The sequence below is a fragment of the Ruegeria sp. C8 genome (assembly GCF_056537565.1).
In genome coordinates, this window is record NZ_JBQFRV010000004.1 from 56337 (window position 1) to 113367 (window position 57031).

The 57031-nt window shown below is 59.6% G+C and carries 54 protein-coding genes (2 of these 54 only partly in view); 26 read left to right on the forward strand and 28 right to left on the reverse strand.

The annotated features are described in order from the left end of the window. From ACR0KL_RS07185 to ACR0KL_RS07200, 4 genes are all read left to right on the forward strand, one after another. Positions 1 to 1014 carry the 3' portion of an SLC13 family permease gene (locus ACR0KL_RS07185; protein ID WP_170677185.1) on the forward strand. The gene continues 759 nt to the left of window position 1, outside the view, so the window shows 1014 of its 1773 coding nt (coding positions 760-1773); its start codon lies off the left edge, out of view; it ends in the stop codon at positions 1012 to 1014. Positions 1015 to 1030: 16 nt separating this feature from the next. Next, a complete protein-coding gene (locus ACR0KL_RS07190) occupies positions 1031 to 1765 on the forward strand; it encodes a glutamine amidotransferase (RefSeq protein WP_170677183.1) in 735 nt (244 codons plus the stop codon). 73 nt (positions 1766 to 1838) lie between these two features. Continuing rightward, positions 1839 to 2696 carry a bile acid:sodium symporter family protein gene (locus ACR0KL_RS07195; protein ID WP_170677181.1) on the forward strand — a complete coding sequence of 286 codons (858 nt, stop codon included), beginning with the start codon at positions 1839 to 1841 and terminating at the stop codon, positions 2694 to 2696. Positions 2697 to 2707: 11 nt separating this feature from the next. Beyond that, positions 2708 to 4369 (forward strand): FAD-binding dehydrogenase, encoded by a 1662-nt coding sequence (locus ACR0KL_RS07200; protein ID WP_170677179.1) that lies wholly within the window; start codon positions 2708 to 2710, stop codon positions 4367 to 4369. 4 nt (positions 4370 to 4373) lie between these two features. Here ACR0KL_RS07200 and ACR0KL_RS07205 read toward each other — a convergent pair whose 3' ends face one another. The 3 genes from ACR0KL_RS07205 to ACR0KL_RS07215 all read right to left on the reverse strand — a co-directional run bounded on the left by ACR0KL_RS07205 (position 4374) and on the right by ACR0KL_RS07215 (position 7874). After that, complete coding sequence (locus ACR0KL_RS07205; protein ID WP_170677177.1) at positions 4374 to 5108, reverse strand: YbaY family lipoprotein; 735 nt, start codon at positions 5106 to 5108, stop codon at positions 4374 to 4376. A gap of 97 nt (positions 5109 to 5205) precedes the next feature. Then, entirely contained in the window at positions 5206 to 6984 is a 1779-nt protein-coding gene (locus tag ACR0KL_RS07210) for an SLC13 family permease (RefSeq protein ID WP_480776827.1), read from the reverse strand. A 77-nt stretch (positions 6985 to 7061) separates the two neighbouring features. Next, complete coding sequence (locus ACR0KL_RS07215; protein ID WP_170471827.1) at positions 7062 to 7874, reverse strand: TIGR00282 family metallophosphoesterase; 813 nt, start codon at positions 7872 to 7874, stop codon at positions 7062 to 7064. Between the two features lie 89 nt (positions 7875 to 7963). On the opposite strand from ACR0KL_RS07215, the gene ACR0KL_RS07220 reads away from it, so the two are divergent. Next, entirely contained in the window at positions 7964 to 8197 is a 234-nt protein-coding gene (locus ACR0KL_RS07220) for a putative hemolysin (protein WP_480776828.1), read from the forward strand. 10 nt (positions 8198 to 8207) lie between these two features. Here ACR0KL_RS07220 and ACR0KL_RS07225 read toward each other — a convergent pair whose 3' ends face one another. Together ACR0KL_RS07225 and mgtE are read right to left on the reverse strand one after the other, a co-directional pair. Further along, entirely contained in the window at positions 8208 to 8765 is a 558-nt protein-coding gene (locus tag ACR0KL_RS07225; RefSeq protein WP_480776829.1) for a 5-formyltetrahydrofolate cyclo-ligase, read from the reverse strand. Then, positions 8762 to 10153: a magnesium transporter gene (gene mgtE / locus ACR0KL_RS07230; protein ID WP_170677171.1), complete on the reverse strand. Its 1392-nt coding sequence runs from the start codon at positions 10151 to 10153 to the stop codon at positions 8762 to 8764. Before mgtE ends, ACR0KL_RS07225 begins: the two co-directional genes overlap by 4 nt. A gap of 143 nt (positions 10154 to 10296) precedes the next feature. Between mgtE and guaD the strand changes: the two genes are divergently transcribed. Further along, complete coding sequence (gene guaD, locus ACR0KL_RS07235) at positions 10297 to 11586, forward strand: guanine deaminase (protein ID WP_170677169.1); 1290 nt, start codon at positions 10297 to 10299, stop codon at positions 11584 to 11586. A 61-nt stretch (positions 11587 to 11647) separates the two neighbouring features. On the opposite strand, the gene ACR0KL_RS07240 is transcribed toward guaD, so the two are convergent. The 3 genes from ACR0KL_RS07240 to ACR0KL_RS07250 all read right to left on the reverse strand — a co-directional run bounded on the left by ACR0KL_RS07240 (position 11648) and on the right by ACR0KL_RS07250 (position 14308). After that, complete coding sequence (locus ACR0KL_RS07240; RefSeq protein ID WP_170677167.1) at positions 11648 to 12985, reverse strand: 8-oxoguanine deaminase; 1338 nt, start codon at positions 12983 to 12985, stop codon at positions 11648 to 11650. 114 nt (positions 12986 to 13099) lie between these two features. Further along, a complete protein-coding gene (gene hisN / locus ACR0KL_RS07245) occupies positions 13100 to 13891 on the reverse strand; it encodes a histidinol-phosphatase (RefSeq protein WP_170677165.1) in 792 nt (263 codons plus the stop codon). 45 nt (positions 13892 to 13936) lie between these two features. Then, a complete protein-coding gene (locus ACR0KL_RS07250; protein WP_170377978.1) occupies positions 13937 to 14308 on the reverse strand; it encodes a helix-turn-helix domain-containing protein in 372 nt (123 codons plus the stop codon). 326 nt (positions 14309 to 14634) lie between these two features. Between ACR0KL_RS07250 and ACR0KL_RS07255 the strand changes: the two genes are divergently transcribed. Then, positions 14635 to 15591, forward strand: coding sequence for an NADPH:quinone oxidoreductase family protein (locus ACR0KL_RS07255; protein WP_170677163.1), 957 nt, complete (start codon positions 14635 to 14637; stop codon positions 15589 to 15591). Here the strand turns inward: ACR0KL_RS07255 and ACR0KL_RS07260 are convergent. Continuing rightward, entirely contained in the window at positions 15588 to 16469 is an 882-nt protein-coding gene (locus ACR0KL_RS07260) for a LysR family transcriptional regulator (RefSeq protein WP_170677161.1), read from the reverse strand. The genes ACR0KL_RS07255 and ACR0KL_RS07260 overlap by 4 nt on opposite strands. A 123-nt stretch (positions 16470 to 16592) precedes the next feature. Here ACR0KL_RS07260 and ACR0KL_RS07265 point away from each other — a divergent pair, with 123 nt between their 5' ends. Continuing rightward, positions 16593 to 16808, forward strand: coding sequence for a YjiS-like domain-containing protein (locus tag ACR0KL_RS07265; protein WP_170377972.1), 216 nt, complete (start codon positions 16593 to 16595; stop codon positions 16806 to 16808). A gap of 178 nt (positions 16809 to 16986) precedes the next feature. After that, entirely contained in the window at positions 16987 to 17763 is a 777-nt protein-coding gene (locus ACR0KL_RS07270) for a Bax inhibitor-1/YccA family protein (protein WP_170665617.1), read from the forward strand. 113 nt (positions 17764 to 17876) lie between these two features. On the opposite strand, the gene ACR0KL_RS07275 is transcribed toward ACR0KL_RS07270, so the two are convergent. Next, complete coding sequence (locus tag ACR0KL_RS07275; RefSeq protein ID WP_170377967.1) at positions 17877 to 18056, reverse strand: CTP synthetase; 180 nt, start codon at positions 18054 to 18056, stop codon at positions 17877 to 17879. Positions 18057 to 18589: 533 nt separating this feature from the next. Between ACR0KL_RS07275 and ACR0KL_RS07280 the strand changes: the two genes are divergently transcribed. Beyond that, entirely contained in the window at positions 18590 to 18982 is a 393-nt protein-coding gene (locus ACR0KL_RS07280) for a hypothetical protein (protein WP_170677159.1), read from the forward strand. Between the two features lie 223 nt (positions 18983 to 19205). Here ACR0KL_RS07280 and lepA read toward each other — a convergent pair whose 3' ends face one another. Beyond that, positions 19206 to 21005, reverse strand: coding sequence for a translation elongation factor 4 (gene lepA, locus ACR0KL_RS07285; protein ID WP_170377963.1), 1800 nt, complete (start codon positions 21003 to 21005; stop codon positions 19206 to 19208). Between the two features lie 162 nt (positions 21006 to 21167). Between lepA and ACR0KL_RS07290 the strand changes: the two genes are divergently transcribed. The 3 genes from ACR0KL_RS07290 to ACR0KL_RS07300 all read left to right on the forward strand — a co-directional run bounded on the left by ACR0KL_RS07290 (position 21168) and on the right by ACR0KL_RS07300 (position 23599). Continuing rightward, a complete protein-coding gene (locus ACR0KL_RS07290) occupies positions 21168 to 22268 on the forward strand; it encodes a Hint domain-containing protein (protein ID WP_170677155.1) in 1101 nt (366 codons plus the stop codon). Between the two features lie 2 nt (positions 22269 to 22270). Then, the gene (locus ACR0KL_RS07295) at positions 22271 to 22579 is read left to right on the forward strand and encodes a hypothetical protein (RefSeq protein ID WP_170660004.1); all 309 of its coding nucleotides are present in this window, start codon (positions 22271 to 22273) and stop codon (positions 22577 to 22579) included. A 66-nt stretch (positions 22580 to 22645) separates the two neighbouring features. Next, a complete protein-coding gene (locus ACR0KL_RS07300) occupies positions 22646 to 23599 on the forward strand; it encodes a LysR family transcriptional regulator (protein WP_170554570.1) in 954 nt (317 codons plus the stop codon). Here ACR0KL_RS07300 and ACR0KL_RS07305 read toward each other — a convergent pair. Continuing rightward, the gene (locus ACR0KL_RS07305; protein WP_170377955.1) at positions 23596 to 24039 is read right to left on the reverse strand and encodes a low molecular weight protein-tyrosine-phosphatase; all 444 of its coding nucleotides are present in this window, start codon (positions 24037 to 24039) and stop codon (positions 23596 to 23598) included. The two genes, ACR0KL_RS07300 and ACR0KL_RS07305, sit on opposite strands and share 4 nt — an antisense overlap. 28 nt (positions 24040 to 24067) lie before the next feature. On the opposite strand from ACR0KL_RS07305, the gene ACR0KL_RS07310 reads away from it, so the two are divergent. Both ACR0KL_RS07310 and ACR0KL_RS07315 read left to right on the forward strand, forming a co-directional pair. Beyond that, a complete protein-coding gene (locus ACR0KL_RS07310) occupies positions 24068 to 24760 on the forward strand; it encodes an NAD-dependent deacylase (RefSeq protein WP_170766534.1) in 693 nt (230 codons plus the stop codon). Between the two features lie 63 nt (positions 24761 to 24823). Further along, positions 24824 to 25432 (forward strand): DUF308 domain-containing protein, encoded by a 609-nt coding sequence (locus ACR0KL_RS07315; protein ID WP_170554574.1) that lies wholly within the window; start codon positions 24824 to 24826, stop codon positions 25430 to 25432. Positions 25433 to 25529: 97 nt separating this feature from the next. Here the strand turns inward: ACR0KL_RS07315 and ACR0KL_RS07320 are convergent, their stop codons facing one another. The 4 genes from ACR0KL_RS07320 to meaB form a co-directional block, all read right to left on the reverse strand. Then, positions 25530 to 26012, reverse strand: coding sequence for a copper chaperone PCu(A)C (locus ACR0KL_RS07320; RefSeq protein WP_170766085.1), 483 nt, complete (start codon positions 26010 to 26012; stop codon positions 25530 to 25532). 45 nt (positions 26013 to 26057) lie between these two features. Continuing rightward, a complete protein-coding gene (locus ACR0KL_RS07325; RefSeq protein ID WP_475220293.1) occupies positions 26058 to 26396 on the reverse strand; it encodes a hypothetical protein in 339 nt (112 codons plus the stop codon). 409 nt (positions 26397 to 26805) lie between these two features. Next, positions 26806 to 27093, reverse strand: coding sequence for a 50S ribosomal protein L28 (gene rpmB, locus ACR0KL_RS07330; protein WP_085794823.1), 288 nt, complete (start codon positions 27091 to 27093; stop codon positions 26806 to 26808). Between the two features lie 221 nt (positions 27094 to 27314). Next, the gene (gene meaB, locus ACR0KL_RS07335; RefSeq protein WP_480776830.1) at positions 27315 to 28286 is read right to left on the reverse strand and encodes a methylmalonyl Co-A mutase-associated GTPase MeaB; all 972 of its coding nucleotides are present in this window, start codon (positions 28284 to 28286) and stop codon (positions 27315 to 27317) included. 120 nt (positions 28287 to 28406) lie between these two features. Here meaB and hrpB point away from each other — a divergent pair, with 120 nt between their 5' ends. The 3 genes from hrpB (at position 28407) to ACR0KL_RS07350 (ending at position 33038) form a co-directional block, all read left to right on the forward strand. Beyond that, positions 28407 to 30857, forward strand: coding sequence for an ATP-dependent helicase HrpB (gene hrpB / locus ACR0KL_RS07340; protein ID WP_480776831.1), 2451 nt, complete (start codon positions 28407 to 28409; stop codon positions 30855 to 30857). 162 nt (positions 30858 to 31019) lie between these two features. Next, on the forward strand, positions 31020 to 31478 hold the full coding sequence (locus tag ACR0KL_RS07345; RefSeq protein ID WP_170640323.1) for an NUDIX hydrolase: 459 nt from the start codon (positions 31020 to 31022) through the stop codon (positions 31476 to 31478). Between the two features lie 81 nt (positions 31479 to 31559). After that, a complete protein-coding gene (locus ACR0KL_RS07350) occupies positions 31560 to 33038 on the forward strand; it encodes an inorganic phosphate transporter (protein ID WP_170677142.1) in 1479 nt (492 codons plus the stop codon). 62 nt (positions 33039 to 33100) lie between these two features. On the opposite strand, the gene ACR0KL_RS07355 is transcribed toward ACR0KL_RS07350, so the two are convergent. Together ACR0KL_RS07355 and ACR0KL_RS07360 are read right to left on the reverse strand one after the other, a co-directional pair. Then, on the reverse strand, positions 33101 to 34075 hold the full coding sequence (locus ACR0KL_RS07355; RefSeq protein ID WP_170677140.1) for a 2-dehydropantoate 2-reductase: 975 nt from the start codon (positions 34073 to 34075) through the stop codon (positions 33101 to 33103). A 74-nt stretch (positions 34076 to 34149) separates the two neighbouring features. Further along, a complete protein-coding gene (locus tag ACR0KL_RS07360; protein WP_480776832.1) occupies positions 34150 to 35112 on the reverse strand; it encodes a pirin family protein in 963 nt (320 codons plus the stop codon). 281 nt (positions 35113 to 35393) lie between these two features. Here ACR0KL_RS07360 and ACR0KL_RS07365 point away from each other — a divergent pair, with 281 nt between their 5' ends. Then, complete coding sequence (locus ACR0KL_RS07365) at positions 35394 to 35873, forward strand: twin-arginine translocation pathway signal (protein ID WP_480776833.1); 480 nt, start codon at positions 35394 to 35396, stop codon at positions 35871 to 35873. Between the two features lie 5 nt (positions 35874 to 35878). Then, positions 35879 to 36478: a ferric reductase-like transmembrane domain-containing protein gene (locus tag ACR0KL_RS07370; protein WP_480776834.1), complete on the forward strand. Its 600-nt coding sequence runs from the start codon at positions 35879 to 35881 to the stop codon at positions 36476 to 36478. Here the strand turns inward: ACR0KL_RS07370 and argF are convergent. After that, complete coding sequence (argF, locus tag ACR0KL_RS07375) at positions 36475 to 37401, reverse strand: ornithine carbamoyltransferase (RefSeq protein ID WP_170639355.1); 927 nt, start codon at positions 37399 to 37401, stop codon at positions 36475 to 36477. The two genes, ACR0KL_RS07370 and argF, sit on opposite strands and share 4 nt — an antisense overlap. A gap of 68 nt (positions 37402 to 37469) precedes the next feature. Then, positions 37470 to 38657: an acetylornithine transaminase gene (locus tag ACR0KL_RS07380; protein WP_480776835.1), complete on the reverse strand. Its 1188-nt coding sequence runs from the start codon at positions 38655 to 38657 to the stop codon at positions 37470 to 37472. Between the two features lie 302 nt (positions 38658 to 38959). On the opposite strand from ACR0KL_RS07380, the gene ACR0KL_RS07385 reads away from it, so the two are divergent. After that, positions 38960 to 39850, forward strand: coding sequence for a DMT family transporter (locus tag ACR0KL_RS07385; protein WP_170677099.1), 891 nt, complete (start codon positions 38960 to 38962; stop codon positions 39848 to 39850). On the opposite strand, the gene ACR0KL_RS07390 is transcribed toward ACR0KL_RS07385, so the two are convergent. Next, positions 39832 to 40635: an ABC transporter permease gene (locus ACR0KL_RS07390; RefSeq protein WP_170471887.1), complete on the reverse strand. Its 804-nt coding sequence runs from the start codon at positions 40633 to 40635 to the stop codon at positions 39832 to 39834. The two genes, ACR0KL_RS07385 and ACR0KL_RS07390, sit on opposite strands and share 19 nt — an antisense overlap. A gap of 125 nt (positions 40636 to 40760) precedes the next feature. On the opposite strand from ACR0KL_RS07390, the gene ACR0KL_RS07395 reads away from it, so the two are divergent. Next, the gene (locus tag ACR0KL_RS07395) at positions 40761 to 41336 is read left to right on the forward strand and encodes a GcrA family cell cycle regulator (RefSeq protein ID WP_480776836.1); all 576 of its coding nucleotides are present in this window, start codon (positions 40761 to 40763) and stop codon (positions 41334 to 41336) included. Positions 41337 to 42431: 1095 nt separating this feature from the next. On the opposite strand, the gene ACR0KL_RS07400 is transcribed toward ACR0KL_RS07395, so the two are convergent. Beyond that, a complete protein-coding gene (locus ACR0KL_RS07400; protein WP_170471890.1) occupies positions 42432 to 43508 on the reverse strand; it encodes a DUF2235 domain-containing protein in 1077 nt (358 codons plus the stop codon). 589 nt (positions 43509 to 44097) lie between these two features. On the opposite strand from ACR0KL_RS07400, the gene ACR0KL_RS07405 reads away from it, so the two are divergent. The 3 genes from ACR0KL_RS07405 (at position 44098) to ACR0KL_RS07415 (ending at position 48935) form a co-directional block, all read left to right on the forward strand. Continuing rightward, positions 44098 to 47259, forward strand: coding sequence for a valine--tRNA ligase (locus ACR0KL_RS07405; protein ID WP_170677098.1), 3162 nt, complete (start codon positions 44098 to 44100; stop codon positions 47257 to 47259). Between the two features lie 140 nt (positions 47260 to 47399). After that, complete coding sequence (locus tag ACR0KL_RS07410; protein WP_480554748.1) at positions 47400 to 48563, forward strand: benzoate/H(+) symporter BenE family transporter; 1164 nt, start codon at positions 47400 to 47402, stop codon at positions 48561 to 48563. 39 nt (positions 48564 to 48602) lie between these two features. Then, the gene (locus ACR0KL_RS07415; RefSeq protein WP_170677097.1) at positions 48603 to 48935 is read left to right on the forward strand and encodes a DnaJ family domain-containing protein; all 333 of its coding nucleotides are present in this window, start codon (positions 48603 to 48605) and stop codon (positions 48933 to 48935) included. On the opposite strand, the gene ACR0KL_RS07420 is transcribed toward ACR0KL_RS07415, so the two are convergent. Then, positions 48936 to 49718: a crotonase/enoyl-CoA hydratase family protein gene (locus ACR0KL_RS07420; RefSeq protein ID WP_170677096.1), complete on the reverse strand. Its 783-nt coding sequence runs from the start codon at positions 49716 to 49718 to the stop codon at positions 48936 to 48938. Between the two features lie 125 nt (positions 49719 to 49843). On the opposite strand from ACR0KL_RS07420, the gene ACR0KL_RS07425 reads away from it, so the two are divergent. After that, the gene (locus ACR0KL_RS07425; RefSeq protein WP_170677095.1) at positions 49844 to 50953 is read left to right on the forward strand and encodes a pyridoxal phosphate-dependent aminotransferase; all 1110 of its coding nucleotides are present in this window, start codon (positions 49844 to 49846) and stop codon (positions 50951 to 50953) included. An 85-nt stretch (positions 50954 to 51038) separates the two neighbouring features. Here the strand turns inward: ACR0KL_RS07425 and ACR0KL_RS07430 are convergent, their stop codons facing one another. The 5 genes from ACR0KL_RS07430 to ptsP form a co-directional block, all read right to left on the reverse strand. After that, a complete protein-coding gene (locus ACR0KL_RS07430) occupies positions 51039 to 52229 on the reverse strand; it encodes an aminotransferase class V-fold PLP-dependent enzyme (RefSeq protein WP_170677094.1) in 1191 nt (396 codons plus the stop codon). A 51-nt stretch (positions 52230 to 52280) separates the two neighbouring features. Continuing rightward, positions 52281 to 52913, reverse strand: a complete 633-nt coding sequence (locus ACR0KL_RS07435) for a bifunctional 4-hydroxy-2-oxoglutarate aldolase/2-dehydro-3-deoxy-phosphogluconate aldolase (protein WP_170677093.1) — start codon at positions 52911 to 52913, stop codon at positions 52281 to 52283. A 3-nt stretch (positions 52914 to 52916) separates the two neighbouring features. Further along, positions 52917 to 54722, reverse strand: coding sequence for a phosphogluconate dehydratase (gene edd / locus ACR0KL_RS07440; RefSeq protein WP_170677092.1), 1806 nt, complete (start codon positions 54720 to 54722; stop codon positions 52917 to 52919). Between the two features lie 2 nt (positions 54723 to 54724). Then, positions 54725 to 56170 (reverse strand): glucose-6-phosphate dehydrogenase, encoded by a 1446-nt coding sequence (gene zwf, locus ACR0KL_RS07445; RefSeq protein WP_170677090.1) that lies wholly within the window; start codon positions 56168 to 56170, stop codon positions 54725 to 54727. Positions 56171 to 56331: 161 nt separating this feature from the next. Beyond that, positions 56332 to 57031 carry the 3' end of a phosphoenolpyruvate--protein phosphotransferase gene (ptsP, locus tag ACR0KL_RS07450; protein WP_480776837.1) on the reverse strand. 1544 nt of this gene lie beyond the right edge of the window, so the window shows 700 of its 2244 coding nt (coding positions 1545-2244); its start codon lies off the right edge, out of view; its stop codon occupies positions 56332 to 56334.

The following is a 57031-nucleotide window of genomic DNA, read 5'->3' on the forward strand; positions in this document are numbered from 1 at the left end:
GGCAAACGGCGCTATGGTCGGTCCGCCCACGCCACGCTGAAAGAAGGCGACGCGCTGGTGCTGGAGGCGCGACCCGAAGCGCTGGATGAGTTCCGCGCGGCGCTTAAGCTGGATTTCTCGGACACCCGTCGGCAAGAGATGCTGACCGCAGAAGGCGACGGGCTTGAGGTGATCGAAGTTGTCGCCACGGAAAGCGCGCGCATCACCGGTCGAACCGCGCAAGGGTTGGGTCTGGCGTGGCGGCAAAGTACGGTTCTGATGGGCATCTCGCGCCAGGGTCGCCGCATCACTGAACAGGTCCGCAAGACCGAGGTCGAGGCCGGCGACATCTTGCTTCTGCTCTGCCCCCGCGACAGGGGTGCCGACGTGACAGAATGGCTGGGCTGTCTGCCACTGGCGCAGCGGGGGCTGAACGTGACGGCGAACGAAAAGGCGTGGCTCGCCATCGGCCTCTTCGCCGCTGCGGTTCTGGCGGCCAGCATCGGGTTGATCTACCTGCCCATCGCGCTGGGTTTTGTTGTCGTGGCCTACGTTCTGACCAAAATCATGCCGATCAGTGACATCTATAATCACATCGAATGGCCTGTTGTGGTGCTGCTCGGCTCGATGATCCCTTTGGGCAGCGCGCTGGAGACCTCAGGCGGCACCGAATTGATCGCCAATGCCCTGATCCAGCTGACAAATGGCCTGCCCGCCTGGGCCATCCTCACCGTTCTGATGGTTGTGACGATGACGCTGTCGGACGTACTGAACAACACGGCCACGGCCATTGTCGCCGCCCCCGTGGGCATCCAGATGGCCCGCACGCTCGAGGTCTCTCCCGATCCGTTCCTGATGACGGTGGCCGTTGCCGCCTCGGCCGCGTTCCTCACGCCGATCGGGCACAAGAACAACACGCTGGTTCTGGGGCCTGGAGGCTATCGGTTCGGTGACTATTGGCGCATGGGTCTGCCGCTTGAGATCCTGATCATCGCTGTTTCGATCCCCGCGATCCTTGTCTTCTGGCCGCTTTGACAGGTAAAGCCCCACTATGAAACGCTTTCTGATCCTACAATTGCGCCCCGAAGCTGATGCATCGGATGCCGAATATGCCTCGATCCTCGACAAAACCGGCCTGACGCTCGAGCAAACCCACCGCATCCGGCTGGATTGCGAAGACCTGCCCAAAGGCTTGAATGTCACCGACTACGCGGGTGTCATCGTCGGCGGAGGTCCGGGTTGCGTCAGCGACGATCCAGCAACGAAATCCGAGTTGGACACAAAGATCGAAAACGCGGTCATGGGGCTGATGCCTCAAATCACGGCACAGGATCACCCCTTTATGGGCTGCTGCTATGGGTTAGGCGTTCTGGCCGCGCATTTGGGTGGCGACGTCAGCAAAACCCGTTTCGGCGAACCGGTCGGCCCCTCGGCATGCCATCTGACTGCGGACGGTACCGCTGATCCCTTGACTGCGGGCCTTGCGCCCATGTTCGACGCGTTTGTGGGCCACAAAGAGGCCGTCCAGACCCTGCCGGATGGATGCGTGCATCTCGTCGCCTCAGACCCCTGCCCGTTTCAGATGATCCGCTGGGGGCAGAACGTCTATGCGACTCAGTTCCATCCGGAAGCTGACGCCAAAGACTTTGAGCAGCGCATCAACATCTATAAGCACCACGGCTATTTCCCTCCTGAGGACGCCCAGCGCCTGATCGATATCTGCAACGCCGCCGACGTCACACAGCCGGGCGAAATCCTGCGCCGGTTTGTAGAACGTTATAGATGACCTAACGACGCGGTTGCCTGACGGTTTCCCCCTCGCTTAGTCTGCATTCAAACGACTTTGGGAGGAGTTGTTCTTGGATTTTCTAATCAATGTCGGCCTGCCTGTTTCGCTGGCCATCATCATGCTGTCTTTGGGCATCGGGCTTGAGATCGCCGATTTCCGACGTGTCCTCACCCGTAAATACCCGTTTGCAATCGGAGCGCTGTGTCAGGTCGTGCTGCTGCCAATCGCGGCGTTTGCAACCGTAAAACTCCTTGGCCTGCCGCCAGAGATTGCCGTCGGTTTCATGCTGCTCAGTTTTTGTCCGGGTGGTGTAACCAGCAACATCCTGACGAAATTTGCCAAGGGCGATGTGGCGCTTTCGGTCAGCCTTACCGCGGTGATCAGTATACTGTCGATCCTGACTGTGCCGATCCTAGCCGCCTGGACCATCGCGCATTTCATGGGCGAGGACGCGCCCGAAGTGTCGATCACTGGGCTGGCGGTTGCCATGTTCCTGATCACGACCCTGCCCGTCGCCATCGGCATCACGGTCCGCAGGTTTGCAACGGGGTTTGCAAACCGTATCGAGGGCGGGTTGTCCAAACTGGCTGGCGCTCTGTTCCTGCTGATCGTCATCGCCGCCGTGGCCGGAAACTGGCAGCTTTTTATTGAGAACCTTGGCATCATGGGCACCGGGTTGGTGTCTTTGAATATCGCCCTGCTTCTGATCGGTTTGGGCGTCTCACGCGCGGCGAACCTGTCCTGGGCCGAGTGTAAAAGCATCTCGATTGACACCGGCATCCAGAACTCGACCCTCGGGTTGACCTTGGCGGCATTGATCACGGGAACCGAGACCGGGTTCAGCACTCTGGCTTTGCCCTCGGCGGTTTATGGCGTCACTATGTATGTCGTTGTGTTCCCCTTCCTCCTTTGGTTTCGCAAACGCTGAAAGGATCTGACATGGCCAATAACACGGCAGATGCCATCGTTGTCGGAGGCGGATTGGCCGGGCTGGCGGCTGCGGCTGAGCTGGGCGACCGGGGCAAGACGGTGATCGTTGTGGATCAGGAACCCGAGAGCTTCCTGGGCGGACAAGCGTTCTGGAGCCTCGGCGGCCTGTTCATGGTCGACACGCCCGAGCAGCGCAGGATGGGCATCAAAGACAGCCACGACCTGGCCCTGCGGGATTGGATGGGCAGCGCGCAATTTGATCGCGACGACGATCTGTGGCCCCGGAAATGGGCCGAAGCCTATGTTGAATTCGCCGCAGGGGAAATGCGCCCTTGGCTGCACGATATGGGTCTGCGCTGGTTTCCGGTGGTTGGTTGGGCCGAGCGTGGAGGCTCCTACGCGGACGGGCATGGCAACTCGGTGCCGCGGTTTCACATCACTTGGGGCACCGGCCCCGGCGTGTTGGAGCATTTCATCCGCCGCGTGAAAGAACATGTCAGCGCCGGGCTGATCCAGCTGAAGTTTCGCCATCAGGTCAGCCACATCATCATGCAGAACAGCTGTGCCAAAGGTGTCTCGGGCGAAGTTCTGGCCGAGGATACAGCCCAGCGCGGCGCCAAAACCAACCGCGAAGAGCTGGGCGAGTTCGAATATTACGCTCCTTCGGTCATCGTCACCTCGGGCGGGATCGGCGGGAATTTTGAGATGGTTCGAAAGAACTGGCCCCGCGACCGTCTGGGCGAGCCTCCGCAAGACATGGTTGCAGGCGTCCCGTTTCACGTGGACGGACGTATGATCCCGATCAGCGAAAAGGCGGGCGGACATGTGATCAATGGAGACCGCATGTGGCACTACACCGAAGGCGTGCGAAACTGGGATCCGATCTGGCCCTCGCACGGTATTCGCATTTTGCCCGGTCCAAGCTCGATGTGGTTCGATGCCAAGGGTCATCGGCTGCAACCGCCCTGCCTGCCGGGGTTCGACACGCTGGGGACGCTACGCGAAATTCTGAAAACAGGACACGAGTATAGCTGGTTCGTTCTGACCCAGAAGATCATCAAAAAGGAATTCGCTCTGTCGGGGTCAGAACAGAACCCCGATTTCACCTCGGGCAGTTGGAAGGAGGTGATCCGCCAGCGCATTCTGTCGGGCAGCAAAGCCACAGCCCCTGTTGAGGCTTTCAAGGAAAAGGGCGAGGATTTCGTCGTCGCGAACACTCTGACCGAGTTGGTCAGTGGGATGAACCAGTTGGGCGGAGGTCTGATTGATGAGGCCCATCTGAGGGCGCAGATTGAGGCGCGGGATTCCCAAGTCGACAATCCGTTCTCGAAAGACGCTCAGATGATGGCGATTCTGGCGGCACGCAACTACCGCGGTGACAAGCTGATCCGGACGGCCAAACCGCACAAGTTCCTCGATCCCTCAAACGGCCCGTTGATTGCGGTCAAGCTGCACGTGTTGACCCGCAAGACGCTTGGCGGGCTGCAGACCAATCTGGACAGTCAGATGATCGGAGAGGACGGGCAAGTGGTGCCCGGCCTGTTTGCTGCCGGCGAGGTCGCCGGTTTCGGCGGTGGAGGCTATCATGGCTACAACGCGCTTGAAGGCACCTTCCTTGGCGGCTGCATCTTCTCAGGCCGCAACGCAGGGCGATCCCGCGCTGTGGCCTGACGCGTCACTGCTTGCGAACCAGTTTGATGACGGGTTCGCCCGCCTCATCCAAAAGGGCCAACGCGTTGCCCTGTATGGCGAAGGTGGTGACGCTCTGCATTGTTTTAAGGAAGGCGCGTTCGATCTCGTCCAAAGGTGGCGGGCAAGCCATGAGGGTGGCCGCCATATTGTCGGGAAACTCGATCCGGTTGCCTGATATCTCGGCCTGACCGGTGAACCGATTGCATCCGCCAGTGCCCGAGAACGCGCCGCCTTGGCCAAAGATCAGCTCCGGCCGTCTCTCCGTTTCGATGGGCTCACCGTTTAGCGATGCGGCGATCCAGTCCGAATTCTCCAGCATTGTCGCCCCCTGTGCCTGAACTTGCACGAGCATCAGATCGACGGAATTGCCCGCCTCATCTGAAATTACCGGATAGGCCGTGTCCGTGGTGAACAGTAGCTTTTGCCCCTGAGTAATCGTCGCCCTCACAGAATAGCGGTGCCCGTCCTTGATCAGAGAGTCGTCATAGCTCAGCTGAAACGAGGCCGGAACGGCTGACAGAGCGTAGCGCTGCGCCGCCAGCGTCACGGCTGGCGCATCGGCCAGCGAGACATCCTGAAGTTCAACAAACAGGGTCGCATCGGGCGGAACGGCGATCCTTTCGCGATAGCTGGCCGAGCCTTCGACTGTTCCGGCAAAGCCGGTGCTCGCCATCATCGCGCAGGCGATCGCGGCAATTGCGGTTCCTTTTGCAGGCATGATCCAATCCTCTTGTCGCAAACATATTCATAAAGCTTTGTGTATCGGCCAAGATTTGCAAGAGGCACCGCAAAATGACGGCGGGTCAGCGCCGATCCTACAGCGGCCAGTACAGCGGAATGAGAAGTGATGCCAGCAGCCCAACGGTCAGGTTCAGCGGAATGCCGACCTTCATGAAATCCGTGAACCGATAGCCGCCGGGACCATAGACCATCATGTTTGTCTGATACCCGATCGGCGTCGCGAAAGAGGCCGAAGCCGCGACCATGACGGCAACCACAAGGGGACGCGGGTCCATCCCAACGGCTTGCGCCAGACCGATCGCAATCGGCGTTACAACCACGGCGACCGCATTGTTTGAGACCAGCTCGGTCAGAACCGAGGTCAGCAGATACACCGCCCAGATGATCAGGAACGGTGGCAAAACACTCAGCGACGGTGCAATCGCTTCGACAATCAGGGACACGGCGCCCGACGCGTCCAAGGCGGCCCCGATGGCCAGCATGGCAAAGATCAGCGCCAGCAGGCGACCCTCGACAAACGAAAACGCCTCATCCGCGTCGATGCAGCGCGTCAGAAGGACTGCAGCGACGGATAGGATGGACAGCAGCAGGATCGGCGCAACGCCCAGCGCCGCAAGAACGACGATTCCGACCAGTGATCCAATCGCAATCGGCGCATGGCTTCGGCGGAAGGCCCGCGCCGAGGGTTGGGTGACATCGACCATGTCCATATCGGCGGCCAGCTTCTGAATGTCAGCCGGAGACCCTTCGAGCAGCAGAGTATCCCCCACCCGCACGACAAGTTCGTCCAACTGCAAACCGATATTCTGGTTCCGCCGATGCACGGCCAGCACATACACACCGTAACGCCGCCGCAGACGCATCGTACCCAGCGCCCGCCCCACCATACGACAGCCCGGAGTGATCAGAACCTCGACCGTTTTGGTCTCAACAGCCGAAAGTTGATCAACCCGTTTGAGCTCCTTGTTGCTCTGCAGGCTCAAAAGCTCGGTCATTTCCGTGCGCAGAACCACCCGGTCGCCGACATTCAGCGTCACCCCTTTGAGGTTGCGCCGCAACGAGTCGTCGCCGCGCAGCACGTCGATCAGGCGCACACCCGGGCGCTTGAACAGCTGTACGCCGGTGACCTCGCGCCCGATCAAGTTACTTTCTGGGGGAATGACGGCCTCGGTGAAGAATTTCATCTTGGACCGGTCGCTCAGCATTGAGGCCATGCTGTCCCGTTCCGGCAAGAGACGCGGAGCGATGAAGCGCAGGTAGACCATGCCATAGATCACCAGCACGATACCCAGCGGCGTGACTTCGAAGATCGTGAATGCCTGCATGCCCTGCGCCCTGGCCACACCGTCCACCAGTAGGTTGGTCGAGGTCCCGATCAGGGTCAGCGTACCGCCCAGAATGGCGGCATAGCTGAGCGGGATCAGCAGCTTCGACGCAGGCACGTTCAGCGTGCGGGCGATCTGAACAAAGACCGGAATCATCACAACGACCACCGGCGTATTCGACACCACGGCGGACGCCACCACCACAAACCCCATCAGCAAGGCAATCGCTATGCGCGGGTTCACCTGCGCCTGCTTTTGGGCCGTTGAGGTGAATGCATCCAGCGCTCCGGTCCGCACCAAGGCCCCCATGATGATGAACATCGCGGCAATCGTCCAAGGCGCGGGGTTCGACAGCACAGCCAGCGCGCTTTGATACGGCAGAATGCCCGTCACCAGCATCAAGGCGACGCCACCAATGGCCACGACCTCGGTCGGGTAGACCTCGCGCAGGAACATCACGAACATACCTGCGACCACCAAAAGCGCCAGTATCGCGCTACCCGTGTCTGTCAGTGAGAGGAATTGCATTCGTGGTTTTCAGTCCGAACCCTAGACCCAAGCGCCTGACTTCCAGTTTCCCGCATTGCGCGGATCAGGGCAAGCATTTACGGCCCGGCCTGCTCCAACCGACCGCCCACGCGCACCATGCGCACTGATTTTGCGCTGCCATCCTGATCATTGGTCTCGACGAACACTCCGCTGAGGGTAGCCTCGCCATTCGCCGGAGAGAAGCGCGCCTTGGGCATACCGGTGATGAAACGGCGCATCGGCTCGACCTTGTCCATACCGATGACTGAGTCATAGTCACCGCACATCCCCGCATCCGTCAGATAAGCGGTGCCGCCGGGCAGAATCTGCGAATCCGCCGTAGGAACGTGCGTATGCGTGCCCACAACAAGGCTCGCACGCTTGTCACAATAGTGGCCCATCGCCATTTTCTCGGATGTCGCCTCGCAATGCATATCCACGATGATGGCATTGGCCTGTCCGCCACGCGGGTGGGACTTCAGGATCGGCTCGATCGCCGAGAACGGATCATCAAAGGGTCGCTTCATGAAAACCTGGCCCAGAACCTGAACCACCAGAACCTTGCGCCCTCCGGGTGCGTTGAACAGGCGATGACCCCGCCCCGGCGCGCCTTTGGCAAAGTTCACCGGGCGCAAGATTCGCGACTCTTTCTCGATGTGTTGCAGCATGTCTTTCTGGTCGAAGGCATGATCGCCCAGCGTCACGCAATCCGCGCCCGCATCAAGCAGCAGTTTGGCATGATCCCCGGACAGCCCCATCCCGTTCGAGGCGTTTTCGCCATTGACCACAACAAAATCCAACCGCCATTCGTCGCGCAGACGCGGCAGATGCTGTTGGATGGCCGTGCGTCCCGCGCGGCCCATGACGTCACCCAGAAAAAGTATCCTCATCCCAACGGTCGTAAGTCTGGTCAACGCGAAGCACAAGTGGTTATGCTGCCGTAATAAACCGTCGAAGCCCTTTAGATCGGAGAAACTTGATGTCGCGTATCCTATTGTCTGCCCTTGGCCTCACTGCGCTAGCCGCTTGCGATCAAGCGGGAACGAGCAATTCCAGCACGCAGATTGCCAACCCTGCGGCCACATTCTGCGTGGAAAGCGGTGGCAAATATGAAATCCGCGACGGTGCCGACGGGCAAACAGGTGTTTGCATATTGGCCAGCGGCCGCGAGGTAGACGCTTGGGAGTACTTCCGCGAGAACCACTCGATCTAACGAGGCAGCCCTAGAACGTCAGAACACGGCTTTCCGTGACAACCATATCCAGCGGCTGATCGGTGGTTTCCAACGGCAGCCCTTCGGCCTCTTGCACATCGAAGGCAAAGCCGATCGCCAGGGTTGGGCGTTTGGTGCGTAGCCCTTCCAAGGTGCGGTCGTAGAACCCGCCGCCGTAGCCCAGACGGCCGCCCTTGGCGTCAAAAGCCACCAGAGGAACAATCAGGATTTCGGGGTCGAAGTAGTCATCGATCTGGGGCACTTTCGCCCCGAACGGTCCGTCCTTCAAAGCGCCCTCAGGCGTCCAACGCGAGAATTTCAGCGGCTGCCCCGCGGCCTGAATCACCGGCACACCAACGGGACCGTAGGCTGTGGCCTCAGCCATTGCAGGCAGCGGGTCGATCTCTGTCCGGATTGGCATGTAGCCCGACATGGGCACGCCTCGGTGGCCTGCCAGTATCTCGGACAAACGGCCCGCAGCGCCCGGCAAAGAGGCATCAAACGCCGCTTTGCGACGGGCAAACGCAGCTTTGCGTGCCATCGCCTTGATTTCAGTCAGATCGGTCACAGAAGCACCACGCTGGCAAGTCCCAAGAAGATGAAGAAGCCCATGACATCCGTTGTGGTTGTCACAAACGTCCCCGATGCCAGCGCTGGGTCAATGCCCATTCGGTCCAGCAAGACCGGTACTACCGTACCTGCAAAGCCCGCGATGATCATGTTCACGACCAAAGCAGACCCGATCACGACCCCAAGCAGCGGCGAATCGAACCAAAGCATCCCAACCGTGCCCAGAACGATTGCAAAACACAGGCCGTTCAGCATGCCGACCAACAGCTCTCGTCGGATCACGCGCATGACGTTCGAGGCGGTCAGGTCGCGCGTGGCCAATGCCCGCACTGCAACCGTCAGCGATTGTGTCCCCGCATTGCCCCCCATCGAGGCGACAATCGGCATCAGGATCGCCAGCGCCACCAGCTGATCAATCGCAGCCTCGAATTGTGAAATCACCAGAGAGGCGCAGATCGCCGTACACAGATTCACGGCAAGCCACGGCAAACGCCGACGGCTGGTCGCTGCGACACTGTCCGAGATCGAGCTTTCGTCGCTAACCCCCGCCAGGCGCAGAATGTCTTCCTCATGTTCTTCATCAAGCACCACCATGGCGTCATCGATGGTGATGACACCAACTAGGCGGCCATCCGCGTCGACCACGGGGGCCGAGATCAGGTGGTACTGGTTGAAAGCATAGGCCACATCCTCTTCGTCCTGATCGACGGGGATGATGTGGAATTCCTCTTCCGCCAGGTCTTTCAGCGGCACCTCGCGCCGCGCGGCCATCAGCTTGCCCAAGGTGATCTGCGCGACAGGCTTCAGGCGCGGATCAACCAGCACAACATGATAGAATTGTTCCGGCAGGTCATCATTGGCGCGCATGAAATCAATGGCCTGCCCCACCGTCCAATGCTCGGGCGCCATGACAACTTCGCGCTGCATCAATCGACCGGCCGAGTTTTCAGGATACGAGAGCGCCTGTTCTGCCGCGACCCGCTCGGAATCCTCGAGCGCGTCCAAGATCGTCTCCTGTTGCGGCTCTTCCAGATCCTCCAGCAGGTCAACGACATCGTCGCTTTCCATGTCCCGCACGGCTTCGGCCAGAACGTCGGGATTCAGAACGCTGATAACCTCTTCCCGGACAGCCTCATCCAGTTCCGACAGGATGTCGCCGTCGAATTCTTTGTCATAGAGACGGATCAGGCGGGCGCGGTCATAGGGATTGATCTGCTCAAGAAGGTCGGCGATGTCGGCGGCGTGCAACGGCTCCAACAACGCGACCAGCTTGTCGCGATCATCCACGTCCACGGCAAACAGGATCGCCGCAACGGTACGGCGGTCCAGCGCGTATACGTCTTCGTCGGCAGAGTCTGTTACGGGATCATCAATGCTTGTGGTCATGTGCTGCTCCCGTTCTTAGTCATGCCATTGGCCCCTAATTAGAAGAAGCAGCTACCGGAAAACAATGACAATGCGCCGATTTACCCTCATCTTTCGCACGCATATGCTGATGAACGGGCTCAAACAGCTAAGGAACAAGGCGAATGGCGCAAAAGACGCTTTTAAAAGGGCGCGTTCTGAGTTTTGACGGCTCCCCTTTTGAGGGAGAGCCAACGGATTGCTCCAAACTCGACGAAGCGGTCGTGATCGAGGATGGGCGCGTTCAGGCCGTTGGTGCGCTGGATCGCTTGCGTGCCGCGCATCCGGATGCCGAGGTTACGGACTACGGCTCTCACCTGATCATGGCCGGGTTCGTCGACCCGCATGTGCATTTCCCTCAGACCGCCATGATCGCGAGCTGGGGCAAGCGGCTGATCGACTGGCTGAACACCTATACCTTCCCCGAAGAGATGAAGTTCGGCGATATCGACTACGCCACCGAGATCGCCAACCGGTACCTCGACCTAACCACCGCACATGGAACGACGACCATGTGCAGTTTCTGCACGATCCATCCCGAAAGCGTCGATGCCTTTTTCTCGGTCGCCCAACAGCGCGGTCAGCGGGTTGTCGCAGGCAAGACCTGCATGGACCGCAACGCGCCGGAAGGGCTGCGGGATACGGCGCAATTGGCCTATGATCAGTCTCAAGCCCTGTTGGAGAAATGGCACGGCGTGGATCGTCTGTCTTATGCGATCACGCCACGGTTCTCGCCCACCTCTACGCCCGAACAGCTTGAGGCTTTGGGCGCGCTTTGGGCAGAGCATCCGCATTGCCTGATGCAAACCCATCTGAGCGAGCAAACCGATGAGATCGAATGGGTCCGGTCCCTGTTCCCGGACGCGCGCGACTATCTGGACACCTATGAGAAGTTCGGCCTGCTGGGACAGAACGGCCTCTATGGTCACGTCATTCATCTGGAGGATCGTGAGCGGGATCGGCTACGCGAGGTGGACGCTGGTTTGGTGCATTGCCCGACCTCGAACACTTTCATTGGATCGGGCCTGTTCGACATGAACGGGCTGATCAGGGACGGCCACCGCGTTGGCCTGGCCACTGATACCGGTGGCGGGTCCAGCTTTTCGATGCTGCGCACCATGGCCGCTGCTTATGAGATCGGCCAGCTGCGCGGTCGCCCTTTGCACCCGGCGCAATTGCTTTGGCTGGGTACAGTCGGGTCGGCTCGAACGCTGCGAATGGATGACTGCATTGGGAATGTCGCCCCGGGGATGGAGGCCGATCTGGTGGTGATCGACCTAGCCTCGACCCCAGCCATCGCCCAGCGCGAGGCCCATGCCGATGAACTGTGGGAGGCCGTGTTCCCCACCATCATGATAGGCGACGACCGCGCTATTGCTGATGTCTGGATCGGAGGGGCGCAGGTCGCCCGTTGAATGCGCCTTCGGCACATGCCTCCGGCGGGGATATTTTTAGCCAGATGAAGGGCGGATTCCGCTATTGGGCAAGTGCGCGGGCCAGACGGTTTTGGGTTTCGATGGTGCGCGGCAGGTCAATCGTCGTGATCTGACCGTAGCGCACGATCTGGCGGCCTTCAACGAACAGATGTTTGACCTGCATTGGACCCGCCAGAAGCAATGCCGCCGGGTCCCAGCTGCCCGCGCTTTCGAGGCTTGTGCGGGTATCCCAGACGGCAATATCGGCCCGTTTACCCGGCATCAGTCGGCCGCAATCGGACCGGCCTAGCACGTCGGCTCCACCCCGTGTTGCGATCTCAAGCGCTTCGCGGGCAGACATTGCGTCTGCGCCATTCACCACGCGTTGCAGCAACATAGCTTGCCGCGCCTCGAGCATCAGGTTGCCGTTGTCATTGCTAGCCGACCCGTCCGCGCCCAGCCCCACCTTCACGCCCTGATCTCTCATGGTTCTTACTGGCGCTATGCCAGACCCGAGGCGACAGTTCGAGCAGGGGCAATGGGCCACGCCCGTTCCTGTTCTTGCGAACAGGTCGATCTCGACCCCATCCAGTTTGACGCAATGGGCATGCCAGACATCTGCGCCGGTCCAGCCCAGCTCCTCGGCATATTGGCCCGGGCGGCAGCCGAATTGGGTTTCGGAATAGGCGATATCTTCATCATTCTCGGCCAGATGGGTATGCAGCATCACCCCCTTGTCGCGCGCCAGCAGTGCGGTATCCCGCATCAGGTCGCGGCTGACGGAAAAGGGCGAACAAGGAGCCAGACCCACCCGGCACATCGACCCCTCGGAAGGATCATGGAAGGCATCCACCACGCGGATCATGTCGTTGAGAATGTCCTGTTCTCGCTCGACAAGACTGTCGGGTGGTAGGCCTCCGCCACTTTCGCCGATACTCATCGCGCCTCGCGTGGGATGAAAGCGCATCCCTAATTCCGAGGCGGCGGCAATCGTGTCTTCAAGCCGCGCTCCGTTCGGGTAAAGGTACAAGTGGTCAGAACTGAGAGTGCAGCCCGACAAGGCCAGTTCGGCCAGCCCGATCTGCGCCGAAGTGAACATCTCGTCCGGTCCGAACCGCGCCCAGATCGGGTAGAGCGTCTGCAGCCAGCCGAACAGCAAAGCGTCCTGCCCGCCCGGAACCGCCCGAGTCAGCGTTTGGTAGAGGTGATGATGCGTATTCACTAGCCCGGGTGTGATGACGCAGCCCGAGGCATCGTGGACCTCTCCGTTTGTCGTCAGACCCTGGCCGATTTCGGCGATCTGGCCGCCCCGGATCAGGATATCCGCGCCGTGCAGTTCATGGCGATCATCATCCATTGTCAGGATGGTGTCGGCATTTTTGATCAGTATTTCGGGCATTTCACGCTCCTGCTTCTGCCCGTTTCAAGCAAGGAGTGCATCAGCCAGCGGAAAACGGGCGCAAGAACCGACTCAGTCCAGTTTACTAACACGCGACCATTGCGGCAATGACATTCAATAGCTACGCAGGATTTCCAACGCCGCGGCGTGAATTTCAGCGTTGGCGGCTGCCAATGCCCTTCCGCCATTGTGGGCCGGGCCACCCTGCCAATCGGTGACGATACCGCCTGCGGCTTCAATCACTGCAATCGGCGCCTGAATGTCATAGGCGTTCAACCCGGCTTCGATCACCAGATCTGCCTGACCGGCAGAAAGCAGAGCATAGGCATAGCAGTCCATGCCATAGCGAGTCAGCTGAACTTGCTCAGCTACGGCTTGAAAACCCTCACGATCCTCTGACGTGCCAACCTCGGGGAAGGTCGTGAACAGTGTCGCCTGCTCCAACACCTTTGTGCCACGCGTTTTCAACGCAGTTGTGCCCAAAGGCCCAGTCAGTTGAGCTATGTCTGATCCGCCCACAAAACGCTCACCGATATAAGGCTGATCCACAATGCCCATGATCGGACCATCTTTAGTGGACAGAGCGATCAGCACGCCCCAGGTCGGTGTACCGCTGACGAACCCTCGAGTGCCGTCGATCGGATCAAGCACCCAGGTTCGGCCCGAAGTGCCCTCAACCTGCCCGAATTCTTCACCAAGAATGCCATCTTCTGGCCGACGCTGTGCCAGAACCGCCCGCATGGCTTGTTCCGCCGCGCGATCAGCCACAGTGACGGGGTCATACCCGCCAGCCAGCTTGTTATCGGTTTCCAGATTGGTCTGTCTGAAATACGGAAGAATGGCTGCGCGCGCGGCGTCAGCCATTTCTTCGGCAACTTCAAGGTCGGTCAGGTCGGTCTGGCTCATGCAGCACAGGTGCTGCGAACACAGGCCGGTGTCAAGCCGTGGTGATCAGGCAACGTCGCTAAGAACACGTGCCAGTTCAAACAGACGGCGACGCTGGTTTTCCGGAATCGCGTAGTAAGAGCGCACCAGATCCAAGGCTTCCTTGTCACCCATCAGGTCAGCAGGAAGCGCGCTCTTGTCGGATTTCTCTTTTTGGCCTTCTTCAAGACCTTCAAAGAAAAAGCTGACCGGTACGTCCAGCGCATCGGCAATGTCCCACAGACGGGAGGCACTGATTCGGTTCGCCCCGGTTTCGTATTTCTGGATTTGCTGAAACTTGATACCAACTTGCTGCGCCAACTGCTGTTGGGTCATGCCAATCAGCCAGCGGCGATGTCGGACACGCTTGCCCACATGGACATCGACGTGATGAGTCATTGGTATTCTCCTCTACTACACACACATCTGTTGCGGGACTTCGCGCAGTTCACATAAACAGAAGTTAGAGAAGTCCCCATAAGCATCCCCCAACCAGACATGTGCGATCCCCCGATACAGCACTGCCGTACAATATTGCCGCTTTTGACTTTTTTTTCAAGTTGGTTGAATTGGAATCTATGTACATTGGTTTATGGTTGTGTATCTCTGGGATTTTGGCGGCGCGGCCTGACCAAACTGCCTTCGTTAGCGCGCTCAATCAGCTGAACGCATTGACAATTTCGCTCTTACTGCGGCCTATTCCCTGAAAACCGAGATGGACCATCATGCTTGCATATCGCATTGAATCCAAAGGCGCCGACGCGCGAATTGTCGAAGTACCCACGCCGACACCTGCCGAGGGACAGGTCAGAATCGCCATCAAAGCATGCGGCCTGAATTTCGCTGATTTGCTGATGCAGAAGGGCACGTATCAGGATACGCCTAACCCTCCGTTCACTTTAGGCATGGAAATCGCCGGCGTTGTCGAAGAATTGGGGCCAGAAGTCTCAGGTTTGAAGGTTGGAGACCGTGTCGCCGTGTACTCGGGCCAGGACGGGTTGGCTGAGTACGGCGTGTTCGACGCGGATCGGGCCATCCCCATGCCGGATGAGACCAGTTTTGAAGAGGCTGCCGCCATTCAGATCGCCTATGGGACCAGTCACCTTGCCCTGGACCATCGCGCCCAGTTGCAGCCGGGTGAAACCCTGCTTGTGACCGGAGCAGCCGGTGGCGTCGGGCTAACCGCAGTGGAGATCGGCAAACTGATGGGGGCAACCGTCATCGCCCAGGCGCGCGACGCTGAAAAGCTGGCAGTTGCACAGGCTGCCGGGGCAGATCACTTGATCGACGCCTCTGAAGACCTGCGCGCCCGCGTCAAAGAATTGGGAGGCGCCGATGTAGTCTATGACGCGATTGGCGGCGACGTGTTCAAAGCCGCCTTCCGCGCCACCAACCCCGAAGGTCGTCTGCTGCCAATCGGCTTTGCTGGTGGCGAAGTCCCTCAAATCCCGGCCAACCACCTGTTGGTCAAGAACCTGACGGTAATCGGCTTCTATATCGGCGGCTACCTCAGGTTCCGCCCCGATATCGTGCGCAACAGTTTTCAGACGTTGTTCCAGTGGCATGCCGAAGGGAAGATCACGCCTCATATCCGCCACACCCTGCCGTTGAACGAAGTCGAACACGGCCTCCGCCTGTTGAAAGAGCGCAAATCCACCGGCAAGATCGTTATTACGCCCTAGCCCACCACGGCCCGAAGGGGCGTGCTACCCAGCATGCGGAAATTCTGGCGCACCAGTTGCGCCAACGCCTCGATGATTGCATCGCGCCCCGGCTCTCCTCCGTAGAGGTTGATCATATGCGCGGGCAGCTCGGGCAAAACACCACCCGAGTCGATCTGTTCAAGGTGTGCAGCCTCGGTGCCATCTAGCATTGCGTGAATCGCAAGATCAGCGCTGACCGTGGCTTCGATGGTGCGGTCATTCTCGGTTTCGACGGAAAGCTCCCACGGGATACCCGCGGCATCCAGCGCCGCGATAACCTGCGGACGGAACATGCAGCGCCGCCCCAGCGCAATCGGCACCGGATTCTTGCGCCAAGCCGACCCACCCGGTGCCCCGATCCAGCGCAGCGGAAGCTCGGCAATGGTCTCAGACCCGTCTGATGAGGAAGGCTCGGTCGTCAGGATCAGGTCACATTCCCCGCGTTTGAACATATCCTTAAGCTGCAACGAATAGGACGAGATCAACTGCACGCGCACACGCGGGAAATCGGCGTTGAACCGCTGAAGAACACGCGGAATCGCCGGGTAGACAATGTCATGAGGGACACCCAGAACCACCTCGCCCTCAAAGGCCTGATCCGTGAGTTTTGAGATCACCTCATCATTTAAAGCGATCATCCGGCGGGCATAAGCCAGCAACTGCTCGCCCGAGGCGGTCAGCGCGATGGTCCGCCCGCTGCGATCCAGAAGCTCCAGATCCAAAAGCTCTTCCAGGCGTTTCAACTGCATGGAGACGGCTGATTGCGTCAGATGCAGAAACCCCGCCGCGCGTGTGACGCCACCCTGATCGGCCACGGCCACAAAGGATCGCAATGTGGTGATGTCCAGATTTCTCATGTTCACGAATCCTTATGCATCCAATCAAAAATATTCGTTTTTAAAATGTGTACCAACTCGCCATATAAATCAAGGAAGTTGATGAGACCGATTTAAACCATCTGAAAAACGAAAGGACAGACCATGAACTCGATCGCCCTGAACCGCCCTTGCCCTCAACACAAACAATCCCTGTTTGCGCGTATACGGTCCGTCCTGTCCGTACGACGTCAACGCCAACAACTGGCTCGGCTGGATGCCCGCGCCCTGAACGACATCGGCATCACCCGTGCCCAGGCCGACGCCGAGGCCCGCCGTCCCATCTGGGATGCCCCGCAGTTCTGGAAAAGCTGCCTTTAAAACTCATGTTTTTTCAGCGATAGGCGATCTGCGGCAGCAGGTCGCCGTTTTTGTTGCGTATTTTAGGCGGAAATACTGCAGAAACTCTTGAAACACAGCCTGCAGTTGCCGATATTCAGCAGGAAAGTGGCCAATACTTACGGGCCGCACGCAGATACGTTTAGGGAGACCTTTGTAAATGGCACAATTCGATACGATTCGGACGGCCGCAGGCGCACGCGCCGCCGAGATTGATGAGGGCCTTCGCGCCCATATGAACAAAGTCTACGGCACGATGTCCGTGGGCATGTTCATCACCTTCCTCGCAGCCTGGGCGATCTCGGGTCTGTCGATCACCACCGATCCGTCGGCTGCTGTCGCGCAGCTGAACGCGACCACCTACCTGACCGCGCTGGGTCATTCGATCTATGTCTCGCCGCTGAAATGGGTGATCATGTTCGCACCGTTGGCCTTTGTGTTCGGCTTCAGCGCCATGATCAACCGCATGTCGGCTGCGGCTGCACAGCTGGTGTTCTACTCGTTCGCCGCCGTGATGGGCCTGTCGATCAGCTGGATTTTCATCGCCTTCACCGGCCAGTCGATCATTCAGGTCTTCCTGATTACCTCGATCGCCTTCGCGGGTCTGTCGCTCTACGGCTATACGACCAAGAAAGACCTGTCGGGCATGGGCACCTTCCTGATCATGGGCGTTATCGGCCTGATCGTCGCGATGGTGGTCAACATCTTCCTGGCCTCGTCGGCAATGGCCTTCGCGATCTCGGTCATCGGCGTTCTGATCTTCGCCGGACTGACCGCCTATGACACGCAGCAGATCAAGAACACCTACCTGCAGATGGCACATGCCGGTGATCAGGAATGGCTGGGCAAAGCCGCCATCATGGGCGCGCTGAGCCTGTACCTGGACTTCATCAACATGTTCATGTTCCTGCTGCAACTGCTGGGGAACCGAGAGTAAACCTCTCCCCCACTGCAGAAACCATTCAAACCTGCCAGGACGCGATCTTGGCAGGTTTTTTCTTTCCGGAATATGCGTGACGGCAACGGCTGTTAACAGGCGAAGTCCGAGCGTCACCCCTCCAGCTTGCGCGCCACCAGATATGAGGCCGGAAAGGCCGCCACAAACCCCACCGCTGCCGCCAGCACGATTGGCAGGACCGCGGTGTATCCCATCACCAGAACAGCAATAACCGCTGTGCCTGCAAGGGTAGAGCCAAGGAAGATATGAACGATCAACATCAGGGGGAGCATTGCGACCTCATTCAAGTATTTACCTGTTCGCGAACACTAGCGCTTTGATCGAATTCGATCCTTGATCTGGGTCAGAGGTTTGGGGGTTGCAGATCACTTGCGACGAGCGGCGGGATGCGTTCGAGGAAACGCGCGGAGCGGCTGAATGGAGGAGGAAATAGCCGCGAACGGGCGGAGACCCTGAGCGCTCAAGCGTTCGCAACGGTTGCTCACCAGAGACGAGGGCAGCGCCGACCCGAGGGGTGGCGCAAACGCGCCGCCCCATGGGGGCGGGTCGGCGCGGCCCGGCGGTGCCGCCGGGCGGGTGGGTCAGGGCGATATCTCAACTCAATTTCAGATTCGCTCCGACCCCTCATTATTAACGCTAAATCTCAATCATTGACGCATTATTATCGCTACCAATTATCGCTATAAACTACTATCGTTATTTTTTAACGATCATATTTACAATACTATCCCTATATAACATCATAACGATAAAATAGCCCTATTTAGCAGCTTGACTGACCCGACCTACAGGATATCGTTGAGCTATGGACCAATTCACTCAAGCAACAGCAAGACTAGCAAACGCTCAAAGGAAGATGAAAGAAGCCTTTGAAGAGGTTCGGGAGGCAACCCATGAGTACCTAAAACTCGTAGAGCAGAAGGAACACGAGCAATGGAGAGAGATCTCGAAAGTCGCCGACGGAAAATCTCGTCGCCCCAAGGGGGAGATAGAAAACCTGATTTCCTCGATATTTCTGAAATCTCACCCGGGTCAATTGACCTTCCCGGAAATTTACGAGGCAGTCCGCCAGATGACCATTACGGCACCAAGCGGCTCCACGGTCAGGCAGACTCTTTACAGGATGCAGAAGAAGAATCTTCTCGAGTGCTATTCAGGTCGATGGTCCCGGGGAATAAACCTTCGGAAAGAACCGTAGCCGAACGCTGGAAGTTTTGGGGACTCGTTTTGGTTGGCTTGATGGCATTTACAGTCGCAGTAGGCGGTAGCGTCAAGTTTTCGTTAAAGCACGAAGACACGCAATTTGACTTCGAAGTCAATCGAAGTCTGAAAACAGACAACTAATCAATCGAACTAACCGTATGGGTACGCAGTTGGCTGCGCCAACCGCTTTCGCCAACCGCAGTACGAATGGCCAGCTTTTAACTATCCATCTTCAACGCAGATATAAACGCCTCCTGCGGGATATCCACCTTCCCGAATTGACGCATCTTCTTTTTCCCCGCCTTCTGCTTGTCCAGCAGTTTGCGTTTCCGCGTGGCGTCGCCTCCGTAGCATTTGGCGGTCACGTCTTTGCGCAGGGCCGAGAGGGTCTCTCGGGCGATTACCTTACCTCCGATGGCGGCCTGGATCGGGATTTTGAACATGTGGCGCGGGATCAGGTCTTTGAGCTTTTCGCACATCGCCCGGCCCCGCATCTCGGCCCGGTCGCGGTGAACCATGGTCGACAGCGCATCGACCGGCTCGTCATTCACCAGCACCGACATCTTGACCAGATTGTCCTCGGTATAGCCGGTCATCTGGTAGTCGAACGAGGCATAACCCTTGGTCACCGATTTCAAGCGGTCGTAGAAATCAAAGACGACCTCGTTCAGCGGCAGGTCATAGACGACCATCGCGCGGGTGCCTGCATAGGTCAGGTCCAGCTGGATACCGCGGCGGTCCTGGCAGAGTTTCAGCACATCGCCCAGGTATTCGTCAGGCACCAGAATGGTCGCCTTGATGCGCGGCTCCTCGATATGGTCGACCTTGGACGGGTCGGGCATGTCGGCGGGGTTGTGCAGCTCGATCATCTCGCCGTCTTTCATGTAGACGTGGTAGATCACCGACGGGGCGGTTGTGATGAGCTCGATATCATATTCGCGTTCGATGCGGTCGCGGATGACCTCAAGGTGCAACAGCCCGAGGAAGCCGCAACGGAAGCCAAAGCCCAGCGCTGCCGAGGTTTCCATTTCGAACGAGAACGAGGCGTCGTTTAGCGCCAGTTTGTCGATCGCATCCCGCAGGTCTTCGAATTCAGACGAGTCCACGGGGAAGAGGCCGCAGAACACCACTGGCTGCGCGGGCTTGAAGCCGTCCAGAGCGTCTTCGGTGCCGTTGCGGTCATTGGTGATCGTGTCACCCACGCGGGTGTCGCGGACCTGTTTGATGGACGCGGTGAGAAAGCCGATCTCACCGGGGCCGAGGCTGTCGACCATCTCCATCTCGGGCCGGAAGACGCCGACGCGGTCGACATGGTGCAGGGTGTTGTTCGACATGAACTTGACCCGCATCCCCTTTTTCAGCGTGCCGTCCATGATACGGACCAAAACGATGACGCCGAGATAGGCGTCATACCACGAATCCACCAGCATCGCCTTAAGCGGCGCGTCGAGATTGCCCTGCGGTGCGGGCAGTTGTTTCACGATGGCTTCCAGCGTTTCGTGGATGCCCTGCCCCGTCTTGGCGCTGACCTGAATGGCGTCGGTCGCGTCGATGCCGATCACATCCTCGATCTGCTCGGCCACGCGGTCACAGTCGGAGGCCGGCAGGTCGATCTTGTTCAGCACCGGCACGATCTCATGATCGGCGTCGATGGCTTGGTAAACGTTGGCCAGCGTCTGCGCCTCGACCCCTTGGGTCGAGTCCACGACCAGCAGAGAGCCCTCGACCGCGCGCATCGAACGGCTGACCTCATAGGCGAAATCGACGTGGCCGGGCGTGTCGATCAAGTTCAGCACATATTTCTCGCCATCGTCGGCGGTATAGTCGATGCGAACCGTGTTGGCCTTGATGGTAATGCCACGCTCACGCTCGATATCCATGCTGTCGAGCAGCTGTTCCTTCATGTCGCGATCCTTGACCGTTCCGGTCTCTTGGATGAGCCGGTCAGCAAGGGTGGATTTGCCATGGTCGATATGGGCGACGATGGAGAAATTGCGGATATGAGCGAGGTCTGTCATGGATTGGGATATGTCCGGAGTTTGTGGTCTCGTCAAGCGCTGAAGCGTTGCAAAAAAGGCCATCCTCGCAGCTTTCTGACCAGTAGCATTTACCGGATTCTAGCCAATGGGTAGAATGACTAAAGCGACTGATCCGAATAAGAACCAGAAAGCAGCTATCAGGTGGCCGACTATTCTATCTTCGTTTTGGGCGAAAGCCAGTTAACGGTTTCGGTCGCGCAAGGGCTGGACGGCCTCACCCAGGGCACCGGCATCCATCTGATTGGTGAAACAATTACGTTCGACACTCTAGCTGTTACAGAAGTCTTCATCACGGACGCAGGTTCAGACACGAGCTTTGCAGACAATGATGGCAATCAGCGCTTGGATGGCGACCAAACAATTGATGGGACCCTGTTTTCCAGTGGTACGCGGGTTGAGGCCGAATATGGCATTACCCTGACGGATGGAACCAATACCTACCAGGCTGTTGCCTTCAATGTGAATAACTCCTCCCCCGCCTTTGGTACAGTTGAAGGGATAGCATTCATCGGCGGCCCGGGCGAGTTTCCTCCGTCAGGTATCCCACTGACCGTCGTCAGCACGCAAGAGGGTCCGAGCTTTGAATCCTCAGATTATGTGAGCCCCATCTGCTATTGCCGCGGAACACTTATAGAGACCCCAGAGGGTGATATCCCGATTGAGAAGCTTCAGGTGGGCGACGTGGTCTGGACGAAAGATGACGGGCACCTGCCAATCACTTGGGTCGGATCACAAGATGTCATCGCGAGCGGCAGTTTTAGACCTGTCGAAATCCCCCCCGGCCCATTGCAAAATCCAATTGCAATAAGCGTTTCACAGCAACATCGCCTGCTGATCTCGCACCCTGCGGCTGAGCTTATGTTTGGGGCGCCGGACGTTTTTGTTCCTGCAATCAGCCTTGTTGATGTTGGCCTTGCCCGCTTCTCCGATGTACGCGCCGTTTGCTATCATCACATCTTGCTTGATCGACATAGCATCCTAAAAGCCAACGGGATTGAGTCAGAAAGCATGTTTGTTGCGAAAGCACCTCGGGACACAGAGCCAGAAGCTTTGTTTTTTCAGAATATCACCCCCCTAACGGCCGGGCCGATGCAGATCGCGCGAATGCCGCTAAGACGTCGTGAAGCCACGGTTTTGCTTTGTGAAGTCCTATGTATTGATCCCGAATCCACTTTGATTCATACTTCCGCGCAGATTGAGAGGGGCGCAAGATCCCTCCAAGCAGGCAAAAACGAGGCATGAGCATGAAACAGTTCCTCCTAATCGCATTTTGTGCGGCGTCGCTGACGACAGTGGCTCCGGTTGCGGACGCATCGCAGATCAAACGGGCGTGTTTGGCGTCGGATCGTCAGGCTGCGACGCGGGCGCGGTGTTCTTGTATCCAGCGCGTGGCGGATCAGGCGTTGACGCGCAGTGATCAGAAGACCGTCTCGAAATGGTTCACCGACCCCCATCAGGCGCAGCAATTGAAGATGTCTCAGACAGCACGCGATGACGCACTGTGGGATCGGTATCAGAACTTTGGCCAAATGGCGCAAGCGATCTGCAGCTAAGCCTTTCTGAAACCTTGACCTGATGCCCGCTGCGCCCCAGAAAAGGCGCAGCGAAAGGTGTATCTTATGGTGATGAAAGGGCTGACCCTGCGGGGCCTTGAGGTGTTTGAGGCGCTGGCCCGGACAGGATCGGTGGCGCAGGCGGCCGAGATCACGGGGCTCAGCCAGCCCTCGGTTTCTCAGCAATTGCGCAATCTGGAAAAGGCCATCGGCACCGATCTGGTGGACCACGGGCGCAGGCCGATGCGGTTGACGCAGGCTGGGCGCAGCTTTCTCACCCGCGCGCAGGCGGTTCTGTCAGAGCTGCAGATGGCTCAAAGCGAGCTTACCGTGATGGATCTTGGGCACCTCACGACGCTCTCGATCGGGTTAATTGACGATTTCGACAATGACCTGACACCGCGGCTTGCGACACTCCTGGCAGACAGCCTGACGCGCTCGAAATTCAAGCTGATCACCCTGCCCAGCCTTGATCTGTTTTCCGAGCTTGAAGCACAGCGCCTGCATATGGCCGTCTCAGCCCATAGCGGCGAGGTTTTGGAGGGGGTCGTAGAGTACCCTCTGGTGCAGGACCCCTTCATTCTGGTCGCGCCGAGCAGCGTCAGCAATGGAACCGAGGCCATCGAGAAACTGCCTTTCCTGCGATATGCGCGCGAGCAGCTGATCAGCCGACAGATCGAGGCCCATATCGCCCGACAACAGATAGAGTTCGAAGAGCGGTTCGAGATCGGCTCACACCTGGCCCTGATGGCGATGGTGGCGCGGGGCTTGGGCTGGGCGATCACTACACCGCTGGGATATATGCGCGCGGCCCGGTTCCACGAGGACCTGCAGGCCCATCCCTGCCCGCTTGGCGCGTTTTCGCGCACGATATCGCTGTTCACCCGCACCGACTGGTCCGATCAGGTTCCGCAAGAGGTTTCGGGCATGATGCGACGGCTGATGCAAAGCCAGATGATCGATCCAGCCATTGCCAAGCTGCCCTGGCTCAGCGGGCAATTGAAGGTGATGGACAGCTAGCCCTCAAGATGCGTAGCAAGCCCTTCAACTGCGGTTTCGATCAGATCCAGCGCGCCGTCGAAATCCCGCGTGTAGTACGGGTCAGGTACGTGATCCGCGCCGGCATGAGGCGCAAAATCAGTCAATAGACGCACTTGGGTCTGATTGCCGACCGGGCGCAGGGCCTCAATATTCGCGATGTTCTCGGCGTCCATTCCAACAATCAGGTCGAACCGCTCGAAATCCTCAACCACGAATTGCCGGGCCCGCAGATCGTCCAGCTTGATATCCCGCGCTTTTGCCGCGGATTGCATCGGGCCATAAGGCGGCTTGCCGATATGCCAGCCTGCCGTCCCGGCGCTGTCGGTTGCGTGATGGGGCGCACGAGCGCGAAAGGCACCCTCGGCCGCAGGAGACCGACAGATATTGCCCAGGCAAACAAAGAGGATACGATGTGTCATGGGCCAATCTGTAGCGCGTGAGGGGCATATGGAAAAGATCGTCATTCTGACCGGGGCCGGGATTTCCGCCGAAAGTGGCCTCAGCACCTTTCGCGATGAGGGCGGCCTATGGGCGCAACACCGGATCGAGGATGTGGCAACGCCCGAAGGTTTCGCCCGCGACCCCGCCTTGGTTCAGGGGTTCTACAACGCCCGCCGCGTGCAGGCCGCCAAGGTGGAACCCAACGAAGCGCATAAGGCGCTGGCGCGGCTGCAACGGGATTTTCCAGGCGAGGTTGTGATCGTCACACAAAACGTTGACGGGCTGCACGAGGCCGGTGGCGCGCAGGACGTGATCCACATGCACGGGATACTGTCCGGCGCGCTCTGCGCATCCTGTGGCCACCGCTGGACAGCACCGCCTGAGATGGAGGTGGGCGAGCCCTGCCCGGCCTGCGACGCCCCTACCGCACGCCCTGACGTGGTCTGGTTTGGGGAAATGCCCTATCATATGGAAGAGATTTTCGATCACCTCGCCTCCGCCACGATCTTCGCTGCGATCGGCACATCAGGCCAAGTCTATCCGGCGGCGGCTTTTGTTCACGAAGCTCAAGCAGTTGGGGCGCAAACAATCGAGATCAATCTGGAGCCGACGGGCGGAGGCTTCGGAGACCATCTGCTGGGCAAAGCGTCCGAAACTGTGCCAAAATGGGTTGATCGCTTGCTACAGACCCAAACCTAGTGCGAACGATATAGCGGGACGACCCCGCTCTATTTCAACAAGGTTTTTTCAAGAGGCCGTAAAATGACCGACCAAAACCCACAAACCGGCGAGATTCTGGACGGTGACAGCTTGACAGAGCGTGACAGGCTGAGCGCGCAACTCTCAAGCCTGTGGTGGACGTTCCTGATACGTGGGGTACTGGCGGGTGCGGTTGGCATCGCCGCGCTGTTCTGGCCTTCCGGCAGCATCGCGCTGTTGCTACGGCTGGTTGGGGCACTGTTGATCATCGACGGCGGGTTGACTCTGTTGGGGGTTGGTCGTCGCGGGCTGTTGGGCGGGGCGGCCATCGGCGCTGTTCTGATCGGCCTCGTTCTGCTGATATGGCCCGAAGGCACCGTCAAGCTGGCCTTCTTCCTGCTAGGTGCCTGGGCATTGATCATCGGCATCGGCTCGTTGGCCGCTTCGCAACAAATGAATGAGCGCGACCCTCAACGCGGCTCGATGCGCGGGTCAGGGATTGCAGCCCTCATCATTGGACTGGTGCTGATGATATGGCCAGCCGTTGCATTGATCGCACTGGGATGGGCCATCGCCTTTTCAGCACTTGCGATTGCAGCCGTGATGTTCTGGCTGGCCACCCGTCTGCACAACGCCAGCGACCGGGTCGGCATGAAAACCATCAATCGCTAAAGTGCCAACACCAGCCTAGGGACGCAAAAGGCCGGGCTCTGTGCCCGGCCTTACGCATGGATGACGGCCGCAATGCGGCCCGAAGACAGGCATTCACCTAGTTCGAATGCGACCCGTGGTTGTCATGGCCGTGCTTGTCCTGGCGTTCCAGATCAACCGGAATCTCAATCACGACCTCACCTGCTTTTTCAAAAACCAAGGTAAGAGGCAGCATCTCGCCTTGCTCAAACGGGTCCTTCAGCCCCATGAACATCACATGGGCGCCCCCGCGTTTTAGCGCTAAGCTCTCACCCGCTGGAATCACAAAGCCTTCCTCGACATGCACCATCTTGGCCACGCCCGCATCGTCGATCATATGAGTGTGCAGCTCGACCCGAGCCGATACGTCCGAAGTCGCACTGATCAGGCGATCATCGGTATCACTGGTGTTCTGTATCACCATAAAGGCCGCACCCGCCTTGGCTGCCTTACCAGACGACCGAGCGTATGCGTCGTCCACAACGATGATATCGGCGGCAAAGGCTGGAACGGCCAACACACAACCGGCCAGTGTTGCGAACAGAGTGGATTTGAGGGACATCGCGCCTCTCCTATTTCTTTTGGTCTGATTTGTATCGAAAGGGAATCAGACCTTCACCGGAGGGGCCCGCGCCGGTTTCCGCGGCAAAGGCAGCGCGATCAAGTTTTCATCGCGGCTGAGCGGCTGAACACCACGCATCAGCGGCGCATCAGGTACGACCGGAGGATGCGGATGAACTGCCCCAAGCAGAGCCAAAGCATAGTCCGGACAATAGTGCGGAGGCGCTGTCGGCTGCCCCTCCTCATCCATATAGACGACAACGGGTCCTGTGCCCGTACACAGCACCATTTGGCCTACTGCGCGGTCAACTCCGCGCGAAACGGCCAATCCCTGCCCTGTCAGAACAACCAACAGGCACATCACAACTGGAAGGATTCGAGGCACGAAACGTTTCATTCGGCCTGGATATAGGCCGCTGCGCAAACAAGCTTCAAGCGCCAAACCGTCGCGCCCGAAATCGCTTCAGTATTCCAGACCGCGCCGCTTTACGGTTCCCTTTGTGAGGCTGGTATGAGACCGGTTAACCCGGCGCTGCATCCGGGAACATGCGGAAATTGTCTTACTTGCCAGCTTACTCAGCAAAAGAAAGAAATAAAAACTCTTAAATGACATTGGACAACACTCGTTGTTGATAAACCAATAATGTCAAAAATAGGGCGGCTTTGTCTGTGAACAAGATCACTCAAGAGGATTTTGTTTCCCGGACGAGCACAACCGTTGCCAATCGTTTCCAAATGAAAAAGCCCCGAACCGGCTAGGTTCGAGGCTTTGGAATTCTGTTAAGTGTAAGGACTTAGGCCGCGGCTTGGGCCTTAGCGATTTCCTTTTTCACTTTCAGAGCGTTTGCCGACAGCTCTTCGTCCTTGGCTTTTGCCAGGAACGCGTCCAGACCACCACGGTGGTCGACCGAGCGCAGAGCAGCTGCCGAGATACGCAGCTTGACGCCACGACCCAGGGTCTCGGACTGCAGGGTAACGTCATTCAGGTTCGGCAGAAAACGACGACGAGTTCTGTTTTTGGCGTGGCTGACATTGTTGCCAGTCATCGGGCCTTTTCCGGTCAGTTCGCAACGGCGCGACATGGTTTCTTCCTTTGTTTCTGGAGGCCCGGCAAAACGCCTGCGGCCAAATCACAAGGGGCACAACCCGAAGTCGCGCCCGAAAACTGGTTGGATGCGTGTAGTGGGAATCGCTGGAAGGGTCAAGACACGGCGGACGGATTCTTTTCCGAAACCTCTTGCAACGGAACGGCCCGCCGAGCCACACCTGCGGCGCGCGTATTTTGGAAAAGGTGAAAGCGGCATCAGACCAGACTCGCCAGCATTTTCTCGGCGGCTGCAGCGGGGCTGAGGCGACCTTGGGATACCTCGGCATCAAGCTGCGCCATCTGCGCCTTGGCCTGGGCCGTTTCGAGGCGTGCAAGTAGCGAATGCCGCACCTCCTGATCGAACCAGTAGCGGGCTTGTGCGGCGCGGTTGGATTGCCAGTGCCCTGCTTCGCGCCGCCAATCGGTCAAGCTCTGGATTTCCGCCCATGCTTTGTCCAGCCCATGTTCTTCAACCGCAGAAACAGCCATCGCCTTCGGGAAACCTTCGGGGTCCTGAGGCCGTTTGCGCAACAGGCGCAGGGCACCGGCGTAGTCGGCGCAGGTGCGGGTTGCGGTTGCCTTCAGGTCTCCGTCGGCCTTATTGATCAGGATGATGTCGGCCATCTCCATGATACCGCGCTTCACGCCTTGCAACTCATCCCCGCCTGCCGGGGCCAGCAGCAGCAGGAACAGGTCCGACAGCTCCGAAACCACGGTTTCGGACTGGCCGACGCCCACGGTTTCGATCAAGACGACGTCGTAACCCGCTGCCTCGCACAAGGCGATGGCCTCGCGGGTGCGGCGGGCGACGCCGCCAAGGTGGCTCTGGCTGGGAGATGGGCGGATAAAGGCGTTTTTCTCGCGACTCAGACGCTCCATCCGGGTTTTGTCGCCCAGAATGGACCCACCCGAGCGGGCCGAGCTGGGATCCACAGCCAGAACCGCCACGCGCAGCCCTTGCCCAATCAGCATCATACCAAAGCTTTCGATGAATGTGGACTTGCCGACACCCGGCGTACCCGACAGGCCGATCCGAAGGGATTGCCGCCCGGAGTGCGCCAGATGGGCCAACAACTCGGTCGCCTGCGCCCGGTGATCTTCCCGCTGGCTTTCGACCAAGGTAATCGCACGCGCCAAAGCCCGACGCTCGCCCCGCAATATCCTGTCGCCCAAGTCAGCTATGTCCATCCGTCCGGTCCCTCTAGAATTCGCCCTAGATGAATGCCCAGCGAGTGGTTTGTCCAGAGGCCCTGCGGGATTAACTGCGCTGCTTCTGGACGTTGGGTCCCGCTTTGGCGATAAGGCCGCATGAGCCGTTTGCCGATAGATGACGCCCTTCCGGACTTGCTGGAGGCCCTGAGAACCCATGGTCGCGCCGTGCTGCAGGCCCCGCCGGGTGCGGGCAAGACGACGCGGGTGCCTCTGGCGATGCTAGAGGCCGGACTTTGCGCCGGTCGGATCGTGATGCTGGAACCCCGGCGGCTGGCCGCCCGCGCCGCAGCCGAACGTATGGCCGAAACGCTGGGCGAACGCACCGGGCAAACGGTAGGTTACCGCGTCCGAGGCGATGCGAAAGTGTCGAAATCCACCCGGATCGAGGTGGTTACCGAAGGCATCCTGACTCGCATGTTGCAATCTGAGCCCGACCTGCCCGGCGTCGGGGCGGTTGTTTTCGATGAGTTCCACGAACGCTCTTTGAACGCCGATCTGGGGCTGGCCCTGTGTCTTGAGGTGACCGGAGCCCTGCGGGATGACCTGATCCTGCTGGCCATGTCGGCGACGCTGGATGCAGATCCTGTGGGGAGGTTGATAGAGGCGCCGCTGGTGACCTCGGAAGGTCGCAGCTATCCGGTTGAAACGCGGTGGTTGGAAAAGCCATTAGGTACGCAGGCCCGGCGGCTGGATGCGTTGATTGATCTGGTCGTTAAGGCCGAACGGGACAGCCGCGCCATCGGCGGCGGTATCCTCGTGTTCCTTCCGGGCGAGGGTGAGATCCGCCGCGCAGAAAGCGCACTGTCCGGGCGATTACCACAGGATTGCGTTGTGCGCCCTCTCTTTGGGGCCATGCCCTTTGCTGCCCAGCGTGCGGCGATCGCGCCGGTTGAAAGTGGACGGAAGGTGGTGCTGGCAACCTCGATTGCCGAAACCTCGCTGACGATCCCCGATATCCGCGTCGTGGTTGATATGGGACAGGCACGACGGGCGCGGTTCGATCCCGGCTCGGGCATGTCGCGGCTGGTGACAGAACGGGTCACGCGGGCCGAGGCAACCCAGCGCGCAGGGCGGGCGGGCCGGGTTTCGGACGGGCTGTGCTATCGGTTGTGGTCAAAGGGCGAAGAAGGCGCATTGGCCGCTTACCCGCCCGCCGAGATTGAGGCAGCCGACCTGACCGGACTTGCGCTAGAGCTGGCGCTATGGGGCGCTGAGGCCAGCGATCTGGCATTTCTGACGGCTCCGCCCGAGGGCGCTCTGGCTGAGGCGCAGGCGCTGCTGACCTTACTGGGCGCTTTGGATGGCAAGGGGCGGATCACGGATCATGGGCGTGCATTGGCTGCCCTGCCCTTGCATCCCCGCTTGGGTCATATGCTGGTTACGGCGGGGGCGCAGGCAGCCCCTCTGGCCGCACTGATGGCGGAACGTGATACGCTGAAGGGCGCTCCGGTTGACCTGTCCTTGCGGCTTGAGGCTCTGCGCGACGCCCGTACGTTTCAGCGCAACCGGGTCTGGCAGGTCAATATGGGCGTGTTGGACCGGGTGAAGGCCGAGGCCAAACGGTTGCGAGCGCAGGCCGGATCTGTCGCTGAAAACCTCAGCCCTGCCTCCATGGCCGCGCTGGCCTATCCCGACCGCATTGGCCAAAGGCGCAAGGGCGAGGCACCGCGCTATGTGCTGTCAGGCGGTAAGGGTGTTGTACTGGACAGTGGCGATACGCTGGCCGGCGCGTCCTATTTGGTGGTCATAGATACGGACGGCAATCCGCGCGAGGCAAAGGCGCGCATGGCTGTACAAATCAGCGACGACGAAGTCCGAGACCTGTTTGCAGATCAGATCGGATGGGAGACCACCTGCGCTTGGTCAAAACGCGACCGACGGGTCATTGCACGGCGGCAAGAACGCCTCGGCGCAATCACGCTAGAGGACCGGATCTGGAAAGACGTTCCCGAAGACGCGATCGCCCGTGCCATGTTGGACGGCGTGCGCGATCTGGGGCTGCGGTTGGAGGGAGCAGCCGCCCGGCTGGCCGCACGGGTCGAACTGGTGCGTGCCGATGGGGTCGACCTGCCCGACTTCTCGGGCCAAGGGCTGATCGAAACAGTGGAAGATTGGCTGCTGCCGATGCTCTCGGGCGTGCGCAGTGCAGAGGACTGGAAGCGCTTTGACCTGCTGCCCGCGCTGCGGGCCCGTTTGGACTGGGCGCAGACGCAAGAGCTGGACCGCCGTGCGCCGGGATCCTTCGTCACCCCACTTGGCCGCAAGGTTCCCATCGACTACGGCGGCAATGCGCCTGAAATCTCGGTGCGCCTGCAAGAGCTGTTCGGTGTCACGCGCCATCCGGTGGTGGGAGGCACACCGCTGAAGATCACCCTGCTGTCCCCAGCACAGCGCCCGATTCAGATTACCCGCGACCTGCCGGGGTTCTGGGCTGGCTCTTACGCGGATGTGCGCAAGGACATGCGCGCGCAATACCCCAAACACCCTTGGCCCGAAGATCCAACACTGGCCGATCCGACGTTGCGGGCCAAACGAAGGCCCGGCTGAGGCATCACCAAGCACCGAATTTTGCCGAATTACCCCAAATTGCGACAAAATTGCCGCCAAACCCCTTAGAAAAGACGTTTTTTCGGGGTTTCGTTGCATTCATCTATTCCGACGACTATCTGAACATGCATTGAGGTAAGATGTTTTCCGAGCGGCAGAACAATGAAAGCGCAGTTGCAGAGAATCTGGGATGAGGTCGGACGACCCATGATACAGCGACCCAAGCGCGTGCAGGTGGCCGCCCTCTGTACGCGTCAGACCAAATCGGGCCACGAGGTTCTTTTGGTGACCAGCCGCGACACCGGGCGCTGGATCATTCCCAAAGGCTGGCCGATCGACGGGTTGGACGGTGCCGGAACTGCCCTGCAAGAGGCCTGGGAAGAGGCTGGCGTTCGCGAGGCCAAAGCCAAAAAAGAGCCGGTGGGTCATTTCACCTATGACAAAGTCCTCAAAGACGGCTCGGTCGAGGCGGTGTTGACCAGCGTGTATCATCTGCGCGTGACGAAACTGCTGGATGACTTCCCCGAAGCAGATCAGCGTCAGCGGAGCTGGGTGACGCCGAAGATTGCCGCTGAACGTGTGGATGAGCCTGAACTCAAGGCCCTTCTAAGGCATCTTTAAAGGTCAAGTGGCGTCATGGTTGCCCTCAGGTCGTTAAACCTGTAGGGACCGGCGTCAATCTTTTTGGACCTTATCACACCCATGTCGAACACGAACTCCAAACCGCGCTGGAAAGCGCTGGACAGCGACCTGCATCGCATCTCGCGGGTCGAGACAGCAAATGCGCATGTCGCCCGCCCCTTGCTGGCGCCGGGCATCGCTCTGGCCTTCATGGCACTGGCCGGGCTGACGGCGGCGGTTCTGTTCGGACAGGCGGATGGCGGCGTGATCGTCGTCGCAGCGGCCGCGTTCGGGGCCTATATGGCAATCAATATCGGCGCCAACGACGTTGCCAACAACATGGGCCCGGCCGTTGGTGCAAATGCCCTGACCATGGGGGGCGCGATTGCCATCGCGGCCATTGCCGAAAGCGCAGGCGCGTTGCTGGCGGGTGGGGATGTGGTCTCAACCATCTCCAAGGGGATCATTGATCCGGCCTCAGTTCAGAACAGCAATGTGTTCATCTGGGCGATGATGGCGGCGCTCATCTCCTCGGCCATGTGGGTCAATCTTGCGACTTGGCTGGGCGCGCCTGTTTCGACCACCCATTCTGTCGTAGGCGGAGTCATGGGTGCTGGCGTCGCTGCGGCAGGGCTGAGCGCGGTCAGCTGGGGCACCATGGGGGCGATCGCGGCCAGCTGGGTGATCTCTCCGGTTCTGGGCGGCGTGATTGCGGCTTTGTTTTTGGCGCTGATCAAAGCCAAAATCCAATATCAGGACGACAAGATTGCAGCCGCGCAGCGCTGGGTGCCCATCCTCGTGGGGCTGATGGCCGGTGCGTTCGCCACCTATCTGGCGGTGAAGGGGCTGAAGAAAATCGTTGCGATTGATCTGAACACTGCCGTTCTGATCGGTTTGGCCGCCGGTCTGCTGGCATGGGCCGTGACGGTGCCTTGGGTGCGTCGCCGCGCGCAAGGGCTGGAGAACCGCACGCGGTCGCTGAAGACTCTGTTCGGGTTGCCTCTGGTAATTTCTGCGACCTTCCTCAGCTTTGCGCATGGGGCCAATGACGTGGCGAATGCGGTCGGCCCTCTGGCCGCTATCGTGCACGCAGCCGAGTTCGGAGATTTTGCCGCCAAAGTCACCATTCCCACATGGGTCATGGTGATCGGAGCCTTCGGGATTTCATTCGGTCTGTTCCTTTTCGGGCCTAAACTGATCCGAATGGTGGGCAGTCAGATCACCAAGCTGAACCCGATGCGCGCCTTCTGCGTCGCGCTGTCTGCGGCTATCACCGTGATCCTGGCCAGTTGGTTGGGACTGCCGGTCAGCTCGACCCACATCACCGTGGGCGCCGTTTTTGGCGTTGGCTTCTATCGTGAATGGCATTCCGACCGACGCTGGGCACACTCCAACCGCCAACGCCCGCCCGAGCAGCGACTGGCACGGGAAGAGCATCAGCGGCGCAAGCTGGTTCGCCGCTCGCATTTCATGACGATCGTGGCCGCTTGGGTGGTGACCGTTCCGGCAGCGGCTGTGTTGTCCGCCGTGATATTCTGGATGCTGACCGCATTTGGGTAAGCTGGGGATTTGCGAGGCTCTGCCTCGCGCTCCGGGATATTTTTAGCCAGATGAAGAGCGGATCAGGGTCTGATCTGAGCAGGCCGCATGGGTTCTGTGGGGGTTGCACGGATCAATTCGGCAACCCGGCTGTTTATCGGGGTTGGTCTGTTTAGGGACTCGCCTAGGCGGATGATTTCGCCTTGCAGGCTGTCGATTTCCGTGGGGCGGCCGGCGCTGAGGTCATAGGCCATCGAGGTTCGCGCACTGGGGTCGATGGTCAGCATTTTAGACGCGATGCGCTTGAACAGAGGTGTCGGCAGGCGCAGGACATGCGGCGTCATCCACGCGGGCAGCGGCGTGGTCGAGGTAACCGGGTGACCGGCGGCTTTAAGAACTGAAAGCGCCTCGGTCATCTGATCTGCCATCAGGCGACGCCAATTGCGGTCCGTCAGTTGTTCGACCAACGTAAGGCCAGATAGGGCATTCAGCGCGTTGTTGAGGTTGATGACGAGCTTGCCCCATTGAACGGCCTCGATCTCGTCGCTCTCGGTGATTGGAAGCCGGGCGCTGGTCAGCTGTTCGGCCAAGGACCCGGGCCCCGCTTGGATGACAATGTCCCCGGACGTGGCACGGTGATAGGTGGCCGGTCGGTTTGGAACCACGTTGAAAGGCACCATCCCCGCGCGAACATCGTGGTTAGGCAATGCCGCGCGCAGGGTTCGGGCGTTCTCCATCCCGTTTTGCCACGAAAGGACCGGAGCCGACTGCGAAGCGTGCGCAGCGATCAGTGCCGCTATGTCTTCGGTTGCGCCTGATTTCACTGTGACGACGATCAGATCGGCTTCGGCCAAACAGCTGGGATCTGTGCTGAGCGTCAGAGATGTGTCCGGAATCGTAAGAGTGAGACCCGAGAAATCGGTGACCGTCAGCCCCTGCTCTCGGATCGGGTCCAAGACGCGGGCGCGGCCCAGCAGAGTAACCATATGCCCAGCATCAGCCAACAGCGCGCCGCAATAGCAGCCGATACTACCCGCACCTGCAATGACGATCTTCATGGTGATCCCTCCGTTGCCGGAAGGATCACCGGGTTGGCGTGTCGGGGCAAGCCCAGAGCGGGGTAACGTGGCGTTCAGCGGGCCAGTCTGGGTTTGGTGCGCTCCAGTTCCGGCGAGATTGGAATGAACTCCTGATCATCGCCGGGCGGCAGGTGGAAGGCTCCGTTCGCCCAGTCGGCGTTCTTCCATTCGCGCGTCGCGTGCTCGATCTTTTCCTTCGACGAGGACACGAAATTCCACCAGATATAGCGCTCTTCGTTGAGGGTCGCGCCGCCGAGCAACATAAGCCGCGCGCCCATCGGCCCGGCCGTGACCGAGAGCTTGTCGCCCGGACGGAAAACCATCATGCGCCCTGCCTCGAATTTGTCGCCCGCAATCTCGACTGAGCCTTCGGTGACATAGACGCCCCGATCCTCATGGTCGTCCGGCAGCGGGAACGAGGCACCAGAGTCCAGTTGGACATCCAGATAGAATGTCTCGGACAGCATGGTGACCGGGCTTGTCTCACCATAGGCCGAGCCGAGGATCAGGCGGGCGCTGACGCCTTTGTCCTGAATATGGGGCAGCGCGCCTTGTTTGTGATGCTCAAAATCCGGTGCCATATCCTCATGCGCTTCGGGCAAGGCGATCCAGGTCTGGATCCCGAATAGCTTGTTTTCGCGGACGCGCGTCTCAGCACTTGTGCGTTCAGAGTGGGTCACGCCGCGACCGGCGACCATCCAGTTGACCTCACCGGGGTAGATCATTTGGTGGGTGCCCAGACTGTCCCGATGTTCGAACTCGCCCTGATACAGATAGGTCACCGTCCCCAGCCCGATGTGAGGATGCGGGCGGACATCTATGCCGCCTTCGGTGATGAACTCGGCTGGACCCATCTGATCGAAGAAGATGAACGGCCCGACCAGTTGGCGTTCGACCGATGGCAGCGCCCGGCGCACTTCGAACCCGCCCAGATCACGGGCACGCGGGATGATCAACGTCTCAAGCGCCGGGTTTTCCGTGACGCAGTCGGGGGTGTGAGTCGGGTTCCAGCTCATGCCTGATCTCCTTTGGTCGGACGGACTAACTTTCTAACGTTCCTGAATGCACTGTAGCGCAGAGTTCACGACATGTATCGCGCAACTATGCAGATACTTGGTGCGGCGTCTGGTTCGTTGAAGTTCGGTGGGCCATGCACCCTCACATAGCCGTGAACATTAAATCGTCCACGCTTGGACCGCGCGCTCGGTTTTCCAAACAAGCGTGCTATATTTTGGAATAGGCGAACCCCGCCTGTCAGGTCGGGGTAGAATGTGGGCCACATGACAGGAGAGTTTCCATGACGCGCCTTCATATAACCCGCCGGTCTCTTCTAGTTGCCGGCATTGGCACCCTCGCGACGAGTTTATCGGGGGGAGCGCACGCCAGCGGGCTCGCTGCGACCCCTTCGATGCGCGGTGGGTCCAACAACTATCGCCCCGGCGCGCCGATCGTCGACAGGATCGGTGGCGGAGGGTTCTGGATGACGGGCACCGTGCGACGCGCCGGAGACGGAGCGCCCCTGCCCGGTCAACGCATCCAGATCTGGGCACACACGACCGAAGGGCATGAGCGCGATCCTCACAGCCACGGGGCGACCTTGACCGACGCCAATGGCGAGTTTCGGCTGGAGATGCCGCAGATCGTGCCTGCCTTCGGGCAACCGCATGGGCATCTGGCCTATGACAGCGGTGAGTTTCAGACGGTGTTCCTGCGGCCCGTGATGTCCAGCGCGAAAGATAAAACTCTGGCCGCACATTTCGTGCTCCAACCTGCCTGAACCACGTGATCCGCAGCGCTCTGATTTGGCTGGGGATTGGGGCGGCGTTGCTTGTTCCGTTGGTTGCGGCTGCAACCAGCCCTTATCTCGCTTGGCGTGACCCCATCTACATCCTAGCAGGGTTTTCCGGAGTTCTGAGCCTTGGGTTGTTGTTGCTTCAACCTCTACTGGCGGCCAGGATTTTGCCAGGACTTGCCCCGATGACCAGCCGTCGCGCGCATAGATGGATCGGGATTGCGTTGATCGTGGCGATCTTTATCCATGTTGGCGGCCTTTGGATTACCAGCCCTCCGGATGTGGTGGATGCGTTGCTCTTCGTCTCAGCGACCCCGTTTTCCGCGTGGGGTGTGATAGCGATGTGGGCCGCTTTTTCCACGGCGTTTCTGGGTATCTACCGACAGCGCTTGGCCTTGCGGTTTCGCGTCTGGCGGTTAACGCATACGACGCTAGCTTCTGTGACGATCGTCGGCAGCGTTGTGCATGCAATGCTGATTGAGGGCACGATGGAGATCATGACCAAGACAGCCCTATGCGTTTTGGTGCTATTGGCGAGCGGGCGGGCGCTCACCAAACTGCGTGTTTGGGACGTGCTGAGACGGGCTTAAACGCCCAGACACCACCGCATCACTGCCTTTTGCGCGTGAAGGCGGTTTTCTGCCTCATCAAAGATCACGGAGTTCGGGCCGTCCATCACCTCAGATGTAGCCTCTTCCTCGCGGTGGGCGGGCAGGCAATGCATAAACAACGCGTCCGGCTTGGCGTGAGACATCAGCTCTGTATTGACCTGATAGGGGCGCAGCATGTTGTGGCGACGCTCTTTCGCGGATTGGCTGTCATGCATCGAGACCCAGGTGTCGGCAACCACCATATCTGCGCCCTTAACAGCCTTGTAGGGATCACGTTCAACGACGATTTGCGAGCCCTTCTGACGGGCAAAACCCATGAATTCTTCCTCGGGGTCGAACTGTGCCGGGCCGGTGAAGGTCAGGTCAAAACCAAACTGCCCAGCCGCGTGTAGGAACGAGGCGCATACATTGTTGCCGTCGCCGGTCCAGACCACCTTTTTACCCGCAATCGGGCCGCGGTGTTCTTCGTAGGTTAGGATATCGGCCATGATCTGACAGGGATGGGTGCGGTCGGTCAGGCCGTTGATCACGGGCACGTCCGAGTATTCGGCCATCTCGGTCAAGACGGTCTCGTCAAAGGTGCGGATCATGATCATGTCCACATAGCGTGACAGGACACGGGCCGTGTCGGCGATGGTTTCGCCATGGCCAAGTTGCATGTCCTTGCCAGACAGAACCATCGTCTGGCCGCCCATTTGACGTACACCGACATCAAAGGACACGCGCGTCCGGGTCGAGGGTTTTTCGAAGATCAGCGCAACCATATGGTCTTTGAGCGGCTGTTCATCATCCAGCGCGGCTTTTGGCCGTCCAAGGCGGGCCTGTTTCATCGCGCCCGCTTGATCAATCATGTTGCGCAGGTCTGCTGCGCCGGTTTTGTGGATATCAAGGAAATGGTTCATATCGTTTTGCTCTTGGCTATCAACGGTCGGGGGCGGTGCCCCCGAGGTATTTGTGAACAGAAGAAGGATCAGGCGGTGGCCAAATTGGCTTCGATTTGCGTTGCGGCCTTGTCGAGGCGGATCATCGCCTGGGCGATATCGTCCTCGGTCAGGGTCAGTGGCGGCAGCAGGCGAATGACGTTGTCGGCGGCGGGAACCGTGATGACCTCGTTGTCATAGCCTGCGTTGACGACGTCGATATTTGTCGCTTTGCATTTCAGGCCCAGCATCAGGCCGGTTCCCCGCACCTCATCGAAAACCTCGGGGTGGTCGGCCACCAAGCCTTCGAGTTTCTGGCGCAACAGGCCTGCCTTGCGGTTGACACCTTCGAGGAAGGCAGGCGTGGCGACCTGGTCGATCACGGTACAGCCAACTGCGCAACCTAGCGGGTTTCCTCCGTAGGTCGATCCATGAGTGCCTGCGGTCATGCCGCTGGCGGCGTCTTCCGTGGCCAGCACCGCGCCCAAAGGGAAGCCTCCGCCGATGCCTTTGGCGACCATCATGATATCCGGCGTGATACCCGCCCATTCATGGGCAAAGAGCTTACCGGTCCGGCCCACGCCACACTGGACCTCGTCAAGGATCAACAACAGGCCGTGTTCGTCGCATATCTGACGCAAGGCCTTGAGTTCGGCGTCGGGAACGGGGCGAATGCCGCCCTCGCCTTGCACCGGCTCGATCATGATTGCCGCTGTTTTTTCGGTAATCGCGTTGGTGACGCCATCGAGATCTCCGAACGTGAGATGCACGAAGCCGGGCAGCAAGGGGCCGAAGCCTTTGGTCATCTTCTCGGACCCGGCGGCGGCGATGCCTGCCGAGGAGCGGCCGTGGAAGGAGCCATCGAAGGTGATTATCTCGACCTTCTTGGGCTGGCCTTTGTCATAGAAATACTTGCGGGCCATTTTCACGGCCAGTTCGCAGGACTCGGTGCCCGAGTTGGTAAAGAACACCGTGTCGGCGAAGGTATGCTCGACCAGCTTGTCGGCCAGCGCCTGCTGCTGCGGAATGTGGTAGAGGTTCGAGACATGCCACAGCGCGTGTGCCTGCTCGGTCAGCGCGTTCACAAGCGCCGGATGCGCGTGGCCCAGCGCGTTCACCGCGATGCCTGCTCCGAGATCCAGAAAACGTCGGCCATCCGCCTCGGTCAGCCAGGCGCCTTCGCCCTTCACGAAAGTCAGGGGCGCACGGTTATAGGTCGGCAGAACGGACGGGATCATCGGATCATCCTTTTAAGATAGCTTAAGCCCTGTGAGTGATACACCGGGGCCATGGTCGTCAACTGATTTGGTGGAGAATGCGCGGATTTGGTCAGCGCAAATAGATCAAACGGGCCGGTTACGCGGTCAGGCGTCGGCGTCGGAGGCGCAGGATATGTGCGGTTTTGATCATGGCGGCTCGTATAGCGAGGTTCGACCTGTCTGGGAAGACCAATAATTGGAAAGTCCTGAAATTTCACAATGAGATGAGAAGCCGCCATTTCACGCTTGCTATTTCAATTCCTGTGGCGCACCGCTTGACCATGACGCCTACACCTCAGAATCCGCCCCTTGCGGCCCTGTTGATCTTTGCCGCCAGCGCCCTGCTGGCGGGTACGACATTGCTGGCCAAAGCGTTGGGGACAGACACGCTTGGTCCTGCGCTGCATCCGATGCAGATCAGCCACGGGCGGTTTCTGTTTGCTTTTGTGGTGATCGTGACCGCCACGGCTGTTCTACGACCGGCGCTGAGGCGCCCTCATTGGGGGCTACATATCGGCCGCACCAGTTTCGGATGGCTGGGGATCACGCTGATGTTTGCATCCGTCGCTTATATCCCGATCGCGGACGCCACGGCGATTTCCTTCCTTAACCCGGTTTTTGCGATGGTTCTGGCCATCCCGCTGCTGAAAGAAGGTGTCGGCCCTTGGCGTTGGCTGGCCGCAGCGGTGGCTTTAACCGGGGCACTGATTCTCTTGCGCCCGACGCCTGCCAGTTTCCAACCGGCCGCCCTGTTGGCCCTGACGGCGGCCGTGGTGATCGGGATGGAGCTGATTTTCATCAAAAAACTCTCGGGCCGCGAGATTCCGATCCAGATTCTTTTGGTGAACAACGGATTGGGCCTGACCATCGCCTCGGTCGCGGTGATTGCCGTGTGGCAGGCGCCGACCCCTGCACAATGGGCAGCTTTGGCCGGAATCGGGGGGTTGATGGCCTGCGCACAGGCCTGTTTCGTCAACGGAATGGCCCGCGCCGATGCCTCGTTCGTTGCGCCCATCAGCTATGCCACATTGATCTTCGCGGCGTTCTACGACTTTGCGATCTTTAGCGTGATCCCGGATCGGATCAGTATCATCGGCTCATCCATAATCCTGACAGGCGCGTTGATTCTGGTCTGGCGCGAAACCATTCACCGTCAGGCCTTGAGCCGGTAGCCCGTCCGTAACATCTGCCAGGTCACCGCACCGACGAACAGCGTCGCCCCGGTGCAAACTGCCATTCCCAGCCACGGAGAGCCGTCGGACACTCCGATCATCCCATAGCGCAGACCGTCAATCAGATAGAAAACCGGATTCAGATGGCTAAGTTTGTTCAGCATCGGAGGCAGCGCCTCGACCGAGTAGAAGGTACCCGACAGGAAGGCCAAGGGCGTGACGATGAAGTTGGTGATCGCCGCCATCTGGTCGAATTTATTAGCAAAAATCCCGGCAAACAGGCCCAGCGCGCCCATGAAGGCCCCGCCCAAGATGACGAAAATCAGGGTGATGAAAAGGTTCTGCGGCGCAATCGACAGAAACACCAGAAACGCGAGGGCCACGACACAAGCGATCAGAACGCCGCGCGCAATGCCGCCTGCCAAATAGCCAAGCAGGATCTCTAGCGGGGACAGCGGCGGCATAAGGGTATCCACGATGTTCCCCTGAACTTTCGAGATCACCATCGAGGACGAGGTATTGGCGAAGGCATTCTGGATCACCGTCATCATCATGATACCGGGCGCCAGAAAGATCAGAAACGGCACACCCATAACGTCAGGCCGGCTTGGACCGATGGCAATAGTGAAGATCAACAGAAACAATCCAGCCGTCACCAGCGGGGCCAGCAAGGTCTGGGTCCACACCGCCATAAAGCGCAGGGTTTCGCGTTTGGCCAGCGTGTAGAGGCCCATCCAATTGACCGCGCCAAACCGGCGCGCGTCCTGATCCATAAGATTCTGCATGAGAGCCTCTTAACTGATTCGAAGACCGCTTGTAACTCGGCCCGCAGTGATTAAAATAGGGCGCTGAGACGAATTCCCAAGGCGGCCCGAATCCGGGGCCGCTTTCCGCTTTTGAAAGGCAACCGATGTCCTGGACTGACGAGCGCGTAGAACTGCTGAAGAAAATGTGGGGCGAGGGCCAGTCGGCCAGCCAGATCGCCAAGGAACTGGGCGGCGTGACCCGCAATGCGGTGATCGGCAAGGTCCACCGTCTGGGCCTGTCCAACCGCGCAACCGGTGCAACGCCCGCCAAGGCCGAGCCCAAGGAAAAACCGGTCCCCGCGCCCAAGGCCGAGGCGAAACCAAAGCCCGCACCAAAGACCGAACCCGCACGCCCCGCTCCTGCCCCGGCAACCGAGGCGAAACCTGCCGTTCCCGCTCGCCGTCAGATCATCCCGGCGGGTCAACCTCTGCCGCCGCAGCCTTCGGCGAATGAGATCAGCCCCGAGGCGCTGGCCAAGGTCAACGAGGTTGAGAAGAAAGCCAAGAAGCTGACGCTGATGGAGCTGACCGAAAAGACCTGCAAATGGCCCGTAGGCGACCCCGCAACCGAGGATTTTTGGTTCTGCGGCCTGCCGGTTGAAGCAGGCAAGCCCTATTGCGAGGCGCATGTGGGCGTGGCCTTCCAACCTATGAGCTCGCGCCGCGACCGCCGTCGGTGATTGGGAACGCCAGAACCATATTTCTATTCTGGAATGAGGGAAGGGCGCGCGGTTTCTCCGAGCCTCTTTTCGGAAGTGTTGCGAAGCCAAAACATCGCTAGGCGTAACGGGCGCTTACGAGAAAAACACCCTCGCAGCTCTTTGCGAGGGTGTTTTAGACCGGGACGTCGGATGTGCGGACGAAGTTGCTGTTCGTTGCGGCGGTGCAAATGGTTGCGTCGATTTAACAGGCCCAGCCTGCAGAGGTCGGCTGATCGCAGCTAGAATTACACAGCTATTGTAGGCATGCATCAGTGTTCTATGAGTCTTTGATCTCTCATCTTCTTCATTCGCAAACTACATTCATTGTCAGTCCTCGTGTTCTTGTAAGTGGCGAAAATGTACCCTCCCGCCAACCGGGTCGAACCTGACACCTCTAAGAAATAACCTTCGCTGACTTGCTCAAAAAACTCGAAACTTGTGGCGGAAAAGCTTCCGGTTACCAAAAAGCCCGTTATGTTTTTAACGCCGAAGCTCACACCCCGTGATTTACCGGAAAGCCTACCGTTTCGCGTTTGTTCAAAATAGTAGATATAACGACCAGACCCAAAACTACATCGAAGGGTCGCATACCATTTCCCGGATAAATTGGGCACCTGGGGCTTGTAGCCGTTCGAAGTAGAGAATTGAAAAATTATTACGTCATCTAAAAACGGCGTTGACTGTGTTCTTTCAACTTCCGCCACAAGATGGCCGTACCCGATTTCACAAAATGCGCAGATCGAAAAGACGAAACCCAAGACCGATCCTGCAAACACCTTGCTTGCTCCATAACTTTTGTCTGTCTACCTTCGTACCATATTTGTAGCGTAGGGTAACGACAGCTTCTCTATTCCCTGCCATCCGCGTCCAACCTAAACGACGAAGTGATGTTTATCGTCAAAACGGTCGGAAAGTCTTGTGCTACAAACCTTGGGCAAACCAAGGTTAGTCTCATCATGTCTACTTTCCGAGTCGAACACCGAACCTTCGTGCATTGTGGCATTAGCTAGAAAGGGTTCGAACCTGACATTGAAGTGTCAGTGATCTTGGAGCCGCGGGCACATGATCGGCATTTTACTGCGCCGGATGGGATGGTAGGTCTGGTTCAGGTTGCCACCCAGGCACATCCTCCGGCGCGACCGAGGCGTGGAGGTGTTCGGACTGGTCCTTGCCCACTATCCGTCTTTTGCGCAGAAGAAAAATCTTGCCCCACCCGCGCCACGTTCCAACCGACGCCCCCTGAGCATTGGTCGGAAAACGAGCGCGCCATCCCTCCGGCAGCGGCAGCCCATGCCGCTCGGCCTTGTCCAGCATCCAGATGAGAGAGATGTTGCTGAGGGCGCGTGCTTCTTCATAGCCGTTCAACTGACCACCCACATCGCCATGGGTGCCCCGGAACCAGACCTGTTCAACATGGCCTTTGAACTCTGGTGTGCATCTCCACAGGACAGGTTCATAGACCTCGCGGGTCTCATTCAGGGCCATCGCGTGATATCCGTGGCGTATTGCGCGGCCGAGTTGATGATTGTGGAAGGCGTGCTTTTCCTCGGCCCAACGCCATAGCAGCGGTAGGCGCAGACCAAGCGCTTTGACCGTGTCCCACACCCCGACCATCTCAATTGCCACATCCTCATGGCAAAATTTGCGGCGGAAATCGCGGGCCGCCGTGCCACTCGGGTTGCATTCATAGTGGCGGTAGGCCTGCTTGATGTTCCGCTCGGTCGCGTGTTCCGCCTTCAGCAGGCCGATCATGTCGATCACACCCGCAAGGCTACGAACACCGTAGGCCCCACGCGAATACCCTATGAAGTAAATCCGGTCTCCGGGTTTGTAACGCGAGGCCAGATAGCCATAGGCCCGACGGATCTGCCGATTGATCCCCCGCCCCATCATCACGTCCAGTGAAGACTTCCAGCTTTCCCACTGGACGCCGGCCTCATAAAACACGGAAACCTGAGGCCCCATTTCCTGACACAGGCGAAACGTCTGCCCGGCATGGGTTTCGAGGCCGGGTTCCAGCGTCGACATTGTTCCGTCCAGAATGACAACATGGCTGATCGGCTCACGGTGCAGCGCTTCGGCGGAATGCTCAGAGCGTAAGGGCCGCCCGAGCCATCCAAGTACCTTTCTGCTTAACCGTGACAGAATCATATCTCAGCCACTCCTGTACTCTTCGAGGGTGCGCGCGCGTCTCAGCATTGCGCCGCCCTGGCCTTCACGGTGCATCGGCAACTGAGGCCCATGCGTCCATATCCCGCCTCCGTTCGACCGCCGGCCCATCACTTGCCCGCGCGCCGGTAGAGGCGAGGTATACTCAAGGATGGGTATCATCAGCATGCCGGACAAGAGATCCAACGAAACCGTGAGACGTTGAAGCATAGCTGCAAGCCTAAGCGGGCATTTGGGCATCATCATGACTAAGGCGTGCGGCATGCGTGACCTCATCGTTACAGACACCATATGTCTGAATATATTACGAAAGCTCAAACGCATTGCAAAATTCCCGAAACCGTCTGACGACAGATCACGAAATGAGCAGTGAAGCCGCATCTTATCGGGTCGCACCGTCTCGTGACTGCACGCTACAAGTGTAGCTGAACAACCCAGTGGCTGTCTGTGGCCTGCTTCACGGTTAAGGCGGACTGAATGCCTTGTGGATTTGAGTGCAAAGCCTTCCCCTTTTGCCATCCTTTCGCTATTGCACGCATTAACCCAAGATTGATGACGCAGGACGCACCCCATGGCGATGGAAAAGACATTCAACGCGGCCGAGGCCGAGGCCCGCATCTACGAGGCCTGGGAACAGGCCGGAGCCTTCAAGGCAGGCGCGAATAAGTCGCGTGACGAGAGCTTTACCATTATGATCCCGCCGCCCAACGTGACCGGTGCTTTGCACGTGGGCCATGCGTTCAACAACACGCTGCAGGACATCCTGATCCGTTGGCACCGGATGCGTGGCTTCGACACGCTCTGGCAGCCCGGTCAGGACCACGCGGGCATCGCCACTCAGATGCAAGTTGAAAAGATGTTGGCCGCCACGCAGCAGCCGGGTCGGCGCGAGTTGGGCCGCGAGAAATTCCTTGAGAAAGTCTGGGAATGGAAAGGCGAATACGGCGGCACGATCATCGAGCAGCTGAAGCGTCTCGGCTCCTCCTGCGACTGGTCACGCAACGCCTTTACGATGGCCGGGGCAGCAGGCGATCCGCGCACAGGGCATGAGAACTCGGCCAACTTCCACGATGCCGTGATCAAGGTTTTCGTCGATATGTACGAAAAGGGCCTGATCTATCGTGGCAAGCGCCTAGTCAACTGGGACCCGCATTTCGAGACCGCGATCTCGGACCTCGAAGTAGAGAATATCGAAGTCGCGGGCCACATGTGGCACTTCAAATACCCGCTGGCCGGGGGCGAGACCTACACCTATGTCGAGAAGGACGAGGACGGGAAAATCGTGCTTGAGGAAGAGCGCGACTATATCTCGATCGCCACGACCCGACCTGAGACCATGCTGGGCGACGGCGCGGTCGCGGTTCATCCCTCGGATGAGCGGTATGCGCCCATCGTAGGCAAGCTCTGCGAAATCCCGGTTGGTCCGAAAGAGCATCGCCGGCAAATTCCAATCATCACCGATGAGTATCCGGACCCCGATTTCGGCTCGGGCGCGGTGAAGATCACCGGCGCGCATGACTTCAACGACAACATGGTCGCCAAGCGCGGCGGCATCCCGATGTACCGCCTGATGGACACCAAAGGCGCGATGCGGGCCGATGGTGCGCCTTACGCGGAAGAAGCGGACAAGGCGCAGGAATACGCGCGTGGTAAGGATTTCACCGAGAACGAGATCGACGCGATCAACCTGATCCCTGACCACCTGCGCGGCCTAGATCGGTTCGAGGCGCGCGCGAAGGTCGTTGAGGAGATCACCGCCGACGGTCTAGCCGTGATGACCCGCGCGGACGATCCGCGTCTGGGTTCAACCGCTCTGAAGCCCGATCATGAGGGCGCGGACAAGCTGGTCCCGCTGGTCGAGAGCAAACCGATCATGCAGCCGTTTGGCGACCGCTCCAAAGTGGTCATCGAGCCGATGTTCACCGACCAGTGGTTTGTCGACGCTGCAAAAGTTGTCGGCCCCGCGCTGGATGCGGTAAAGGACGGCACGGTCAAAATCATTCCCGAGTCGGGCGAGAAAACCTATTACCACTGGTTGGAAAACATCGAGCCCTGGTGCATTTCGCGCCAGCTGTGGTGGGGGCATCAGATTCCGGTTTGGTATGGCCTCGATCTCTCGGCTGAGAACTTCAATGACGATGAAAACGACGGTGACCTTGATCTGGTCGAATTGGGCCGTTTGCTGAACGAAGGCGGCATGTTGCATCGTGGCAATGTCATGGAATGCGCTGCGAGCCTTGAAGCTGTCACCGAGAAATTCCTCGATGACAACGCAAACATCCCCAGCCCGCTGAGCCATGCGACGGTTGTCGAAGTCGCCGACAAGCAGGAAGCGATCCATCAGTTCGCTGAAAGCCTTGCTCAATACGCGGTCGAACAAGACCCGACCAAGCTAGTCTACCCGGTTTGGCGCGATCCGGACGTACTCGACACTTGGTTTTCCTCCGGCCTTTGGCCCATCGGCACGCTGGGCTGGCCTGAACAGACCGAGGAACTGGAGCGCTACTTCCCGACGGACGTTCTGATCACCGGCTTCGACATCCTGTTCTTCTGGGTCGCCCGGATGATGATGATGCAACTGGCCGTGGTCGATCAGATCCCGTTCCACACCGTCTATCTGCACCAGCTCGTTCGCGACGAGAAGGGCAAGAAGATGTCCAAGACCACCGGCAACGTCATCGACCCGCTGGAGATCGTGGACGAATTCGGTGCCGACGCGCTGCGGTTCACCAACGCCTCGATGGCGGCGATTGGCGGTGTGCTGAAACTGTCCCGCGAACGCATCACCGGCTACCGGAACTTCGGCACCAAGCTGTGGAACGCCGTCCGCTTTGCCGAGATGAACGAGGTCTTCACCGACGCTGTCCCGCAACTCGACGTGGCCGACCTGAAACCCAAAGCCGCCGTGAACCGCTGGATCATCGGCGAAACTGCCCGCGTGCGGGAAGAGGTCGATGCGGCGCTGGAAAGCTATCGTTTCAACGATGCTGCCAACGGGCTTTATGCCTTTGTCTGGGGCAAGGTCTGCGATTGGTACGTAGAACTGTCGAAACCCCTACTACAAGGCGACGACACAGAGGCACGGGCCGAGACCCGCGCCACCATGCGCTGGGTTTTGGATCAGTGCATGGTCCTGCTGCACCCGATCATGCCATTCATCACCGAAGAGCTTTGGGCGCTGACCGGCACGCGGCCCAAGATGGTTGTCCACGCCAACTGGCCGACCTACGCCGCTGCCGACTTGATCGACGCCGACGCGGATCGCGAAATGAACTGGGTGATCTCGGTGATCGAAAACACCCGCTCGGCCCGCGCGCAGATGCGAGTTCCTGCTGGTCTCTACGTGCCGATGCTGGTGACCGAGATCGACAATCACGGCCAAGCCGCATGGGACCGCAACGAAGCCTTGATCAAGCGCCTGGCGCGGATCGATAGTCTGACCAAGGCCGACGAGCTGCCCAAAGGCACGATCTCGATTGCCGCTCCGGGCGCGAGCTTCGGCCTGCCTCTGGCGGACATCATCGACATCGGCGCCGAAAAGGAACGGTTGGAGAAAGCCAAGGGCAAACTGGCCAAAGAACTCGGCGGTCTTCGGGGGCGTCTGAACAACCCCAAATTCGTGGCCTCGGCCCCGGAAGAGGTGGTGGAAGAAGCCAAAGCCAACCTCGCCGCCCGCGAAGAAGAAGAGGCCAAATTGAACGAAGCCCTCGCTCGTCTGGCCGAACTCGCCTGATATTCTTGTTCCAAATACGGAAATCCCGACCTCATCACCCGAACCGGTGGTGAGGTTTTTCTTTACCTTCAGAGCTTTCCCCTTGTTCGCGCCAGCCCGCGCTTGTTAGCACTTCGGAATAACAACCCTCCGAGGCCCCTATGGCACGACCTTTCCCTCCGATGCAGACCGTCTCAACCGGACTGGTAGTCGCCATTGTCGGGTTCTTCAGCTCATTTCCCATCGTGCTGCAAGGGCTGGCTGCGATGGGCGCATCACCAAGCCAAGCAGCCTCAGGCCTGATGAGTGCTGCGATTGCAATGGGGCTGGCCGCGATTGTTCTCAGCCTTCGTTACCGGCAACCAATCAGCGTGGCCTGGTCTACCCCCGGAGCGGCGTTGCTGGCGGTTTCAGCCACCCCAGTCGCAGGCTTCTCAGGCGCAATTGGAGCCTTCCTCTGCGCCGGAGCCTTGACGATTTTGGCCGGGCTTTGGAAACCCCTGGGACGTCTGGCCGCTGCGATTCCGACCACTCTGGCGCAGGCGATGCTCGGCGGAGTGCTCTTGCCCCTGTGTATTGTCCCGTTCAAAGCGGCTGTTGAGCTACCCTGGCAGGCTCTGCCCGTGATCCTGACATGGTTCATCGCCGGGCGTCTCAACCGTCTTTTTGCTGTTCCGGCAGCCGTTGTCGCAGCAGCGCTGATGGTTGTGTTCAGCGCCGATGGTGCGTCCGTCCGGCCCGAGGCCTATCTGGCCGCGCCTGTCTGGACGATGCCCTCATTCTCGCTTGCGTCAGCTATCGGCATCGGCCTGCCGCTGTTCGTCGTCACAATGGCAACCCAAAACATACCCGGCATCGCGGTGATGCGCAGCTTTGGCTACACGCCCGCCCCCGGCAAGCTGTTCTCCTCCGTCGGAGGGGCAAGTATTTTGTCAGCCCCATTTGGAGCCCCCGCCACCTGTCTGGCGGCCATCACTGCCGCGATGTGTTCGAACGAAGACAGCCACCCGGACCGTAGTTTGCGCTATTGGTCGGCAATCATGGCGGGCGTTTTCTACTGCGTCTTCGGTATCTTCGCCGTGGCGATCACCGGCTTTGCCGCCCATGCCGACCCGCTTCTGATGGGTACGCTGACTGGCGTGGCCCTGATTGGCGTTATGGCCAACGCCACCTTCGCAGCACTGGAAGTACCCGCTGAACGCGAAGCCGCGATCCTGACCTTCGCCATCACCGCCTCTGGGATCACGGTGTTCGGTCTGGGCGCTGCGGTCTGGGGCTTGATGGCTGGGGGCGTCGCCTACATCTTGACCACCAAACTGCGATGATCCCTTTCTCCCCACGACTGAAAAAGTTATCCTGCGCCCATGTTCGGATCACTTGGAAAACTGGTTGAACGCCAGATCAAGAAGGCCCAGGCTGAAGGTCAATTGCAGGGTCTCCAGGGCGAAGGTGCGCCTCTTCCTGATCGCTCTGGAGAAGCGCAAAGCGACCCCGCCATTGCGGCCGGTCATAGGATCATGGCGCAGGCCGGGGTACTGCCCGAGGAGTTCGACATCAAAAAACAGTTGGACGAGGTCCGCAAGGAGTATGCCAAGCTGACCGATCCTGAGACCCGTAGAGCCACGATGTCAAAGATCGCCGATCTCGAAATGCGCTACAACATGGCCCGAGACGCGCGGCGCGCATTCATGCGGTGATTACTTGAACTCGGGCTTTCGGCCTTGCATCTGCGCCATCACGACCTCCATCTGGTCGGGTTTTCCAATCAGATCCACCTGTTCCGAAGACTCGGCCAGCAACACATCGGCGCGCGGATTGGTTTCGGCGAAATCTATGAGGCGCTTGGCGGCGCGGATGGCTGAGGGGCTTTGCGAGGCGATGTTTTCAGCCAAGGCCAGTGCTTCGGTCTGTGGATCATCGGACAGCTTGGTGACCAAGCCCCAGTCGGCCGCCTGTGCAGCCCCAATGGGGCGCGCGGTAAAGGTCAGCAGCCGCAAAACGTCTGAGCGGACCAGTTTCGGAAGTAGAACCATGCCGCCCATATCGGGGATGATGCCCCATTTCATCTCCATCACTGCCAGCTTCGCCTCGGGGTGGGCGATGCGGATATCCGCGCCCAGAGCGATCTGCAGGCCGCCCCCATAGGCCGCGCCTTGGATCGCGCAGATGACAGGAACAGGGATGCGCCGCCAGATCAGGGCCAGTTCTTGCATCTCATTGGCGTCCTCGTGGCTGCGTTTCATGAGCCATTCGGTCGGGTCCATATGGGCCATTTTCGCGAAACTCGCCATGTCGAGACCGGCGCAGAAGCTTTTGCCCTCACCCGACAGGACCACGGCGCGGGCGTCTGAGGCCGCAACCTCTTGCCCAGCGGCCAGCAGCGCCTTGATCATCGCCTCGTCCAGAGCATTCATCTTGTCGCCGCGCGTGAGCGTGACATGAGCGATGTGATCCTTGTACTCGACAGATACGCGCGCCATTCCGGACCTCCTTGATTTGCAGTCTTTACAAGACTGCCCCGAATGTGCTTGCAGTTCCACCGCGACGTTGAGGCATGTCGAGGCTCGGGCTTGCAGCAACCCGCACGGTGGGCTTATCTGCGCCTATGACCAAACCTCGCTACACATCGCTCGCCCAATCCCTCCCCGCAACCGTCCCGTTTGTGGGGCCGGAAACGCAGGAGCGCCAACGCGGTGCCCCCTTCAAGGCACGGCTTGGCGCGAATGAGAGCATATTTGGCCCCTCTCCCCGTGCCATCGAAGCGATGCAACGGGACGCCAGTGAGATCTGGATGTATGGTGATCCCGAGAATCACGATCTGCGCCATGCGTTGGCTGCACATCACGGGGTTACACCCGAGAATATCGTGGTGGGCGAAGGCATTGACGGGCTGTTGGGCTACCTGGTGCGGCTGTTAATCGGGCCGGGCGATGCGGTTGTGACCTCTGACGGGGCCTATCCCACCTTTAACTACCATGTAGCGGGCTTCGGAGGAGAGTTGCACAAGGTTCCCTATCGCGACGATCGTGAAGATCCTACCGCTTTGTTTGCCAAGGCCGCAGAGGTGGATGCCAAGCTGGTCTATCTGGCCAACCCCGACAACCCGATGGGAAGCTGGCATACGGGCGCCGATATCGTGGCCGCGCTGGAGGCTTTGCCCACAGGATGCCTGCTGGTTCTGGACGAGGCCTATGTCGAATGCGCGCCGGGCGGCACTGCTGCGCCTGTTGCCGCCGATGATCCGCGCGTGATCCGGATGCGGACGTTTTCGAAAGTGTATGGAATGGCAGGCGCGCGGGTGGGCTATGCCATCGGTGCCCCCGAATTGATTGCGGCGTTCAACAAGGTGCGCAACCATTTCGGCATGAACCGGGCTGCACAAGCCGGAGCGCTGGCGGCACTTGAGGATGGCGACTGGCTGTCAGAAGTGCAGGCTCGGATCACTGAGGCTCGGGAGCGTATCGGACGCATTGCGCAGGCCAACGGTTTGATCCCGTTGCCTTCGGCCACGAATTTCGTTGCGATTGACTGCGGGCGTGACGGGGTATTTGCGAGGGCCGTGCTGGCCTCTCTCGTCGAACAGGGTGTGTTTGTGCGAATGCCATTTGCGGCCCCGCAGAACCGGTGTATTCGCGTGAGTTGTGGTGGAGAGCCAGAGTTGGCGGCTTTAGAGGCGGCCCTGCCTTTGGCCTTGGCGCAAGCTCGCGCGGTATAGGGGGGGGCGTCTGCCCCCCCCCAATCGCGCCAAGGCGCGATTCCCTCCGAGGATATTTTCAGCCAGATGAAGAGGCGGATCGGCGCTATGTGGCCAATGTGGCGGCGGCGGCTTCGAGCGCGCCTTGACCGCGGGGGATATCAAGTGCCGCCATGGCGGTCTCCATGCCGCCTAGCATCGCCATGATCATCTGAGCGTTGACGTGCCCCATATGGCCCAGGCGGAAGCAGCCGTCCCAATCCTCCATTCCCAAGCCGATGCCCAGCGTCAGACCAAGCTGGTTTTCGGTGTAGTTGCGCAGCGGAGTGCCACGCCCCTCGGTCAGGCGGAGGGCGGTGACCGCATGGCTGCGATGGGTCGGGTCGGTGACGTTGAAATGAAGCGCTCCGCCTTGCGCCCAGACATCGCAGGCGGCCCAGATGGCCTTGGCGAGACGCTCATGGCGGGCCCAGACGTTTTCGAGCCCTTCGCCATGGATCAGGTCCAGCGCGGCGCGCAGGCCGTAGAGGTGATGGGTGGGCGCGGTGCCGTTGAAATACTGATAAAACAGCTCGGGGTTGGCACGCGGTTGCCAATCCCAATATTGCGAAACGCGGGGCATTGCAGTGCGTTTCGCCTGCGCTTTGTCGTTGAAGAAGACAAAGCCGGTGCCCGCCGGGGTCATCAGGCCCTTCTGGCAGGCTGTGACTGTGACATCGACGCCCCACGCGTCCATCTCGAACCGGTCGCACCCCATTGAGGCGATACAGTCGGCCATCAGGAGTGCGGGATGGTTCAAGTCATCCAGCAGAGCGCGTAAGGCCGGAATGTCATTCCGGATCGAGGTGGAGGTATCCACGTGGACGGCAAGTACGGCTTTGATTTTGTGTTCTTTATCGGCGTTCAGCGCCTCGGCGATACGGTCGAGATCCCAGGGTGAAGACAATCCGAAGTCTAGCAGGTCGACCTTTGCGCCGATCCCCTCGGCCATCTCTGCCCAGCCATGGGTGAAACGACCCGAGGCTGGGGCCAGAACGGTTTCTCCGGGGGCGATCACATTCGAAAGCGCAGCCTCCCACGTGCCGTGGCCGTTGGCGATATAGATAGCGACGTCGTGCTGGGTACGGGCCACGCGCTTTAGGTCCTGCGTCAGCGCGGGCATCATCTCAATCAACGCGCCATCGTAGATATTAGGCGACGGGCGATGCATAGCCTGCAGCACCGCGTCGGGCATCACCGAAGGGCCGGGAATGGCCAGATACTCGCGCCCATGCACGAGGGAGGTTTGGTTTTTCATGAGGGTAACCTGCTTAACTTGAGGCCTACCCTAGCGTTTCGCCTTGCGGCGTCAATCCGTCAGGAGGGTCGCCTCACGTGCAAGCGCTTCGATCCCGGACCAGTCGCCCTCTTGAACCATCTGCTTTGGCGCGACCCAGCTGCCACCGGCGCAGACCACGTTGGACAACGAAAGGTAGTCGCGGGCATTTGAGGGCGATACTCCGCCTGTGGGGCAGAAAGTGATCTGAGGCAGGGGCGCCCCTATGGCTTTCAGGGCCGGTGCACCGCCCGAGGCCTCGGCGGGGAAAAATTTCAGCATGTCATAGCCCTTTTCCAGCAGGGCCATGGCCTCACTCGCGGTGGCCGCGCCGGGCAGAAGGGGCAGGCCTTCGGCTTCACATGCGGTGATCAGGGCGTCGGTCGCGCCGGGTGAGACCCCGAACTGCGCACCTGCCTCTTTGGCGGCGCGGACGTCTTCGGGAGTGACCAGCGTGCCTGCGCCCACGACGCCTCCGGGCACAGCGGCCATGGCGCGGATCACGTCCAGCGCGGCAGAGGTGCGCAGGGTGACTTCGAGCGCAGGAAGACCACCTGCGACCAGCGCCTCGGCCAAGGGGCGGGCGTGGGCGGCGTCATCCACGACCAGTACCGGAACGATTGGGGCCAGTGCGCAGATCTCGCGGGTGCGTTGGGTTTTGGACATGGGTTAAACTCCGAAAATGCTGGCACCTGTGTCGGCGGACCCGACATTCTGGCGGAACGCGCCGAAGAGGTCGCGGCCGACGCCGTGCTGGTTTGCAGACAGATCAGCGGTCGCTGGGCTGCGGTCAAGGACGCCGGGTGTGAGGATTTCAAGCTCACCCTTGACCGCATCGACGCGCAGCAGATCACCGTCTTGCAGATAGCCGATGGCACCACCGTCCAGCGCCTCGGGGCAGACGTGGATGGCGGCGGGAACCTTGCCCGACGCACCAGACATGCGGCCATCGGTGACCAGAGCGACCTTTTGGCCTCTGCCCTGAAGGATCGACAGTATCGGTGTCAGCGAATGCAGCTCGGGCATGCCGTTGGCCTTCGGGCCCTGGAACCGAACAACGACGATGACATCATCGGTGAATTCTCCGGCCTTGAAGGCGGCTTTGACGTCGTTCTGGTCGTGGAACACACGGACGGGCGCTTCGACCACCTGATGTTCGGGTGCCACGGCCGAGACCTTCATGACGCCCGTGCCCAGATTTCCGGTCAGGCGCGAAAGGCCACCGGTAGGCTGGAACGGGTCCTTGGCCGGGCGCACAATCTTTTCATTCAGGCTGTGACCAGCGCCGTCTTCCCAGACCAACTCGCCATCTTTCAGCTTGGGTTCTTTGGTGTAGTTGTGAAGCCCCTGCCCCGCGACGGTCAGTGTGTCGGGGTGCAACAACCCATCGTCCAACAGCGTGCTGATGGTAAAGCCCAAGCCTCCAGCGGCGTGGAAGTGGTTCACATCGGCCAGACCGTTGGGATAGACCCGCGCGACCAGAGGGACCACTGCGGAGATGTCGGAAAAATCCTCCCAATCCAGAACGATACCGCCTGCGCGCGCCATGGCGATCAGGTGGATCAGCAGGTTGGTCGAACCGCCCGTGGCCATCAGGCCAACGATACCATTGACGAAGGCGCGTTCATCGAGGATCTGACAAACTGGTGTGTAGTGATTGCCCAACGCGCTGAGAGACAGGGCGCGGCGCGCGCCCTCCTCGGTCAGGGCATCGCGTAGAGGCGTGTTGGGATTGACGAAACTTGAGCCCGGCAGGTGCAGGCCCATGAACTCCATCAGCATCTGGTTGGTGTTGGCGGTGCCGTAGAAAGTACAGGTGCCGGGGCCATGGTAAGCTGCCATTTCAGCCTTCATCAGGGCGTCGCGACCAACCTCTCCGGCAGCGAATTGCTGGCGGACCTTGGCCTTTTCGTCGTTGGGCAGACCGCTGGTCATCGGACCAGCCGGCAGGAAGACGGCCGGCAGATGGCCAAAGGCCTGCGCGCCGATGATCAGTCCGGGCACGATCTTGTCGCAGACCCCCAGAAACACAGCCGCGTCATAGGTGTTGTGGCTGAGAGCCACGCCCGTTGCCAGCGCGATCACATCGCGCGAGAACAGCGACAGCTCCATCCCCGCCTCGCCTTGGGTTACGCCGTCGCACATGGCGGGAACCCCGCCTGCGACCTGCGCTGTGCCACCTGCCGAGCGGATCGCCTGACGGATCAGCTCGGGATACCGCTCGAACGGTTGGTGGGCCGAGAGCATGTCGTTATAGGCGGTGACGATGCCAAGGTTCCCAGCCGTACCGGTCGCCATCGAGTTCTGATCTTCACCCGCACCGGCATAAGCATGCGCCTGACCGCTACAGGACAGATGCCCACGGGCGGGGCCTTTGGATTTGGCCTGTTCCATCCGCTCAAGATGCGGGCCGCGCAGGTCGGCGCTGCGGTCGATGATGCGTTTGGTGACGTCCGAAATAACTGTATTGACCATGACTACCCTCCGATCTGACGCCAGCGGCGTCCATCGCGATGCATCAGCATCAATGCTTCTTCGGGCCCTGAACTGCCCTGATCGTATTTTGCGGGCTTGTCGCCACGCTCTTCCCAGCCGCGAATGATGGGATCAACCCAGGCCCAGGCGGCCTCGGCCTCATCCCCGCGCATGAACAGGGTTTGATCGCCGCGGATCACATCCATGATCAGGCGCTCATAGGCATCTGGCGATTGCGCGCCATCGCCCAGCGCATCGGCAAAGCTCATGTCGAGCGCCACGTCGGACAGACGGAACCCGCCCTGCCCCGGTTCCTTGATCGTGGTGCGCAGCGTGATGCCTTCGTCCGGCTGCAGACGGATCACCAGCACATTGCCGTGCAGAGGCCCCACATTGGGGAAAATCGTATGCGGCGGGTCGCGGAAGAACACAGCAATTTCGGACTCGCGTGCCCTCAGGCGTTTACCGGTACGCAGGTAGAACGGCACGCCCGCCCAGCGCCAGTTGCCGATATGAGCCTTCAACGCAATGAAGCTTTCGGTGCGGCTGGCAGGATCGCCGACATGATCGAGGTAACCGTCGCCCCCCTTGTCTGTGCGATATTGGCCGCGCGCGATATCCTTCGGCTCGACCGGCTCCAGCGCTTCGATCACCTTAACCTTTTCATCCCGCACCGCGTTGGGCGCGAATTTCGAAGGCGGCTCCATCGCGGTCAGACAGAGAAGCTGCACCAGATGGTTCTGGATCATATCCCGCATCGCGCCGGATTGGTCGTAGTATGCACCGCGCCCCTCGACACCGACAGTCTCGGCCACAGTGATCTGCACGTGATCGACATGGGTCGCGTTCCACAGCGGCTCGAACAGCGAATTGGCAAAGCGCAGCGCCATCAGGTTCTGCACGGTTTCCTTACCCAGATAGTGGTCGATCCGGTAGATTTGGTGTTCTTCGAAACAGGCGCGCAGACCTTCGTTCAAAGCCTTGGCCGAGGCCAGATCATGACCGAAGGGCTTTTCCACCACGATCCGGCTATCAGGCGTGGCAAGCCCGTGATCGTTCAAACGCTGCGCAATGCCTGAGAACAAGCTGGGACCCACTGACAGATAAAAAGCCCGCACCACGTCAGGCCGCAAGGCTTTGGCCAGATCGGACCAGCCCGCATCGCCCAGCGCATCCACCGGCACATAGTCAACATGCGTCAGAAATCGATCCAGAGTGTCCTTGTCGTAGCTCGGCGCGAATTTGTCCATCGACGCGCGCAACTGGTCCCGAAACCCGTCACTGTCCATGTCGGATCGGGCGGTCCCGATGATCCGCGCGCCTTCCGGCATCTGACCCATTTCAAACCGGTGATACAGCCCCGGCAAGATCTTGCGCTGTGCCAGATCGCCCGTCGCGCCAAACAGCACGAGGTCGAACGGGTCTACCGGGATGACGCGTGAAACCATGATCAGCTTCCTTTTATGCTTCCTGCCTCAAGAAGCAGAACCTCAGTCGCGATGGGGGTCGCTGGTGCGGCCCTGAATGTTATCGCTAACATTTCCACGGTTGGATACGGAACCTTGAAATAAAAATCAAGCCCGGAATCCCCAATAGGCCGACTGATGGGTCACGATTGCGACCGCAACCACTCCATTACCGCCGGGCGCACGGATTGCTCACCACGATGACGCGCATCCGCGATGATCTTGCGGACTTCCTGCAGGTTCGATCTCAGCAAAAGGCTTTTGACCGGTCCGATCGAAGCCGGGCGCATGGACAAGGTGCGGATCCCCATCGCAGCCAGACACAGCGCCTCAACCGGACGACCGGCGTCCTCGCCACAGAAACTCAGCGGCGTATCCGAGATGTTGCAGCGTTCCACGATGCGTTCGATGAAGCTGAGGAAACTGACGTTCAACGTGTCATATCGACGGCGCACCAGCTCGTTTTCACGGTCGGCGGCAAAGAAGAACTGTTTCAGGTCGTTGCCCCCGATCGAGATGAAATCCACCTCATCAAAGAACTTTTGCGGTGAGAACGCCAGCGACGGCGTTTCCAGCATCGCCCCCACTTCGAGCGTTTCCGGCAGGATATGGCCAAGACGCTTTTCACGCTCGATGGTTTTGTTGACCTCCCATCGGGCCTCGCGGAACTCCTCGGCCTGCGCAACGAAGGGGAACATGATGGTCAGTGGGCGGCCATTGGCGGCGCGCAACAGGGCCTGCAGCTGCATCCGCATTACGCCGCGCTTGTCCAGACCAACACGGATCGCACGCCAGCCCAGCGCAGGGTTCGGTTCGGCCACGTGCTTCATGTAGGGCAGAACC

Coding starts and splice junctions, on each gene's coding strand:
- ACR0KL_RS07400 (WP_170471890.1), bottom strand. CDS start 43,508: ATGATTCTGTCACGGTTAAGCAGAAAGGTACTTGGATGGCTCGGGCGG.
- ACR0KL_RS07255 (WP_170677163.1), top strand. CDS start 14,635: ATGCTTGCATATCGCATTGAATCCAAAGGCGCCGACGCGCGAATTGTC.
- ACR0KL_RS07260 (WP_170677161.1), bottom strand. CDS start 16,469: ATGAGAAATCTGGACATCACCACATTGCGATCCTTTGTGGCCGTGGCC.
- hisN (WP_170677165.1), bottom strand. CDS start 13,891: ATGAGCCAGACCGACCTGACCGACCTTGAAGTTGCCGAAGAAATGGCT.
- ACR0KL_RS07305 (WP_170377955.1), bottom strand. CDS start 24,039: ATGACACATCGTATCCTCTTTGTTTGCCTGGGCAATATCTGTCGGTCT.
- zwf (WP_170677090.1), bottom strand. CDS start 56,170: ATGGTTTCACGCGTCATCCCGGTAGACCCGTTCGACCTCGTGCTGTTT.
- lepA (WP_170377963.1), bottom strand. CDS start 21,005: ATGACAGACCTCGCTCATATCCGCAATTTCTCCATCGTCGCCCATATC.
- ACR0KL_RS07390 (WP_170471887.1), bottom strand. CDS start 40,635: ATGCAGAATCTTATGGATCAGGACGCGCGCCGGTTTGGCGCGGTCAAT.
- ACR0KL_RS07410 (WP_480554748.1), top strand. CDS start 47,400: ATGGCACGACCTTTCCCTCCGATGCAGACCGTCTCAACCGGACTGGTA.
- guaD (WP_170677169.1), top strand. CDS start 10,297: ATGGCGCAAAAGACGCTTTTAAAAGGGCGCGTTCTGAGTTTTGACGGC.
- ACR0KL_RS07420 (WP_170677096.1), bottom strand. CDS start 49,718: ATGGCGCGCGTATCTGTCGAGTACAAGGATCACATCGCTCATGTCACG.
- ACR0KL_RS07320 (WP_170766085.1), bottom strand. CDS start 26,012: ATGTCCCTCAAATCCACTCTGTTCGCAACACTGGCCGGTTGTGTGTTG.
- ACR0KL_RS07300 (WP_170554570.1), top strand. CDS start 22,646: ATGGTGATGAAAGGGCTGACCCTGCGGGGCCTTGAGGTGTTTGAGGCG.
- ACR0KL_RS07295 (WP_170660004.1), top strand. CDS start 22,271: ATGAAACAGTTCCTCCTAATCGCATTTTGTGCGGCGTCGCTGACGACA.
- ACR0KL_RS07350 (WP_170677142.1), top strand. CDS start 31,560: ATGTCGAACACGAACTCCAAACCGCGCTGGAAAGCGCTGGACAGCGAC.
- ACR0KL_RS07265 (WP_170377972.1), top strand. CDS start 16,593: ATGAACTCGATCGCCCTGAACCGCCCTTGCCCTCAACACAAACAATCC.
- ACR0KL_RS07280 (WP_170677159.1), top strand. CDS start 18,590: ATGGACCAATTCACTCAAGCAACAGCAAGACTAGCAAACGCTCAAAGG.
- ACR0KL_RS07315 (WP_170554574.1), top strand. CDS start 24,824: ATGACCGACCAAAACCCACAAACCGGCGAGATTCTGGACGGTGACAGC.
- ACR0KL_RS07190 (WP_170677183.1), top strand. CDS start 1,031: ATGAAACGCTTTCTGATCCTACAATTGCGCCCCGAAGCTGATGCATCG.
- ACR0KL_RS07385 (WP_170677099.1), top strand. CDS start 38,960: ATGACGCCTACACCTCAGAATCCGCCCCTTGCGGCCCTGTTGATCTTT.
- ACR0KL_RS07250 (WP_170377978.1), bottom strand. CDS start 14,308: ATGACTCATCACGTCGATGTCCATGTGGGCAAGCGTGTCCGACATCGC.
- ACR0KL_RS07415 (WP_170677097.1), top strand. CDS start 48,603: ATGTTCGGATCACTTGGAAAACTGGTTGAACGCCAGATCAAGAAGGCC.
- ACR0KL_RS07270 (WP_170665617.1), top strand. CDS start 16,987: ATGGCACAATTCGATACGATTCGGACGGCCGCAGGCGCACGCGCCGCC.
- ACR0KL_RS07360 (WP_480776832.1), bottom strand. CDS start 35,112: ATGAGCTGGAACCCGACTCACACCCCCGACTGCGTCACGGAAAACCCG.
- rpmB (WP_085794823.1), bottom strand. CDS start 27,093: ATGTCGCGCCGTTGCGAACTGACCGGAAAAGGCCCGATGACTGGCAAC.
- ACR0KL_RS07355 (WP_170677140.1), bottom strand. CDS start 34,075: ATGAAGATCGTCATTGCAGGTGCGGGTAGTATCGGCTGCTATTGCGGC.
- ACR0KL_RS07240 (WP_170677167.1), bottom strand. CDS start 12,985: ATGCCCGAAATACTGATCAAAAATGCCGACACCATCCTGACAATGGAT.
- ACR0KL_RS07215 (WP_170471827.1), bottom strand. CDS start 7,874: ATGAGGATACTTTTTCTGGGTGACGTCATGGGCCGCGCGGGACGCACG.
- ACR0KL_RS07210 (WP_480776827.1), bottom strand. CDS start 6,984: ATGCAATTCCTCTCACTGACAGACACGGGTAGCGCGATACTGGCGCTT.
- argF (WP_170639355.1), bottom strand. CDS start 37,401: ATGAACCATTTCCTTGATATCCACAAAACCGGCGCAGCAGACCTGCGC.
- edd (WP_170677092.1), bottom strand. CDS start 54,722: ATGGTCAATACAGTTATTTCGGACGTCACCAAACGCATCATCGACCGC.
- ACR0KL_RS07405 (WP_170677098.1), top strand. CDS start 44,098: ATGGCGATGGAAAAGACATTCAACGCGGCCGAGGCCGAGGCCCGCATC.
- ACR0KL_RS07435 (WP_170677093.1), bottom strand. CDS start 52,913: ATGTCCAAAACCCAACGCACCCGCGAGATCTGCGCACTGGCCCCAATC.
- ACR0KL_RS07310 (WP_170766534.1), top strand. CDS start 24,068: ATGGAAAAGATCGTCATTCTGACCGGGGCCGGGATTTCCGCCGAAAGT.
- mgtE (WP_170677171.1), bottom strand. CDS start 10,153: ATGACCACAAGCATTGATGATCCCGTAACAGACTCTGCCGACGAAGAC.
- ACR0KL_RS07205 (WP_170677177.1), bottom strand. CDS start 5,108: ATGCCTGCAAAAGGAACCGCAATTGCCGCGATCGCCTGCGCGATGATG.
- ACR0KL_RS07425 (WP_170677095.1), top strand. CDS start 49,844: ATGACCAAACCTCGCTACACATCGCTCGCCCAATCCCTCCCCGCAACC.
- ACR0KL_RS07345 (WP_170640323.1), top strand. CDS start 31,020: ATGAAAGCGCAGTTGCAGAGAATCTGGGATGAGGTCGGACGACCCATG.
- ACR0KL_RS07365 (WP_480776833.1), top strand. CDS start 35,394: ATGACGCGCCTTCATATAACCCGCCGGTCTCTTCTAGTTGCCGGCATT.
- hrpB (WP_480776831.1), top strand. CDS start 28,407: ATGAGCCGTTTGCCGATAGATGACGCCCTTCCGGACTTGCTGGAGGCC.
- ACR0KL_RS07275 (WP_170377967.1), bottom strand. CDS start 18,056: ATGCTCCCCCTGATGTTGATCGTTCATATCTTCCTTGGCTCTACCCTT.
- ACR0KL_RS07220 (WP_480776828.1), top strand. CDS start 7,964: ATGTCGCGTATCCTATTGTCTGCCCTTGGCCTCACTGCGCTAGCCGCT.
- ACR0KL_RS07200 (WP_170677179.1), top strand. CDS start 2,708: ATGGCCAATAACACGGCAGATGCCATCGTTGTCGGAGGCGGATTGGCC.
- meaB (WP_480776830.1), bottom strand. CDS start 28,286: ATGGACATAGCTGACTTGGGCGACAGGATATTGCGGGGCGAGCGTCGG.
- ACR0KL_RS07395 (WP_480776836.1), top strand. CDS start 40,761: ATGTCCTGGACTGACGAGCGCGTAGAACTGCTGAAGAAAATGTGGGGC.
- ACR0KL_RS07430 (WP_170677094.1), bottom strand. CDS start 52,229: ATGAAAAACCAAACCTCCCTCGTGCATGGGCGCGAGTATCTGGCCATT.
- ACR0KL_RS07380 (WP_480776835.1), bottom strand. CDS start 38,657: ATGATCCCGTCCGTTCTGCCGACCTATAACCGTGCGCCCCTGACTTTC.